Annotated in this window: 49 protein-coding genes (1 of these 49 cut by a window edge); 18 read left to right on the top strand and 31 right to left on the bottom strand. The window is 64.0% G+C overall.

The features are described 5' to 3' along the window. From gltA to AC0L3A_RS12305, 8 genes are all read left to right on the top strand, one after another. Window positions 1–579, top strand: the 3' portion of a protein-coding gene (gene gltA / locus AC0L3A_RS12340; RefSeq protein WP_007603656.1) for a citrate synthase. 726 nt of this gene lie to the left of the window's left edge; only the last 579 of its 1,305 coding nucleotides appear in the window; its start codon lies off the left edge, out of view; the stop codon is at window positions 577–579. Between the two features lie 177 nt (window positions 580–756). Then, window positions 757–1,935 (top strand): ROK family transcriptional regulator, encoded by a 1,179-nt coding sequence (locus AC0L3A_RS12335; RefSeq protein ID WP_473254461.1) that lies wholly within the window; start codon window positions 757–759, stop codon window positions 1,933–1,935. 57 nt (window positions 1,936–1,992) lie between these two features. Further along, entirely contained in the window at window positions 1,993–3,279 is a 1,287-nt protein-coding gene (locus AC0L3A_RS12330; protein WP_473254432.1) for an ABC transporter substrate-binding protein, read from the top strand. Then, complete coding sequence (locus tag AC0L3A_RS12325) at window positions 3,276–4,199, top strand: carbohydrate ABC transporter permease (RefSeq protein WP_473254431.1); 924 nt, start codon at window positions 3,276–3,278, stop codon at window positions 4,197–4,199. The genes AC0L3A_RS12330 and AC0L3A_RS12325 overlap by 4 nt, the downstream gene beginning before the upstream one ends. Then, window positions 4,192–5,049, top strand: coding sequence for a carbohydrate ABC transporter permease (locus AC0L3A_RS12320; protein WP_473254430.1), 858 nt, complete (start codon window positions 4,192–4,194; stop codon window positions 5,047–5,049). Before AC0L3A_RS12325 ends, AC0L3A_RS12320 begins: the two co-directional genes overlap by 8 nt. 10 nt (window positions 5,050–5,059) lie before the next feature. After that, the gene (locus AC0L3A_RS12315; protein ID WP_473254429.1) at window positions 5,060–6,169 is read left to right on the top strand and encodes an ABC transporter ATP-binding protein; all 1,110 of its coding nucleotides are present in this window, start codon (window positions 5,060–5,062) and stop codon (window positions 6,167–6,169) included. Next, window positions 6,166–6,933, top strand: a complete 768-nt coding sequence (locus AC0L3A_RS12310; RefSeq protein ID WP_473254428.1) for an SDR family NAD(P)-dependent oxidoreductase — start codon at window positions 6,166–6,168, stop codon at window positions 6,931–6,933. The genes AC0L3A_RS12315 and AC0L3A_RS12310 overlap by 4 nt, the downstream gene beginning before the upstream one ends. A gap of 240 nt (window positions 6,934–7,173) precedes the next feature. After that, a complete protein-coding gene (locus AC0L3A_RS12305) occupies window positions 7,174–9,303 on the top strand; it encodes a sensor histidine kinase (protein ID WP_219682191.1) in 2,130 nt (709 codons plus the stop codon). Window positions 9,304–9,521: 218 nt separating this feature from the next. Here the strand turns inward: AC0L3A_RS12305 and lpxB are convergent, their stop codons facing one another. The 3 genes from lpxB to lpxA are packed head-to-tail and all read right to left on the bottom strand — an operon-like array spanning window position 9,522 to window position 12,371. Continuing rightward, window positions 9,522–10,706, bottom strand: a complete 1,185-nt coding sequence (gene lpxB, locus AC0L3A_RS12300) for a lipid-A-disaccharide synthase (protein ID WP_473254427.1) — start codon at window positions 10,704–10,706, stop codon at window positions 9,522–9,524. Further along, window positions 10,703–11,560: an LpxI family protein gene (locus AC0L3A_RS12295; RefSeq protein WP_085384805.1), complete on the bottom strand. Its 858-nt coding sequence runs from the start codon at window positions 11,558–11,560 to the stop codon at window positions 10,703–10,705. The genes lpxB and AC0L3A_RS12295 overlap by 4 nt, the downstream gene beginning before the upstream one ends. A 19-nt stretch (window positions 11,561–11,579) precedes the next feature. Then, on the bottom strand, window positions 11,580–12,371 hold the full coding sequence (lpxA, locus tag AC0L3A_RS12290) for an acyl-ACP--UDP-N-acetylglucosamine O-acyltransferase (RefSeq protein WP_473254426.1): 792 nt from the start codon (window positions 12,369–12,371) through the stop codon (window positions 11,580–11,582). Between the two features lie 175 nt (window positions 12,372–12,546). Between lpxA and AC0L3A_RS12285 the strand changes: the two genes are divergently transcribed. Continuing rightward, on the top strand, window positions 12,547–12,891 hold the full coding sequence (locus tag AC0L3A_RS12285; RefSeq protein WP_473254425.1) for a KTSC domain-containing protein: 345 nt from the start codon (window positions 12,547–12,549) through the stop codon (window positions 12,889–12,891). Between the two features lie 6 nt (window positions 12,892–12,897). On the opposite strand, the gene fabZ is transcribed toward AC0L3A_RS12285, so the two are convergent. The 15 genes from fabZ to AC0L3A_RS12210 all read right to left on the bottom strand — a co-directional run bounded on the left by fabZ (window position 12,898) and on the right by AC0L3A_RS12210 (window position 33,335). Further along, window positions 12,898–13,314 (bottom strand): 3-hydroxyacyl-ACP dehydratase FabZ, encoded by a 417-nt coding sequence (gene fabZ, locus AC0L3A_RS12280; protein ID WP_051058562.1) that lies wholly within the window; start codon window positions 13,312–13,314, stop codon window positions 12,898–12,900. Between the two features lie 41 nt (window positions 13,315–13,355). After that, window positions 13,356–14,423 carry a UDP-3-O-(3-hydroxymyristoyl)glucosamine N-acyltransferase gene (gene lpxD, locus AC0L3A_RS12275; protein ID WP_007603634.1) on the bottom strand — a complete coding sequence of 356 codons (1,068 nt, stop codon included), beginning with the start codon at window positions 14,421–14,423 and terminating at the stop codon, window positions 13,356–13,358. A 125-nt stretch (window positions 14,424–14,548) separates the two neighbouring features. Next, on the bottom strand, window positions 14,549–17,080 hold the full coding sequence (bamA, locus tag AC0L3A_RS12270; protein WP_473254424.1) for an outer membrane protein assembly factor BamA: 2,532 nt from the start codon (window positions 17,078–17,080) through the stop codon (window positions 14,549–14,551). 180 nt (window positions 17,081–17,260) lie between these two features. Beyond that, window positions 17,261–18,412: an RIP metalloprotease RseP gene (gene rseP, locus AC0L3A_RS12265; RefSeq protein WP_106945001.1), complete on the bottom strand. Its 1,152-nt coding sequence runs from the start codon at window positions 18,410–18,412 to the stop codon at window positions 17,261–17,263. A 44-nt stretch (window positions 18,413–18,456) separates the two neighbouring features. Further along, window positions 18,457–19,680 carry a 1-deoxy-D-xylulose-5-phosphate reductoisomerase gene (gene dxr / locus AC0L3A_RS12260; RefSeq protein WP_219682195.1) on the bottom strand — a complete coding sequence of 408 codons (1,224 nt, stop codon included), beginning with the start codon at window positions 19,678–19,680 and terminating at the stop codon, window positions 18,457–18,459. Between the two features lie 4 nt (window positions 19,681–19,684). Then, window positions 19,685–20,527, bottom strand: a complete 843-nt coding sequence (locus AC0L3A_RS12255; RefSeq protein WP_035994818.1) for a phosphatidate cytidylyltransferase — start codon at window positions 20,525–20,527, stop codon at window positions 19,685–19,687. Continuing rightward, window positions 20,524–21,282 (bottom strand): isoprenyl transferase, encoded by a 759-nt coding sequence (locus AC0L3A_RS12250; RefSeq protein ID WP_007603629.1) that lies wholly within the window; start codon window positions 21,280–21,282, stop codon window positions 20,524–20,526. The genes AC0L3A_RS12255 and AC0L3A_RS12250 overlap by 4 nt, the downstream gene beginning before the upstream one ends. Window positions 21,283–21,374: 92 nt before the next feature. Next, window positions 21,375–21,938 carry a ribosome recycling factor gene (frr, locus tag AC0L3A_RS12245; protein ID WP_007603628.1) on the bottom strand — a complete coding sequence of 188 codons (564 nt, stop codon included), beginning with the start codon at window positions 21,936–21,938 and terminating at the stop codon, window positions 21,375–21,377. A gap of 67 nt (window positions 21,939–22,005) precedes the next feature. Then, window positions 22,006–22,722 (bottom strand): UMP kinase, encoded by a 717-nt coding sequence (gene pyrH, locus AC0L3A_RS12240; protein ID WP_007603627.1) that lies wholly within the window; start codon window positions 22,720–22,722, stop codon window positions 22,006–22,008. A gap of 60 nt (window positions 22,723–22,782) precedes the next feature. Beyond that, window positions 22,783–23,706 carry a translation elongation factor Ts gene (tsf, locus tag AC0L3A_RS12235; RefSeq protein WP_007603626.1) on the bottom strand — a complete coding sequence of 308 codons (924 nt, stop codon included), beginning with the start codon at window positions 23,704–23,706 and terminating at the stop codon, window positions 22,783–22,785. A 131-nt stretch (window positions 23,707–23,837) separates the two neighbouring features. After that, entirely contained in the window at window positions 23,838–24,827 is a 990-nt protein-coding gene (locus AC0L3A_RS12230; protein WP_007603625.1) for a 30S ribosomal protein S2, read from the bottom strand. 221 nt (window positions 24,828–25,048) lie between these two features. After that, window positions 25,049–27,610, bottom strand: coding sequence for a caspase family protein (locus AC0L3A_RS12225; protein ID WP_473254423.1), 2,562 nt, complete (start codon window positions 27,608–27,610; stop codon window positions 25,049–25,051). Between the two features lie 189 nt (window positions 27,611–27,799). Continuing rightward, window positions 27,800–28,540, bottom strand: coding sequence for a carbonic anhydrase (locus AC0L3A_RS12220; RefSeq protein ID WP_473254422.1), 741 nt, complete (start codon window positions 28,538–28,540; stop codon window positions 27,800–27,802). A 117-nt stretch (window positions 28,541–28,657) separates the two neighbouring features. Beyond that, on the bottom strand, window positions 28,658–32,161 hold the full coding sequence (gene dnaE / locus AC0L3A_RS12215; RefSeq protein ID WP_473254421.1) for a DNA polymerase III subunit alpha: 3,504 nt from the start codon (window positions 32,159–32,161) through the stop codon (window positions 28,658–28,660). 454 nt (window positions 32,162–32,615) lie between these two features. Continuing rightward, a complete protein-coding gene (locus AC0L3A_RS12210) occupies window positions 32,616–33,335 on the bottom strand; it encodes an outer membrane protein (protein WP_007603620.1) in 720 nt (239 codons plus the stop codon). A gap of 252 nt (window positions 33,336–33,587) precedes the next feature. Between AC0L3A_RS12210 and AC0L3A_RS12205 the strand changes: the two genes are divergently transcribed. Further along, window positions 33,588–33,908 carry a DUF3551 domain-containing protein gene (locus AC0L3A_RS12205; protein ID WP_007603619.1) on the top strand — a complete coding sequence of 107 codons (321 nt, stop codon included), beginning with the start codon at window positions 33,588–33,590 and terminating at the stop codon, window positions 33,906–33,908. A 1-nt stretch (window position 33,909) separates the two neighbouring features. Continuing rightward, the gene (locus AC0L3A_RS12200) at window positions 33,910–34,158 is read left to right on the top strand and encodes a DUF3551 domain-containing protein (protein ID WP_007603618.1); all 249 of its coding nucleotides are present in this window, start codon (window positions 33,910–33,912) and stop codon (window positions 34,156–34,158) included. Between the two features lie 68 nt (window positions 34,159–34,226). Here AC0L3A_RS12200 and map read toward each other — a convergent pair whose 3' ends face one another. Next, window positions 34,227–34,976, bottom strand: a complete 750-nt coding sequence (gene map / locus AC0L3A_RS12195; RefSeq protein ID WP_007603617.1) for a type I methionyl aminopeptidase — start codon at window positions 34,974–34,976, stop codon at window positions 34,227–34,229. A 78-nt stretch (window positions 34,977–35,054) separates the two neighbouring features. Further along, window positions 35,055–38,204, bottom strand: a complete 3,150-nt coding sequence (locus tag AC0L3A_RS12190; RefSeq protein ID WP_473254420.1) for a GAF domain-containing protein — start codon at window positions 38,202–38,204, stop codon at window positions 35,055–35,057. A gap of 366 nt (window positions 38,205–38,570) precedes the next feature. Here AC0L3A_RS12190 and AC0L3A_RS12185 point away from each other — a divergent pair, with 366 nt between their 5' ends. Continuing rightward, a complete protein-coding gene (locus AC0L3A_RS12185) occupies window positions 38,571–38,954 on the top strand; it encodes a hypothetical protein (RefSeq protein WP_007603615.1) in 384 nt (127 codons plus the stop codon). Window positions 38,955–38,989: 35 nt separating this feature from the next. Here AC0L3A_RS12185 and AC0L3A_RS12180 read toward each other — a convergent pair whose 3' ends face one another. Next, complete coding sequence (locus AC0L3A_RS12180; RefSeq protein ID WP_007603614.1) at window positions 38,990–39,628, bottom strand: HD domain-containing protein; 639 nt, start codon at window positions 39,626–39,628, stop codon at window positions 38,990–38,992. A 90-nt stretch (window positions 39,629–39,718) separates the two neighbouring features. Next, window positions 39,719–40,183, bottom strand: coding sequence for a carboxymuconolactone decarboxylase family protein (locus AC0L3A_RS12175; RefSeq protein WP_007603613.1), 465 nt, complete (start codon window positions 40,181–40,183; stop codon window positions 39,719–39,721). 125 nt (window positions 40,184–40,308) lie between these two features. On the opposite strand from AC0L3A_RS12175, the gene pdxR reads away from it, so the two are divergent. Next, window positions 40,309–41,727, top strand: a complete 1,419-nt coding sequence (pdxR, locus tag AC0L3A_RS12170) for a MocR-like pyridoxine biosynthesis transcription factor PdxR (protein ID WP_473254460.1) — start codon at window positions 40,309–40,311, stop codon at window positions 41,725–41,727. 27 nt (window positions 41,728–41,754) lie between these two features. Here pdxR and AC0L3A_RS12165 read toward each other — a convergent pair whose 3' ends face one another. Further along, window positions 41,755–42,528 carry a helix-turn-helix transcriptional regulator gene (locus AC0L3A_RS12165; protein ID WP_473254419.1) on the bottom strand — a complete coding sequence of 258 codons (774 nt, stop codon included), beginning with the start codon at window positions 42,526–42,528 and terminating at the stop codon, window positions 41,755–41,757. Window positions 42,529–42,635: 107 nt separating this feature from the next. Here AC0L3A_RS12165 and AC0L3A_RS12160 point away from each other — a divergent pair, with 107 nt between their 5' ends. Then, on the top strand, window positions 42,636–43,715 hold the full coding sequence (locus AC0L3A_RS12160) for a zinc-binding dehydrogenase (protein ID WP_473254418.1): 1,080 nt from the start codon (window positions 42,636–42,638) through the stop codon (window positions 43,713–43,715). A gap of 78 nt (window positions 43,716–43,793) precedes the next feature. On the opposite strand, the gene AC0L3A_RS12155 is transcribed toward AC0L3A_RS12160, so the two are convergent. The 8 genes from AC0L3A_RS12155 to AC0L3A_RS12120 all read right to left on the bottom strand — a co-directional run bounded on the left by AC0L3A_RS12155 (window position 43,794) and on the right by AC0L3A_RS12120 (window position 52,785). Continuing rightward, complete coding sequence (locus AC0L3A_RS12155) at window positions 43,794–44,495, bottom strand: ABC transporter ATP-binding protein (protein WP_007603608.1); 702 nt, start codon at window positions 44,493–44,495, stop codon at window positions 43,794–43,796. A gap of 7 nt (window positions 44,496–44,502) precedes the next feature. Then, window positions 44,503–45,783 carry a lipoprotein-releasing ABC transporter permease subunit gene (locus AC0L3A_RS12150; protein WP_473254417.1) on the bottom strand — a complete coding sequence of 427 codons (1,281 nt, stop codon included), beginning with the start codon at window positions 45,781–45,783 and terminating at the stop codon, window positions 44,503–44,505. A 90-nt stretch (window positions 45,784–45,873) separates the two neighbouring features. Next, window positions 45,874–47,193, bottom strand: a complete 1,320-nt coding sequence (gene proS, locus AC0L3A_RS12145; RefSeq protein ID WP_473254416.1) for a proline--tRNA ligase — start codon at window positions 47,191–47,193, stop codon at window positions 45,874–45,876. A gap of 153 nt (window positions 47,194–47,346) precedes the next feature. Continuing rightward, complete coding sequence (locus AC0L3A_RS12140; RefSeq protein WP_473254415.1) at window positions 47,347–48,909, bottom strand: copper resistance CopC/CopD family protein; 1,563 nt, start codon at window positions 48,907–48,909, stop codon at window positions 47,347–47,349. Further along, the gene (locus AC0L3A_RS12135; protein WP_473254414.1) at window positions 48,909–49,427 is read right to left on the bottom strand and encodes a YcnI family copper-binding membrane protein; all 519 of its coding nucleotides are present in this window, start codon (window positions 49,425–49,427) and stop codon (window positions 48,909–48,911) included. The genes AC0L3A_RS12140 and AC0L3A_RS12135 overlap by 1 nt, the downstream gene beginning before the upstream one ends. Window positions 49,428–49,459: 32 nt before the next feature. Beyond that, window positions 49,460–49,978, bottom strand: a complete 519-nt coding sequence (locus AC0L3A_RS12130; RefSeq protein WP_473254413.1) for a copper chaperone PCu(A)C — start codon at window positions 49,976–49,978, stop codon at window positions 49,460–49,462. A gap of 140 nt (window positions 49,979–50,118) precedes the next feature. After that, window positions 50,119–52,326, bottom strand: a complete 2,208-nt coding sequence (locus AC0L3A_RS12125) for a TonB-dependent receptor family protein (RefSeq protein WP_007603599.1) — start codon at window positions 52,324–52,326, stop codon at window positions 50,119–50,121. An 84-nt stretch (window positions 52,327–52,410) separates the two neighbouring features. Continuing rightward, a complete protein-coding gene (locus AC0L3A_RS12120; RefSeq protein ID WP_245286061.1) occupies window positions 52,411–52,785 on the bottom strand; it encodes a DUF2946 family protein in 375 nt (124 codons plus the stop codon). Window positions 52,786–53,262: 477 nt separating this feature from the next. On the opposite strand from AC0L3A_RS12120, the gene AC0L3A_RS12115 reads away from it, so the two are divergent. The 4 genes from AC0L3A_RS12115 (at window position 53,263) to AC0L3A_RS12100 (ending at window position 57,381) form a co-directional block, all read left to right on the top strand. Next, on the top strand, window positions 53,263–53,667 hold the full coding sequence (locus AC0L3A_RS12115; protein WP_473254412.1) for a globin: 405 nt from the start codon (window positions 53,263–53,265) through the stop codon (window positions 53,665–53,667). 141 nt (window positions 53,668–53,808) lie between these two features. Further along, on the top strand, window positions 53,809–54,831 hold the full coding sequence (locus AC0L3A_RS12110) for a sugar ABC transporter substrate-binding protein (protein ID WP_007603596.1): 1,023 nt from the start codon (window positions 53,809–53,811) through the stop codon (window positions 54,829–54,831). A 6-nt stretch (window positions 54,832–54,837) separates the two neighbouring features. Further along, a complete protein-coding gene (locus tag AC0L3A_RS12105; protein ID WP_473254411.1) occupies window positions 54,838–56,340 on the top strand; it encodes a sugar ABC transporter ATP-binding protein in 1,503 nt (500 codons plus the stop codon). Between the two features lie 12 nt (window positions 56,341–56,352). Then, the gene (locus tag AC0L3A_RS12100; protein WP_473254410.1) at window positions 56,353–57,381 is read left to right on the top strand and encodes an ABC transporter permease; all 1,029 of its coding nucleotides are present in this window, start codon (window positions 56,353–56,355) and stop codon (window positions 57,379–57,381) included. Window positions 57,382–57,671 lie beyond the last annotated feature (290 nt).

The following is a 57,671-nucleotide window of genomic DNA, read 5'->3' as shown; positions in this document are numbered from 1 at the left end:
GTGCGTATCGCCGGCTCCTCCGGCGCCAACCCGTTCGCCTGCATCGCAGCCGGCATCGCCTGCCTGTGGGGCCCGGCGCATGGCGGCGCCAACGAAGCAGCGCTGGCAATGCTCGCCGAGATCGGCTCGGTCGACAAGATCCCCGAATTCATCGCCAAGGTGAAGGACAAGAACTCTGAAGTCCGCCTGATGGGCTTCGGTCACCGCGTCTACAAGAACTACGATCCGCGCGCCAAGATCATGCAGAAGATGTGTCACGCCGTGCTCAAGGAGACCGGCCATGGCGACGATCCGATGCTGAAGGTGGCGCTCGAGCTCGAGAAGATCGCGCTCAGCGACCAGTACTTCATCGACCGCAAGCTCTACCCGAACGTCGACTTCTATTCGGGCATCACGCTGAAGGCGATGGGCTTCCCGGTCTCGATGTTCACCGTGCTGTTCGCGGTCGCCCGGACCGTCGGCTGGATCAGCCAGTGGAGCGAGATGATCGAGGATCCGCAGCAGAAGATCGGCCGTCCCCGCCAGCTCTACACCGGCGTCACCAAGCGCGACTACGTCGCGATCAACAACCGCAAGTAAGGTCGAACCCATCACGGCTTTCGAAGCGGCGCCATCTCCGGATGGCGCCGTTTTTGTTTTGCGCCGACACAATCTTGCTGCCGCGCACAACAACAAGTCGGCGCAATGCGTCGGCGATCGCTTGACAGCCGAAATGCTCCGCGCGCATTCTTACACTAAGTAAGAATGACGACAGGGATGGAAATGCCGGAGCAGCCGAGAAGTCGGCGGCAGACGCGTGCTGCCATTTTGACTCATCTGCTTCAGTCAGGCGGGTCGTTTCGCCCGCCGCTGGCCAAGGCCGTGCGCCTGTCGGAAGCGAGCCTGTCGCGCATCCTGTTCGACCTGAGGGCCGAGGGCCTGATTGAGGAAGTGCGGCGCCCTGCCCCTTATGTCGGTGGCCCGACCGGCCTCGTGTCGCTCGATGGGGCGGTGACGCTCGCGGCTTTCGAGCTGACCACCCAGCGGCTCAGCGTCGGCATCGGGGGCCTGTCGGGCGAACTGCACGACATCGGGCATGTGCCGCTGCTGAAGACGCCGACCGCAGCGACGGTCGGCTGGGCGTTTCGCGAGGCCATGACATTGCTGCGCGACTGGACGCAGCGCCGGCGCATCTCCCTCGCGCAGATCGGCGTCTCCATTCCGGGCCTCGGCCGCTCGGGCACATCAAGCAATCCGATCATTCCCTGCGACATCGGGCGTATCAGCGAGATGTTCGGCGGGACGTTTGCCGGCGCGCCGGTCGAGTTCACCAATTCGGTGGTCGCGCACGCCATCTTTCACCGCTGCCGCACGGAGAATTATCCCTTCAGCGGCGCACATCTCTTCGTCTTCGTCGGCCAGGGCGTTGCGGGCACCTGGATGGATGATCCGGTCGAGGACGATGCCCTCCAGCCGGTCGAGCTCGGCCACATGGTGTTCGAAGCCGACGGACCAATTTGCCGCTGTGGTCATCATGGCTGCGTCGAGGCCTATACGTCGCTTCCCGCCCTGGCCGAGCTTCTTGGCGTCGCGGAAGCCGAGTTGCTTCAACTCGGCAGCGAATGGGTGACCGCGATACCGCTCTCGTCGCGCGTGCGGCAGGAATTGCGCCAGCGGCTGTTCCGGCTTGGACTTGCGATCGGCAACACGCTGAACGTGAAGCCATGCAAGGGCGTCGCGATCAGCGGCTGGCCGTCGCTTCTCGCCGAGGACGACCGCAGCGCGCTCATCGCGGGGATCGACGCCAGCCTGTTGGGCGGCCGCAAGCACGCGCAAGTGTCGCTCGCTTTCGTGCCGCCGTCGAATGGCAACGATCCGCGGGCGGCGCTGGCATTCGCCGCTTTCTGCCTCGCTTGCCGCGGCGGCATGCCAGCCGCATCCACCGAGGCCGCCTGAGATACCTGATGCCGCGCGGCTCTCGCGCGAAAGAGTTCACACCGGGAGGAACTTGCCATGCCGATCACGACAACAAGGCGCCAACTGCTCGCCGGATCTGCGGCCGCGCTCGCGCTGCCGGCATTTGCCCGCGCGCAAGGCGCGACCAAGCCGCGTCTGACTGCGATCTCGCAATGGTCCGCAGGCAGCGATGGCGCGGCCATCACGGCCCTCGGCAAGAAATTCGAGGAGAAAGGCGGGGTCTGGCAGCACTCGCCCGTCCCCGGTTTCACCACCGAGATGATGAACAAGCTGCGGGCCCAGATCATGGCCGGCGATCCACCGGCCTGCTCGCAGCTCAAAGGTCCCGAGATTGCGGCCTGGTCGAAGATTGCCCCAACCGTCGATCTCGATGCCGTCGTCGCTGCCGCCGGCTACGAAAAGGTTGTCGCGCCGGACCTTGCAAAATTGCACAAGCCGGGGGGCAAGTGGATTGCGCTGCCGTTGCAGATCTACAGCACCAACATGCTGTTCCTCTCCAAACGCGCGATGGACAAGGCCAAGGCCGACAAGATCCCGGTCACATGGGCTGAGTTCAACGACCTCGCCGAGAAGATGAAAGCAGGCGGAGTCCCCTATCCCATCGCCAACGGTGGCACCCGCCCGGACGACGGCCAGAAATTCGAGGCCGCTTTGGCAGGCATCAGTCCCGCCGCATACCGCGCAGCCATCATGAACCTCGACAAGAAGGCCCTGGAGGGCCCCGAGATAAAGGCTGCCTTCGTACAGGTGCGCAAGATTGCCGACTGGATGGACCCCAACGTCGGCGCCCAGCATTTTTCGACCAACCTGAAGCGCTTCGTCGACGGCGACATGGGCATGATGATCATGGGCGGGTGGGCGCAGGGCGTCTTGCGCAACGCCGGCTTTAAGTTCGAGGACTTCATGATCGCTCCGGGCCCGAGCGACAACAGCAAGCCGGTCTTTCTGTTGAATGCCGACGCCTTCATATTCTGGCAGCGCAAGGAGGCCGATCTGCAGGCCGGCCAGACGCTGATGGCCCAGCTCGTGATGGACCCAGCGATCCAGACCATGTATTCGCAGATCACGGGATCGATCCCCGTGCGCACCGATGTCGATCTGTCGGGCGAAGGCTGGTCGGACGGTCAACGGCGGACCGCAGCAGCCCTCAAAGACGCGATCGCCAGCAATCAGGCCGTCCTCAGTCTTGCGCACAACATGGCGCAGGAAAACGGCATGACCGCAGCGATGATCGACGTGATCACGGAGTACGTGAAGAACAAGACGATCAAGCCGGAGCAAGCGGCCATACGCCTCGCCGAGGCCGTCGAGAGCTCACGTTGACCATCGCCGTCTCGACAACACCGCGCCGGCCGGCGGCCCCTGACTGGGTACGCCGGCTGCCCGAATATTTGACGATCTGGGTGCCGCTGCTGTTGTCCGCCGCGCATCTCATTGCGTTTACGCTGTGGACGATCTGGATATCGTTCACACCGTCCACTCTGGTCCCGGTCTCGGGCTGGGTCGGTTTGCGCAACTATTCTGCGGTTGCAGCATCGCGGAACTGGCAGATTGCCTTGGACAATCTGCTGCTGTTTGGCAGCGCCTTCGTGTTGCTGAGCCTGGCGTCCGGCCTCATCCTTGCGATCCTGCTCGACCAGCGTATTCGCGGCGAGAACCTGCTGCGGTCGATCTTCCTCTATCCTCTGGCGGTGTCATTCGTGGTCACCGGCACGGTCTGGAGTTGGTTGCTCAATCCCGGCCTCGGGATCCAGAAGCTGGTTCGCGACCTAGGCTGGATCTCGTTCCGGTTCGACTGGCTGATCGACCGCGACATGGCCATCTGGACCATTGTCATCGCCGCGATCTGGCAATCTTCCGGTTTTGCCATGGCGCTGTTCCTGGCCGGCCTCCGCTCCGTCGACGCCGACCTGATCAAGGCCGCGCAAATCGACGGCGCCGGACCGATCCGAATGTACCGGCGCGTCATCCTGCCGACCCTTTGGCCGATCACCATCACCGTCATCGTCATCCAGCTGCAGTTCGCGATTTCGACCTTCGACCTCGTCCGCGCACTCACCAACGGCGGTCCCGGGATCGCCACCCAGCTGCCGGCCCTCGTCGTCTACGACCTCATGTTCCAGCGCAGCCTGCTCGGACGGGGAGCGGCGGCGGCAGTGCTCATGTTGCTCATTCTTCTTGCGGTCTTGCTGCCCTATGCAGCGTGGCGTTACGTCCAGCGGCGGCGGGCGATCCATGCGTGAGCGAACCTTCGCGCCAGGCCGGATCCTGATCTATCTCGTCGTCTCGCTGGTCGCTGCGGCGTGGCTCGCGCCATTGGCCGTCGTCGTGCTGAACTCGCTCCGTAGCAACGAGGAGATCGCGCAGGCCTCGATGATCGGCTGGCCGAAACAATGGGCATGGAGCAATTACGCCACCGCCTGGAGCGGTTTCTGCGTCGCCGAGACCTGCGCCGGCATCCGGCCGTACATGCTGAACTCCGCGCTGGTCACGATTCCCGCGACGATTTTCTCGACCCTGCTCGGTGCTGTCGCCGGTTACGCCATTTCGCTCTGGCGCTTTCGCGGCGATAGCTGGATCTACGGCATCGTGACTCTTGGCCTCTTCCTTCCCCAGCAGATGCGCCTGCTTCCCTGGACCATCGTGTTGCGCGATACGGGCCTGATGAACACGCTCACGGGCCTGGTCGTGATCCACACGATCCAGGGCCTCTCCTTTACCGTCTTGTTCTGCCGAAACTACTACACTGCCATCCCGCAGGATTTGATAAGAGCTGCGCGCATCGATGGCGCTGGGTTCTTTCGTATTTTCTGGCGCATCATCCTGCCGCTCTCCCCGCCTATTCTGGTCGTCACCGTGATCTGGCAGTTCACGCACATCTGGAACGAGTTTCTCTACGGCGTGACATTCACGACCGGTCAGCAGCAGCCGGTCACCGCCGCGCTGATCGCGCTATCCGCCGCGGTCGCCGACATTCCGCAGCATGGCGTGCAAAGCGCGGCGGTGATGATCGCCGCCTTGCCGACCCTGCTGATCTATCTGATCGGCGGCAAGTATTTCGTGCGCGGCCTCACCGCCGGCGCCGTGAAATGATCGGATCGTCATGGCAGCCCTAAGCATTCGCGCCCTGTCCAAGCGTTACGCCAATCTGGAGGTGCTGAAGGGCATCGATCTCGACATCGAGAGCGGTGAATTCACCGTGCTCGTCGGCCCATCCGGCTGCGGCAAGTCTACGCTGCTCAACATCATCGCCGGGCTCGACCTCCCGAGCTCAGGCACCGTGGAAATCGGCGGACGTGTCGTCAACGACATTCCGCCGAAGGACCGCGACATCGCCATGGTGTTCCAGTCCTACGCGCTCTATCCGTCGATGACGGTGCGCCAGAACATCACCTTCGGCATGGAATGCCGCCACGTAGCGAAGGCGGAGCAGGAAAAGGCGCTGGCGAATGTGGCAAGGCTGCTCCAGATCGAGCCGCTACTCGGCCGCAAGCCGTCGCAGCTCTCCGGCGGCCAGCGCCAGCGTGTGGCGATGGGCCGGGCGCTGGTGCGCGATCCCCTGCTCTTCCTGTTCGACGAGCCGCTCTCCAACCTCGACGCCAAGCTGCGTGTCGAGATGCGAATGGAAATCAAGCGTCTGCACCAGCGCATCGGCGCCACCATCGTCTATGTCACCCACGACCAGATCGAGGCGATGACGATGGCGACGCGCATCGCCGTGATGCATCGAGGCGTGGTGCAGCAGTTTGCCGACCCCGATACCGTGTATCGCTATCCCGCCAATCTGTTTGTGGCCCGTTTCATGGGCTCGCCGCCGATGAACACGATGCCGGCACGGCTCGAGGCCGATGCCGGCGGGCCGGTGGTCGTGATCGGCGCGGGACGGCCCGACGAGGTCCGCCTCCACCTTGGACAATACGACGCGGCGGCCCCCTTCGCCGGCCGTGACGTGGTGGTCGGGATCAGGCCGGAATGCATCGCCGAGGGCAGCCGCGTATTTTCCGCCGATCCACCCGTCGTCGTCAACGCGCCGGTGGAGATGGTCGAGCCGACGGGAGCCGAAACGATCGTGCTGCTGCGGCTTGGCGGCGAGCCTGCGCTGGCGCGCATCACGCCGGATATCCGCCCCACACCGGGCGCCGCCGCCCCGTTCGCGCTCGACACGCGCCGCATCTGCCTGTTCGACCCCGAGACGGAGCGACTGATCGCATGACAAGAACGAGCTATGCCGGTCTTAGGGACCGCGTGGTGTTGATCACCGGTGGCGCCAGCGGCATCGGTGCCGCCTTCGTGCGGGCGTTCGCGGCCCAGGGGGCTCGCGTCGCGTTTCTGGATCTCGATGAAGCAGCCGGCCGTGCGCTGGTCGCGGAAGTGAAAGCCGCGTCCGGGATCGTACCATTGTTCGTGTCCTGCGACCTCCTCGACATCGATGCCTTGCGCGACGCCATGGCACAGGTGCACGGATCGCTTGGCGATGCCGCGGTCCTCGTCAACAACGCCGCTAACGATCAACGCCAGGTACTGGCCGAGGTAACCTCGGCCGAGTTCGACTGGATGATCGGCGTCAACCTCAAGCACGTCTTCTTTGCAGCGCAAGCGGTGGTGCCGCAGATGCAGGCGCGCGGCGGCGGTTCGATCATCAACATGTCGTCGATTGCCTGGATGCGCGGCGCGCCGGGGCTGCCGGTCTACGCCGCGGCGAAGGCCGCGATTGTCGGCTTCACCAACTCCCTGGCCCGGTCGCTCGGGCCCGACCGCATCCGCGTTAATGCGATAGCGCCGGGGATGGTGATCACGGAGCGTCAGCGCCGGCTGTGGTACCCGGACGACCAGGCGATCGCCGAGCTGCGCACGCGTCAGGCCATTCCCGACGCGGTGACGCCTGAGGACATCGCCAACATGGCGCTGTTCCTCGCCTCCGACGACAGCCAGCGCATCACGCGCCAATGTTTTCAGGTCGACGCTGGTCTCGGCTAGAGCGTGTACTGACACACCCGAGCTCCCTCATAGAGGTCCGCTCCGTATCCGATAGCAGTCGGGTTGGCGTATCTCACCTTGGGTCCGAGTTGGGCCACAGGAAGACTAATGCAAGACAACATGATGGCTTGAGCGGAAATCTGGCCTATACTCGCTAGGGCCGCCGAGTTGGCGACGTCGCGGCGGCCCCGGAAGGCTTTGCGCGTCAGGGATATGGGCCCAGACGAGTGGTGGAAGGCATTGGGGATTACCGCAAAACAGATGGTGGCTCGCCGCCCGCTCGCAAGCGGCGCAGACGTTCTTTTGACATTCGCAGTGGCACTCGCCTATTTTCTCACCGCGCGGCTGAGCCTTGCATTGCTGGACCCGGCCGATGGTGTTGCCCTATTCTGGCCAGCGGGGGGGGTGGCTTCGGGGATTTTGATCGCGCTTGGTCCTGCGGCACAGCTGCCTGTCGTGCTCGGAGTGGTCGCTGCAACGATTGCGGCTAACCTGCTAGGCGATCGCAACATCTGGAGTTCGTTGTTCTTTGCTGTCACGAACTCCGGTGAAGTCGTCATCATCGCGGGCCTGATCCACCGCTTTTGTGGATCTCCATTCGAGTTGAATGAACTGCGCAGCGTACTTGCGCTATTTGCCGCGACCGGTATTGCAGCGAGCCTTTCCGGCCTTGGTGGTACGGCAGTATTTGCGCTGTTTCACGGGTCGGCTGCGTCCCCGGCGGTGATCTGGCTTCACTGGGTTTCATCTGCCGCAACAGGGACGATTGCGGTGACGCCGCTCGCAATTGGCCTGGCGTCGCTAGCGCGCGCTCCCCCGCCGCGGGGGGAAGTTGCGGAGGGCGTTCTTGCGCTCGGCGTGGTGTCTCTCATATGCGCGCTGCTGGCTTTCTTGCGCAATGAGCCCTGGACTGCGGTGCTGGCGGTCAGCGCACTTTGTCCACTTCTGCTCTGGATCGCGGCTCGCCTTCGTTCAGCGTTCACGGCGATTGCCACGTTCTTATGCTCGACTACGGTCGTCTGGACGACAATCTTCACCATCGGCATTTTCGGGGACGCACGTCTGTCGATCGAAGATCGTGTGCTGACTGCTCAAGCTACCATTCTGGCGATCACATTAGGTGCTCTTGTTCTTGCTGCCCTGTTTAGCGAGCGGAGGCTTCACCATCACGCCATTCTGGAAAGGGAGTCCCGATTGCAGGGCGCTTTAGAAGCGGCAGAATTAGCCGATCGCGCCAAATCGAGCTTTCTTGCTGCGGCAAGCCATGACATGCGCCAGCCATTGCAGACCCTGAAGCTTCTGCAGGCAGCGCTTGAATCGCTCCATTCAAGCGGTGAAGCGCACGATCTTGTCGCTGACATTCGGAAATCGCTGGATACCATGACCAGCATCCTCTCCAGCCTGCTCGATGTGAACAAGCTGGAATCCGGAAAACTGCGTCCATCCGTGAGTGAGTTTTCTCTAGTTGAAATTTTCGAGCCGCTCGCTAGAGACTTCGCCGCGTCTGTGCAGGAAAGAGGACTCCGACTGCGCGTTGCACGTTCCGGGCTCATCGTCCGCAGCGACAGCCGAATGCTTGCGGAGATGATCCGCAACCTCTTATCAAATGCAGTCCGATACACTGACCGGGGACAAATTTTGCTTGGATGCCGACGAGTCGGTGACAAGGTTCGCATCGAAGTGTGGGACAGCGGAATCGGTATCACCGAAGATCAACTTCCGCACATATTCGATGAGTACTACCAGGGGACTGATGGCGCGGAACGGGGCGGATTTGGGCTGGGCCTCGCGATCGTAAGGCGGCTTGGAGAAATGCTGGATCACAAGGTCGAGGTGCGTTCTATCGCAGGGAGGGGCACACGGTTTTTCATCGAGGTTCCGCGCGCTCGATCCGGCGCCAATGCGCCAGAAGCGGCGTCGCTGGTGCCCCCTTGCAGTGGTGCCTTCCTGGGCAGCGTTCTCGCGATAGAGGACGAGGCGTCCCTGCGATCGGCGCTGCAGAGATCGTTGAAGGCAAGAGGGATTGACGCCACCGTTATCGCAACGGCGAGCGAAGCCTTGACCCTGATCAAAGAGCAGGGTCTGCGCCCGGATGTACTGCTGTGTGACTACAACCTTCGTGGCTCATCGGATGGCATCGAGACCATTAAGAGCCTGCGTGTCGCCCTTGGCTTGAACCTACCGGCCGTCGTGATGACGGGCGACATCAGGTCGCAAACGATGAAATTGATCTCCGCGCAAGGTCTCACTGTCCTGATCAAGCCCTTCTCGGCCGACGAACTGCTGGACGCTCTGAGAGGCCAGGAGAAGCTATTAACCACTGCGAGGACATCATCCCATTCAGTTGCTGGGCTACCGCAGCGCCATTGATATTAAGAATTTGGATATCCGCGATGTCCGTTCAGGGGCACGAGTCCTCGACCGGCTGCGCGAGGCAGGTCAGCCCTGGCGCCACAAGGAGACACCGACCTCAATTCTAATGTGGCTTCAAGCTCGGATTAACGCCTCTTTGCCAAATCGGATAGCGAGGGTTTGAATGCTGGAATGGCTGGATCCAAGCGGACTAGGGCCGCTTGTGAGTACACGTCCTAGCTAGCCCGCCTGCCCTTTCGCATCGTCGCCAGCACGATGTCGGCGGCGAGCACGCTCGGCGATTTGTTGCCGGTCGACATGATCGTATCGAGCTGGGCGAACGCTTCCACCTGCTGCCGGCGCAGTGGTGAATCGGTCAGAAGCTCCGAGAGCGCGGGCGCCAGCTTCTCCGGCGTGCAGTCTTCCTGCAGGAACTCCGGGATGACATCCTTGCCGATCACGAGATTGGCGAGGATCACCGAAGAGACGCGGATCGCGCGGCGCAGGATGAAGGCTTCGATCGCGCCGACGCGATAGGCCGTCACCATCGGGATGCCCGATAGCGCGAGCTCCAGCGTCACCGTGCCGGATTTTGCCAATGCCGCGCGCGCGATGCGGAAGGCGGCGCGCTTCTCGTTCTCGCCGACCACGATTTGAGGCTGGACCGGCCAGTTCGCGATGCCTTCGCGAATGGTGGCTTCGAGATGCGGCATGGTCGGCAGCATCAGTTCGAACGGGCGGCCGTCCGTCCGCAATCGGCCGAGCGTCGCGCCGAACACGTCGAGATGGTGCCTGATCTCGCTGCGGCGGCTGCCGGGCAGTACCAGCAAGACCGGCGGCTCGCCGTCGCGGCGCGCCCGCTCCTCAGCGTTCGGCCGCAGCGAGGGCAATTGCTCGATCAGGGGATGGCCGACATAGCTGCATGGCGGCCCGCCGAGCTTGCGATATTCCTCCGGCTCGAACGGCAACAGGCCGAGCACATGGTCGACATAGCCGAGCATGGTCCGCGCCCGCCCCGGGCGCCAGGCCCAGAGCTGTGGCGAGACGTAGTCGACGATCGGGATCGCCGGATTGCGCGCCCGCACGCGGCGGGCGACACGGTGGGTGAAGTCGGGGCTGTCGATGATGACGAGCGCGTCCGGCGCGGCTTCGGTCACGGCCTCCGCGGTCTCGCGGATCAGCCGCAGGATCTTCGGCAGTTGCTGCACGACCGCGGCGAAGCCCACGATCGAGAGCTGCTCGATCGGAAACAGCGTCTCCAGCCCCTGGCGCGCCATGGTGTGGCCGCCGACGCCCACGAACTGCACGCCGTCGCCGAGGCGCTGGCGCAGCACCTTCATCAAGGCGCTGCCGAGCCGGTCGCCGGATTCCTCCGTGGCGATCAGGAAGATCTTGCGCTTGGGATCGCGGCCTTGCATCACGCCGGCAGGCCGATGACGAAGAGATATTTGGCGTCGGCGAGCGCGATCATTGCCTGCGGCTCGGCGGCGATGGTGTTGCCCGCGACGACGGCAATGCCTGCGAGCCCTGCGGCGGCGACACCCTCGAGAGTGCGCGGGCCGATCGTCGGCAGGTCGAAGCGCAGATCCTGCCCGCTCTTTGGGACCTTCACCAGCACGCCCCGCCCGGTGGCGGCGCGGATGCGGCCCTCTTCGCGCAGCCGTGCCACCCGCGCGAGCAGCGCATCGGTGCCCTCGATGTCCTCGACCGCCACCACATGGCCGTCGATCACGACCGCAGCCTGGCCGATGTCGAACGGACCGAGCGCGGTCAGCACCGCGCGTCCGCGCTCGATGTCGGTCTTGCCGGTGTCGCTCGGCCAGGCGCGGCTGATGCAGCCCTCGGGCATCAAGAGGTCGGGCGCGACATCCTTGATGCCGACCATGCGAAAGCCGCCCTGCTCGAGAATGCGTCCGACGCCGGACAACAAATGATCGTCGCCGCCGCGGAAGGCGCGGATGACATTGCCGAGCAGCCGGAGCGTCGTGAAGTCGACCCGGACCTCGGAGAGCGAAGGCCGTACCAGCGTGCCGATGAAGATCAGGTCGCGGCAGCCCTCCTCGCGAAACAGCCGCATGGCGCGGCCGAGCTGGCCGACCGAGATCCAGCGATGACGGAATTTCTCCACCCGTGCCGGGTCGCAGGCCCCCCGAAGGGGAAATAGCACTGGTGTAATGCCGCGGGCAGCGAGCGAGTCGGCAACCGCGAACGGCATCGCGCCGCCGCCAGCGACGACGCCGACCGGCGATGAAATCTCCGAAGCCGCCGATGTCATGCCCGGGGCCATCGCATCATCACTTCGCGATGGCGGGAAGACAGAGCGGGCGCTTGCCCTTGCCGATGAAGTCGAGGATTTCGCCAATGGCCGGATCTTCACTGGCGAGCGGCCGCGCCGCCTCCAGGCGTTCGGCAAAGGTAGCGGGGCCATGGAAGAGCTTCTGATAGAACGCGCGCACGGTCGCAAGCCGCTGCTTGGTGAACTTGCGCCGCTTCATGCCGATCAGGTTGAGGCTCTCGAGCACCGCATATTGGCCGTTGACCAGCCCATACGGGATGACGTCGTCGCGCACGCCGCACACGCCGCCAACCATCACATAGGGGCCGATGCGGGTGAACTGATGCACTGCGGACAGGCCGCCGATATAGACGGCGTCACCGATCTCGCAATGGCCGCCGAGCGTCGCCGAGGTTGCGAAGATCACGTTGTTGCCGACCATGCAGTCATGCCCGACATGACTGTTGTTCATGAAATAACCGTCATTGCCGACGCGCGTCAGCCCACCTCCCTTGATGGTGCCGACATTCATGGTCGCGCCTTCACGGATGGTGCAGCCCGAGCCGATCTCAAGCTTCGTGGGCTCGCCCTTGTAGCTGAGATCCTGGGGCGCCCCGCCCAGCACCGCGAACGGCGAGATCACGCAGCCATCTCCGATCGAGGTGTGGCCGATGACGGTGACCTGCCCGATCAGCTTGCAGTTACTTCCGATCACGGCGTTCGCACCGATGATGCAGAAGGGCCCGATCTCGGTGCCCTCGCCGATCACGGCGCCGTCCGCGACCCGTGCGGTGGGATCAATCTTACTCATCAAGCAATCTGACTCATCAAGAAGGTCTGATTAGGTGTTGAAGTCGCTCGGTTTTCCGCTGGTTAGCGCGACTATGCCCGATCTGTCCAGTGACGTATGATCTCTCCCTGTTTCAAGTGCCGGATGAGGCAGCCTTCCCGGTTCGTCATCAAGTTCACGCGGAGCTTCAGGTATCGTGGTCAGGGCCCTGGCACTTCTATTCGCACAGCTCGCCGTCGCGCCGATCGTGCCCGAGACGATCGAGACCGGCGAACACCGCCTCGTCGATCTCAAGACATTCGAATGCCGCGACATTACCCGCAGCACGGTGCTCTATCGGGTCTGTTACGACCGGGCGCAGCAGGCCCTCGTCGTGGCAGTGCACGGCGCTCATGACCGCTATTGCGGCGTGCCGGTTGAGACGGTCGAGCGCCTGCTGGGCGCACCGTCCATGGGACAGTTCTTCAACCAGAACATCAAGCGCGAGGTCAGCGGCAGCCGGTACGCGTGTCCTGCACGCGAGCGTATCCAGAGGAGTTGATCCCGCTCAGTCCGTCAGCATGGCGCCGACGTCGGCCTCCGCAACCACCTGGCCGTTGACCTTGGCGTCGCCGTGAAACCACCACATGGCCTTGCGGCGGCCGATCGAGCGCATGTGGTATTCGATGGTATCGCCGGGCAGCACCGGCTTGCGGAACTTGCACTTGTCGATGGTCAGGAAATAGACCGCGCGCGGCTTGTCGGTGCCCTCGACCGACTTGATGCCGATCACACCGGCAGTCTGCGCCATCGCTTCGATCATCATGACGCCGGGGTAGACCGGGCGATCAGGAAAGTGGCCCTGGAACGGCGGTTCGTTGAAGGTGACGTTCTTGATGCCGATGCCGCTGTAATCGGTGCGGATGTTGATCACGCGATCGATCAGCAGCATCGGAAAACGGTGCGGGAGCGTTTGCAGGATCATGTTGATGTCCACAAGCTCGAACCTGACCGGTGCTTCGTCCGTCACTCCCGTTCCTCCTGCTTCGGATCGGCCTTGCTGTCGCGCGCCAGGCGCTCGACCGCCAAAATTTCCTTGAACCACTGCCGGGTCGGCTTGGCAAAAAACCCGCCCCAGCGTCCGTTGGGAGGAACGTCGTCCTTGACGCCGCTCATGGCAGTCACCTGAGCTCCATCCCCGATCTTGACGTGATTGTTGATGCCCACCTTCGCTCCCAGCGCCACGTTGTCGCCGAGGGTGAGGCTGCCGGCAAGGCCGATCTGGGCTGCCAGCAGGCAGTGCCGGCCAATGGTCACATTGTGGCCGATCTGGACCTGATTGTCGATTTTGGTCCCCTCGCCGATCACGGTGTCGCGCAAGGAGCCCCGATCAATGGTGGTGCCGGCGCCGACCTCCACGTTGTTCTGAATCAGCACGCGGCCGGTCTGGGGCACCTTCAGATGGCCCTCGGGGCCGAAGAAGATGAAGCCGTAGCCGTCCTGACCAATCGAGCAGCCGGGGTGGATCAGCACGTCGTTGCCGATCAGCGCGCACTGGATGGCGGTGCGTGCGCCGACATTGCAGTCCCGGCCGATCTTGACGCCCGGGCCGATCACGGCCCCCACACCGATCACCGTGCCACTGCCGATCTCCACGTCAGGACCGATCACGGCCAGGGGATCGACGATCACGCCGTCCTCAAGCCTGGCGGTGGGGTCGATGATGGCCGACGTCGCGATGCCGTCGTTGCCGGTCCAGGATTGCGGCCGGAGCGCGTCGCCGTGCCACTCCCGCGCGATCCTGACGAAGGCGCGGAACGGCTGCGGCGCCCGCAGCACGGCGACATGCGCGGGTACCCTGGCCTCGAAGCGTGGGCTCACCAGGCAAGCACCGGCCTTGGTCGCCTTGAGCTCGTCGGCATATTTGAGATTGTCGAAGAACGTCAGGTGCATCGGGCCGGCTTCGTCGAGCGAAGCAAGACCCCTGATGATTTGGCCGCCCCTGGCGGGATCGACCAGCTCCGCCTTGGTCAGCGTGGCTATGTCAGCCAGCGCTGAGGCGGGCGGCTGTGTAAAGAAGGTCGGCTGCGCCATTCCACCCCGTCGCGGTCCGGCTTCGGCATGAAGCGGCCAAGCCGCATCATGCCTCATCTCCTGGATTGGCACGATCCCTTTCGGAAACCGGCTCCTGTGGTCCGGATCGTGCCGTGCTGATCGAATTAGAACGAGGTGCCGCCGCCGAACCGGAACTCCTGCGTACGGTCGTATTTGCCCTTGGTCAGCGGCACGGCGTAGTCGAAGCGCAGCGGACCGAACGGCGAGGCCCAGATCAAGCCGACGCCGACCGACGACCGGACGGCATTGCCGTTGTCATACACCAAGCCGGTGCAGGTTCCAGCCGAGGCTGGATTGACGGTCGACGGCGTGCAGCTCGAATTCTTCGTCGTGGTCATTTCGTTGGTCACCGACCAAGTCGTCGGGCCCTGATAGTCGAACAGTCCACCGGCGTCGGCGTAGACGGCGCCCTTCAGACCGACTTCCTTCGGCAGGAACCAGAACGGCATCTGCAATTCGAGCGAAGCACCCCAATATTTGGTGCCGCCAAGCGCATCCTGCGTACCAAAGGGGTTCAAATCGCGTGGGCCGATGCCGTTCGGAGCAAAGCCGCGAACGAGGTTCGGGCCCATCTGGAAGTGATCGAGCATGCGCAGATCGCTGCCCATCTTGTTCAGCATGCCGCCCTGAATGCGAGCGAGGCCGACGATATCGGACACCAGCGGAGTGTAGTACTTCGCGTCGATGACAGTCTTCAGATAGGAGACGTCACCGCCGACACCGGCGAAGTCCTGCCGGAAATCGACCAGCAGACCGTCGGTGGGGTTCTTGTTGTTGTCGAGCGTGTTGTAGGACAGCGAATAGCCGAGCGCCGAGGTCAGGGTCTTGCCGTTGGCAAGTTCCTTGCGCACCGGCAGCGAGGCTTCACCGTCGCTGTAGCAGCCGAGGCCGTTGGTGGAGCTCAGGTCGATGCCATTTGCATTGGCGAAGGCCGGGCTCGGATTGAAAGCCGCCGAACCCACATTGTTGTTACAGTTCGCCAGGTAGGACGGCAGCGTGATTTCCTGCCGGTAGATCGAGTAGCGCACCTGCAGCGACAGATCTTCACGCAGCGAGAAACCGAGGCGCGGCGAGAAGCCGAGCGTCTTGGTGCCGTACGAGATGTAGCTGTTGGACTTCTGCTCGCGCTGATAGAGGTCGAGACCCAGCGCGACCCGGTAGTCGAGCAAATAGGGCTCGACGAACGACAGCGAGTAGCCGCGGGCATACTGGCCGTAGGTCACCGCCGCCTTGGCGAACAGGCCGCGGCCGAGCAAATTGCGTTCGGACACCGAGACTTCGGCCAGCGCGCCGTCGGTGGTGGAGTAACCACCCGAGACCGAGAAATCGCCGGTCGATTTCTCTTCCATGTCCACGAGCAGGATCACGCGGTCGCTCGACGAGCCGGGCTCCGTCGTGATCTTCACGCTCTTGAAATAGTCGAGGTTCTTCAAGCGGCGCTCGGCACGGTCGACCAGCGCGCGGTTGTAGGCATCACCCTCGGAGACGTCGAACTCGCGACGAATCACGTAGTCGCGCGTGCGGGTGTTGCCGCGCAAGTTGATGCGCTCGATATAGGTGCGCGGGCCCTCGTCGATGTTGAACACGACCGACACGGTGTGCGCCTCGAAGTTGCGGTCGCCGCCGGGACGGACCACGGCGAACGCATAACCGCGCCGCGAGGCTTCGATCTGCATCTCCTCGACCGATTTCTCGACCGATTCGACGTTGTAGAGGGAGCCGACATTGACGCGCGAATAGTTGCGCATCGAGGTGGGATCGAAGTTCGGAATGCTGGAGCGGAAGTCGATCGAGCCGACCCGGTATTGGGAGCCTTCCTCGATCTTGAAGGTAACGTTGAAGCCCTTCTTCTCCGGATCGTATTCGGTGAGCGCGGCCACGACCTGGACGTCGGCGAAACCGTTCTTGAGATAGAAGCGGCGGATCAGGTCGCGGTCGGCCTCGACCCGATCGGGATCGTAGATGTCGCTGCTGGCGAGGAAGCTCAGCAGGTTCGATTCGTGCGTCTTGATGACGTCGCGCAGGCGGTACGACGAGTACGCGTTGTTGCCGACGAACTCGATCGACTTGACGCCGGTCTTGGCGCCCTCCTCGACCGTGAAGACGAGATCGACGCGGTTGTTCGGCTGCTCGATGACTTCAGGCGTGACGCGGACGTCGTAGCGGCCGGAACGGCGATAGATTTCGGCGATTCGCAGCGTGTCGGACTGCACCATGGCGCGGGAGAAGGTGCCGCGCGCCTTGGACTGGACTTCACCAGTGAGCTGCTCGTCCTTGATCTTCTTGTTGCCCTCGAAGGCAATGCGGCCGATCACCGGGTTTTCCACCACGGAGACGACGATCTGGCCACCGGCACCGCGGTTGATCCTGACGTCCTGGAACAGGCCGGTCTCGATCAACGCCTTGAGGCCGTCGTCGATAGCGCCTTGATCGAGGCGACCGCCGGGACCCGGCTTGAAATAGGAGCGGATCGTCTCCACCTCGACCCTGCGATTTCCTTCAACGGAAATCGACTGCACGGTCTGAGCAAGCGCAGACGAAGACACAAAGGCAGCCCCAACCGGGGCAAGCACCGGCGCGCCGAACATGATCAGGGTTGCGAGCAAGCCCCCCCGGAGTCGCAGTCCAAACTTCATTGCGCAACGCGCCCTTATCATTCCGTACCAGACCCAACCCCGGTCTGGAGATTCCCCAAGTTCAAGCCGCTTGTAGACAATTTCACCGACGCCGCAAACGGTCGAGCGCGCCGTAATTTCATTTTCATTCCAAGACGTTGCCCAAGAGCAACGCCCGACAACGTCACAAAAAAGCCCCTATCAGGATGAGGCCATCCGGAGGATGTCGTTATAGGTCGCAAACACCATCAACATCAGCACCAAGCCGAGCCCGATTCGGAACCCCATCTCCTGAGTCCGCTCGGACAGGGGCCGACCACGGGCGACCTCCGCCGCATAGAACATAAGGTGACCGCCATCGAGCAGCGGGATCGGGAACAGATTCAACAGACCGATCGACACCGACAGCACCGCGCAGAGGTTGATCACGAACTGGAACCCGGCGCTGGCCGCCTGCCCCGACATCTTGGCAATGCCGAGCACGCCGCTGACCTCGTTCGGATTGCCGTTCCCCACGAACAACGAGCCCAGGAACTTGAAGGTGCTGGTGATGATGAACCAGACCTGTTCAACCCCGATCTTGAGCGCTTCGCCGACGCCGACCGGCGAAGTCGAGACCTCTCCGGCCTGAGACTTGTGCTCGATGCCGAGCACGCCGAGACGGTGGCTGTTGCCGAAGGGATCCTTGCGCTCGAGCAGCGCCGGCGTCGCGGTCAGCGACACGATGGTGCCGTCCCTCTTGACCTGGAAGGCAAGCGGCGAACCGGCATTCATCGCAACCATGCGCTGCATATCGGCAAAGCTTTCGATCGGCTTGCCATCGATCTGGACGACGACGTCGCCGATCTTGAAGCCGGCTGCCGCCGCAGCACCGTCGGCGACGACACCGTCGACGCGCGCGATCGTGCTCGGCTTGCCGTAATACAGCGCCATGCCGGCGAAGATCAGCGCGCCCAGGATGAAATTGGCGATCGGTCCGGCGGCAACGATGGCGGCGCGCGGGCCGACCTTCTTATGATGGAAGCTGCCGGCGCGCTCCTCGGCCGTCATGGCCGCAAGCTTCTCGGACGACGGCGTCGAAGCCTCGCTCTCGTCGCCGAAGAACTTGACGTAGCCGCCGAGCGGGATCGCCGAGATCTTCCACCGGGTGCCATGACGGTCGTTGAAGCCGACCAGCTCAGGTCCGAAACCGAGCGAAAAAGTTAACACGCGAACGCCTGCCCAGCGCGCGACCAGGAAATGGCCGAGCTCATGGAAGAACACGACGATAGTCAGGACGAACAGGAAGGGAACCGCGTAGCCGAGGAGCCCATGGCTCAACGTATTGAAACTATGGACGAAAAAGTCAATCATCGAATTCCCTCATCCAGCGCCGCAAGGCCCTGGCCCCGAACCATCTAGGATGCCTTTAAGGCAATTTGAGGCAATAGGGCGGCAGCCCTATTTCGCGCAACATGGTCAACAGCGATTGCATCGTCCGCTGACGTCAGCGGGGCCTGGTTCCCGCCACGAACCCAGTCGTCCAGCGTCGCCTCAACCAGCCGGGCAATCGCGCCGAACCGGATCTTGCCCGCGATGAAGGCCGCGACCGCGACCTCGTTGGCGGCGTTGTAGACGGTGGTCGCCCCCTTCCCGGTCCGGAGCGAATCGAAGGCCAGGCGCAGGCCGGGGAAGCGCTCGAAATCCGGCGCCTCGAAGGTCAATTGGCCGATCTTGGCCAGATCGAGCTTGGCGGCGGGACCCTTGATGCGGTCGGGCCAGCCGAGGCAATGCGCGATCGGCGTGCGCATGTCGGGTGCGCCGAGCTGGGCCACGACCGAGCGATCGGAGAACTCGACCATGCCGTGGATGATTGACTGCGGATGAACGAGGACGTCGATCTCGTCGGGCGAGAGCGCGAACAGATAGGAAGCCTCGATCACCTCGAGCCCTTTGTTCATCATCGAGGCGGAATCGATCGTGATCTTCTGGCCCATGCTCCAGTTCGGATGCTTCAGGGCTTGCTCGAGTGTCGCCTGCTCGATGTCGGCAGGCTTCCAGGTCCGGAACGGGCCGCCGGAGGCCGTGATGATGACACGGACGAGCTCGTCGCGATTGCCCGAGGCGAGCGCCTGGAACAGCGCATTGTGCTCGGAATCCGCAGGCAGGATGCAGGCGCCCGCTTTCGCCGCGCGCTGCATGAAGAAATCGCCGGCGCAGACGAGACATTCCTTGTTCGCAAGCGCGACATGCGCGCCGCGGTCGACCGCCGCCAGTGCCGGCTTCAGCCCGGCCGCGCCACTCACGGCGGCCATCACCCAATCGGCCGGACGCGCGCCGGCCTCGATCACTGCGCTTTCACCGGCGCCGCATTCGGTGCCGGTGCCCGCGAGCGCGGCCTTGAGCTCGGCAAATTTTGAGGTGTCGGCGATCGCGACGAAGCGCGCCGAAAACTCCTTGGCGAGCTTTGCCAGCGCTTCGACATTGCTGTTCGCCGTCAGCGCCTCGACACGGTAGCGCTCGGGAGAGGCGCGCAGCAGATCCATCGTGCTGTCGCCGATCGAGCCGGTGGCGCCGAGAACCGTGACGCTGCGGACGGTCGATGCCGCAGCCTTGTTGTTACGCAATGGAACCGCGCTCATATGTTCACCAAACCATAAGACCGCTTCCGGCGCTATGCACACCATGGCGAAGGAAGCCGATAATCCATGCCACCAGGATGGCAGCGACAAAACCGTCCAGACGGTCCAATAGGCCGCCGTGGCCGGGAATTAAGTGACTGGAATCCTTGACATCGAAGCGCCGCTTGACCGCGGATTCGAACAGATCGCCGCAGGCCGACACGACCGACAGAGCCGCGGCGACGAGCAGCAATGGAGCCATCTTTCCGATCCCGCAAGCGGCAAAGCCGGCCGCGACCAAAAGGCTTGCGGCAAAGCCGCCGAGCGCCCCTGCCCAGGTCTTCTTCGGGCTGACGCGCGGCCACAGCTTCGGTCCGCCAATGCCGCGGCCGGCGAAATAGCCGCCGATATCGGTCGCCCACACCACGAGCAGCACGAACATCAGCGCGGCGAAGCCGTTCACGAGATCCTTCCGCAGCAGGATCGAGGCCAGTAGCGCCGCCGACGCATAGGCGAATCCGGAGGCCGCCCAGACGAACTTGCCCCGCGCGATCACCGTCACGATCGCCCCGCCAATCAGGCCGGTGATGATTGCGGTCTTCAGCGCGCCGAAGGCAACGCACAAGCCCATCGTGGCGATGACGATCGTTCCCGCCCCGGTCAGCGCGGTCGAGCCTGCGCCCACCACCATCAGCCATTCCGCGAACAGTCCGATCGACACCAGGGTGACGAGAAGCGCCCACAGCCAGCCGCCGGCATAAGCGAGCGCAATGGCGAGCGGCGCCAGCACCAGCGCTGCGAGGATTCGCATCACGAGATTGCTCGGGGCAGGCTGAGAGCCGGCCGGTGCGGAGTCGGGTTCGCTCACGAGGCGGTTTTCGCGACCAGGCCGCCGAAACGGCGCTCGCGCCTGGCGAATTCGGCGATTGCGCCTTCCAGCGCCGCCTTGTCGAAATCGGGCCAGTGAATCGGCACGAAGACGAGCTCGCTATAGGCGGCCTGCCACATCAGGAAGTTCGACAGCCGCTGCTCGCCACTGGTGCGGATGATGAGATCGGGGTCGGGAATGTCGGGCGCGTCGAGATGCGCCCCCAATGTCTCGGCATCGATCGTGTCGGGATTGCGCCGGCCCTCGGCGACTTCGCGCGCGAGCTTCTGCGCCGCCTTCGCGATCTCGTGCCGCGAGCCGTAATTGAAGGCGACGACGAGCGTGAGGCGCGTGTTATCGCGCGTCAGCTCCTCCGCCTCGTTGAGAAGCGCGCAGATGTCGCCCTCCAGCCCGTCCCGCTCGCCGATGATACGTACCCTGACGCCGTCGCGATGCAGGCTCGCCAGATCATTGCGGATGAAGCGGCGCAACAGGCCGAACAGATCGCCGATCTCGCTCGCCGGGCGCGACCAGTTTTCCGAGCTGAAGGAGAAGATGGTGAGATAGCGGATGCCAAGCTCATGCGACGCGCGAACCACGCGGCGCAGGGCCTCCACGCCGCGGCGATGGCCTTCCGCCCGTGGCAAGCCGCGCGCGGCCGCCCAACGTCCGTTGCCATCCATGATGATGGCGACATGCGCAGGCGCATCGGACCGATCGGGTCCTTCCGTTGCGGGCGCGGCGGCGTTGGACATGAGGCTGCCTTAAAGCATGATCCGGAAGAGTGCGACGCGGTTTTCCGAAAAGATCATGCGCGAACAATAACCTAAAGCGCGATCCATCGCGTTTAGACGGTGAGGATTTCTTTTTCCTTGGCGGCCAGCAACTGGTCGATCTCGGAGATCGTGCCGTCGGTCGCCTTCTGCACCTCGTCGGCGTGACGCTTCTGATCGTCCTCGGACATCTCGTGATTCTTCTCGAGCTTCTTGAGAACGTCGAGACCGTCGCGGCGGACATGGCGCGCGGCGACTTTGGCGGCTTCCGCATATTTGTGCGCGACCTTGACGAGCTCCTTGCGACGCTCCTCGTTGAGCTCGGGGATGCGCAGGCGCAGCACCTGGCCTTCGGTCGCCGGCGACAGGCCGAGATTGGAATCGACGATCGCCTTTTCCACCGCCTTGACCATCGACTTGTCCCAGACCTGCACTGAGATCAGGCGCGGCTCCGGCACGCTGACGGTGGCGAGCTGGTTCAGCGGCATGTGGCTGCCATAGGCGTCGACCTGCACCGGATCGAGCATCGAGGCGGAGGCGCGACCGGTGCGCAGGCCGCCAAGTTCGTGCTTGAGCGACTGGATCGCCCCCTGCATGCGGCGCTTCACTTCGTTGAGATCGAAATTATCCGTGGCCATCACGTTTCTCCTTCAAAATCCCGGCGACCTCTCCGCACCCCTTCTCTTAGGGTGCAACGACAAGCCGTCAGCCGGCGACAATGGTTCCGTGGCCGCCGCCACGCAGTACAGCGCCGATCGAACCCGGCTCCGCAATCGAGAACACGATGATAGGCAGCGACGTCTCGCGGGCAAGTGCGAAGGCGGTCGCATCCATCACCTTGTAGCCACCCTCGATCGCCTGCGAATGCGTCAGACGGTCGAATCGCGTCGCCGTCGGGTCCTTCTTCGGGTCGGCCGAGTAGACGCCGTCGACATTGGTCGCCTTCAGCACCGCCTGGGCGCCGATCTCGGCCGCACGCAGCACCGCGGTCGTGTCGGTGGTGAAGAACGGATTACCGGTTCCGCCACCCAGCAACACGATCCGGCCCTCGGCGAGGTATTTGTGTGCCGCGGTGCGGGTGAACAGTTCGGAAATCTCGGGCATGACGAAGGCCGACAGCGTGCGCGCAGGCGTGCCCTTGCGCTCGATCGTGGCCTCCAGCGCGAGGCAGTTCATCATCGTCGCGAGCATGCCCATGGTGTCGCCGGTCGGGCGCGACACGCCGCGCGAGGAGACCTCGACGCCGCGAAAGAGATTGCCGCCGCCGATCACGACGGCGACTTCGGTACCGAGATGGCGGGCTGCGATCAGATCGTCGGCGACCCGGTCAATGGTCGGCTGATCGATGCCAAAACCCTGCGATCCGGCGAGATATTCGCCGGACAGCTTGATCACGACGCGACGATAGACCGGATCAGTCATGAGCACTTTCCTTGTCCGGCCGCCGCTTCCGGCGGCACGCCGGGAGGAACGTTCCGGCGCTTACTTCTTGCCGCTGGCCGCCGCGACCTCGGCCGCGAAGTCGCTTTCCTGCTTCTCGATTCCCTCACCGAGAGCATAGCGCACAAAGCCCGCGATCTTCACCGCGCCGCCGACCTTGCCTTCGGCTTCCTTCACCGCCTGCGCCACCGACTTGCCGGTGTCGTGGATGAAGGCCTGCTCGAGCAGGCAGACTTCCTTGTAGTAGGTCTTCAGGCCGGACTCGACGATCTTCTCGATCACGTTCTCGGGCTTGCCCTGCTGGCGATATTTGTCGGCGAGCACGTCCTTCTCGCGCTTGACGACCGCCGGATCAAGACCGGACGGATCGAGCGCCAGCGGGTTGGCGGCCGCGACATGCATCGCGATCTGGCGGCCAAGCGTTGCGAGCTCGTCGGCCTTGCCCGGCGATTCCAGCGCCACGATCACGCCCATCTTGCCGGCGCCCTCGACGACCGCGCCGTGGACGTAGCTCGACACCACGCCCTGGCTGACTTCGAGCGAAGCGGCGCGCCGCAGCGTCATGTTCTCGCCGATGGTGGCGATCGCGTCATTGATCGCGGTTTCGATCGTGACGTCGCCGACCTTGGCGGCCTTGATCTTGTCGACATCGGCGCCGACGTTGAACGCGACCTGGGCGATCATCTTGACGAGGCCCTGAAACTGGCCGTTGCGCGCGACGAAATCGGTCTCGGAATTGACCTCGACCACGACGCCCTTGTTGCCCTTGGTGAGCGCGCCGATCAGACCCTCGGCGGCGACGCGGCCCGACTTCTTGGCGGCCTTCGACAGGCCTTTCTTGCGCAGCCAATCCTGCGCCGCTTCCATGTTGCCGTCGTTTTCGGTCAGCGCGGCCTTGCAGTCCATCATGCCTGCGCCGGTCGACTCGCGCAGGTCCTTGACCATCGCAGCTGTGATCGTTGCCATCGTTCAAAATCCTTTTTGCCTGCCGGTTTGCCGCGGCGCGGCCAGATCGCCTCGCCGCGGTCCATCTCAGGAATTCGCGTCAACTGAAATGGTGGCCGGAACTTGTCCGGCCAACCCATCGCTCTTTTTGACTATTCCGCTTCCGCGGTCAGGGCCTTGGCCTTGGCCACCCAGGCGTCCGCGCGGCTCGGCAAGCCGACTTCTTCGCCGATCTTGTGCGCGGTGTCGTGATCGAGCTCGGCCAGCTGCCAGAAGTGGAAGATGCCGAGGTCGTTGAACTTCTTCTCGATCGCGCCCGACACGCCCGGGAGCTTCTTGAGATCGTCGGAGGTGCCACGCGGGCCGGCGAGGCCCTGGAAGCCGCTCGTGGCGGGCAGCTCTTCTGCGACCGGCCGAACCGAAGCACCGACGTCGATGCCGGAATCGCCCTGGGCACGCGAAATGCCGTCAATCGCAGCGCGTGCGATCAGATCGCAATAGAGCGCGATCGCGCGGCCGGCGTCGTCATTTCCCGGCACCACATAGGTGATGCCCTTCGGATCCGAATTGGTGTCGACGATCGCCGCGACCGGGATGTTGAGCCGCTGGGCTTCCTGGATCGCGATGTCTTCCTTGTTGGTGTCGATCACGAAGATCAGGTCGGGCAGACCGCCCATGTCCTTGATGCCGCCGAGCGAGCGATCGAGCTTGTCGCGCTCGCGCTGAAGCGTCAGGCGCTCCTTCTTGGTGTAGGAGGAGGCATCGCCGCCGGCGAGGACGTCGTCGAGATGACGCAGGCGCTTGATCGAGCCCGAGATCGTCTTCCAGTTGGTCAGCGTGCCGCCGAGCCAGCGCGAATTGACGAAATACTGAGCGCAGCGCTTGGCCGCGTCGGCAACGCCGTCCTGCGCCTGGCGCTTGGTGCCGACGAACAGAATGCGGCCGCCCTTGGCGACGGTGTCGCTGACCGCCTGCAAGGCGTTATGCAGCAACGGCACGGTCTGCGCGAGGTCGACGATGTGGATGTTGTTGCGAGCGCCGAAAATGAACGGCGCCATTTTCGGATTCCAGCGGTGAGACTGGTGACCAAAGTGCACGCCGGCTTCGAGGAGCTGACGCATAGTGAAATCGGGTAGTGCCATCGTTCTAATTCTCCGGTTGGTTCCTCCGGAAGCGTGTGAGCAGAACGGAGCGTTGTCGCCCCGGCTGCCACCGGACGGCCTTGTGAGCCATGCTTCCGTGTGAGATGGCGCGGTGTATAGCGCGATTTCGACCAGAAGCAAGGAAATAAGGGCCTTTCGGGGCGGCTTTCGCCCGCGAAAGGCCCTCTTCCGTAAAGATCACGCTGCGCCCGCGGACCCCACTAGCATTTGGGCTGGTTCGGCGGGCACTTCTTTGCCGCCGGCGGCGGAGCCGGAGGACGCGGTGGGGGCGCTGCTGGGCGCGGCGGCGGCGGTGGCGCGACGGCCATCCGAGGCGGCGGAGGTGGCGCCGGCCGGGCGACCGGCGGCGGCGGCGCGGGACGCGCCATTGGCGGCGGCGCCGGCCGAGCGACCGCGGCGGGCGGAGCCACCCGTGGCGGTGGCGGCGGTGCAATACGCGGTGGAGGCGGAGGCGTCGGGCGCGCCACGGCCTGAGGCCGCGGTGGTGGTGGTGCCGGCGGCCGGGCAGCCTGGGCGGGAGCAGCGGTCGGCTGATGCTGCGGCCGGATCGGCTCCCGCACCGCCGAGGGCGGCGGCGTGACCGGTCGTCCAACTGGGCCAGGAGGCGGAGGCGTGCGGGCAGCCGGCGGCGAGCCAGCCGGCTCCCGGGTCGCGGACTTGCCATGGTCCCCAGGCCCGGTCCCGGGCGGGGCCTGGGCAACCGGCGGCTTCGGCAGTTGGCCGGGCACAGCGGCCGGGCTTGTCGCCGTGGGCGCAGTCGCCGGCGCGCCGGTCGGTGCACCGGGATGGGCTGGCGGCGTGGTTCCGGGAGCAGCAGCCGTCGGCGCGCCCGTAGGCGCTCCCGCAGGCACTCCCGCAGGCACTCCCGCAGGCACTCCCGAATGGGTCGGCAGCGGCGCGCCGGGAGCAGTGGCCGTCGACTGCCCGGGTCTGCCGCCCGGCAGTGGCCCGGCTCCCGCTGACGGTACAGGTGGACCGCCATGGGTGCCGGGAACCGGCAGCGTGTTGGCTTGGGGCAGCTTGGCCGGTGGCGTGGCAGATGGACTGGCAGGCGGAGCGGCAGGTGGCGTACCGGTCGGCGCGGCATTGGCGGGCGTCGCCGGAGGCGTTCCTGGCCTCGCCGTCGGCCGCATCGTCGCGCTCGGCGGCATCGGCGCCTTGCCCTGCTGAATCAGGGCGGCACGCTGCAGGACCGCCTGCGGCATGGCTGGACCAGCCGGATTGGTGCGCCCGGCAATGGCCGGTGTGAGATTGCCCGGTCCCGCTCCGGTACCCGCACCCGCACCCGCACCCGCACCCACCGGCGGTGCCGGCGGCTGGTTGATCACTGTGTTGATGACCGTCGTATTATGGATGTTCTGATAGATGATGTTGTTCGGCGGCGGTGCGACATAGACCGGCGGCCTGACGAACACGGGAATCGGCACGAACATCGGCTGCGGCAGCACGAACAGGCCGATCACCGGCATCGGCGGCGACAGCACGACGAAATCCGGCGGCGGCGGCGGCAGATAGTAGACCGGCGGCGGCGGTGGCGGCGCGAAGCCAAAATCCGGATCGCTGAAATACAGTACGGGACGGTCGACATAGACCACCTCCTCCGGCGGCGGTGGCGGCACGTCGTAGTCGATCATCGCGAAGCTCGGCGGCGGCTCGGGCGGCGCGGTGAGAATCGCCAGGCGCCGGCGCGCATCCGCCGCATGCGGACCGCGCGGATAGCGACGCAGATACGACCAATAGGCTTCCGGCGTGTCGGTACGATAGGTCCGCCGCCAGGTGATGGCCTCGCGGCGCGCCGCGACGATCACCAACACGCGCTTCGACAGCGGGTCGCCGGGATAGGCGGAGAGAAACTCTTCGTAAGCTGGAAGCGTGTCGCGCGTGAGCGCGGCGGCATAGGCATCCTGCACGCCGAGATCGCGGATCGGCTTGTTGCGGATCGCAGCGACTTGGTCGGGCGCGGCCTCCGGCGGCGGCGCGTCGGGCCCGCGCTCGAAGAACGAGAATTGCGCCGATATCTTCTGCTCGTTCCAGGGCACCTGCGCGCCCTTGCTGGCCTCGTTGACGCGCAGGCGAACGCGGTCGAACACTTCGGGCAGCGGCAGGCCGCCGGTGCGGATCATCTCCGCCAGCGACTGCGCATAGATGCCGTACGGTCCGGGCTCCTCGGGCGCCACCGTGCCGGGCGCGGCGTTGAACGCGATCAGCATGTTGGCGTCGGGCTCGACCAGCGCAAGTCCGCTCGCGATCTGCTGGCCGCCCTCCACGAAGGGCTGCGCCCGCGCGGCGTCGAGCACGACGATGTTGGCCTTGAGCGGAACGGAGGCGAGCTGGCGGAGATAGTCGCCGATGCGCAAGCCTTCGGTCGGAATGTCGGTGTCGCGGGTGATGTTGGAGTCGACCGGGATGAAATAGTTCTCACCCGCAAGCTGCACGCCATAGCCGGCGAGATACACCATCGCGACGGTGCCCGGTCCGGAGGCCTGCGCCTTCTGGATGAAATCGCGAAAGCTCTTGCGCAGCGTGTCGCCGTCGAGATCGCGGGCGCCGACGACGTCGAAGCCCGCCGCCTGCAGCGTCTGCGCGATCAGGCCGGCATCGTTTGCCGTCGTCGCCAGCGGCGACTTGGCATAAGCGCCGTTGCCGACCACGAGCGCGATACGCTTTTCCTGCTGCTGCGCACGCGCCGGCTCCGGCGCGCCTGCGGCAAGGACCGCGATCGGCAGGAGAAGGCAAATGAAGGCTCTGAGCGTCCCACGCATGGCTTGCTTGCCCGTTTTGTTGTTGAGGTGCCGCCCCGCATCAGACGCGTGGCCAGCTGAATGGCACTTGAACGAAAGGCTTCCAAATAGCGAAGACTTGGATTGAGGCGGAGGGATGGCCACCCGCGCCGGCGTCAGCTCCGCGTAAGTGACGCGGCGACGCACCGGCGCGAGGCGAAGTCAGCCGGTTCAGCCCTGCGCGATCAGGTCGACCGTTCCCGTCGTGAGCCGATAGATGCCGCCGACGACCTTCAGCTTGCCCTGCTCCACGGCCGCGTTGAGGATCGGCGCTGCCGATTTCAGCTTCGCGATGTTGTCGATGACGTTCTGCCGGATCGCCTTGTCGAGGACGTCCCCGCCCTGCTGCATCGCAGCCTTGGCGGCGGGCGTGATCGCATCGACCAGCGAGGGAATATGGCCCGGCGGCGGCTTGTTGTCCTTGATCGCCTTCAGCGTCGCATCGACCGCGCCGCAAGCGTCATGGCCGAGCACGAGGATCAGCGGCGTATTCAGTACGGCCACCGCGTATTCCATGCTGGCGACGGTTTCGGTGCCGGCAAAATTTCCGGCGACGCGGCAAACGAACAGATCGCCACGGCCGGTGTCGAAGGCATATTCCGGCGCGATGCGCGAATCGGCACAGCTCAGCACGGCGGCAAACGGGTTCTGTCCGCCGACCAACGCCTCGCGCTCGTGCTTGAAATCGTGCCGCCGCGACACCCCGTCGACATAGCGCGCATTGCCTTCCGTCAGGCGCTTCAACGACGCATCGGGTGACAGCACGTTCTGCGGCTTGGGCGGCGCCTTGGTCTCCTTGGCGAAAGCATTGCCGGCGAGGGCAAGGCCGAACGCGGCGGCGCCAAACAGCATTGCGGACCGCCGCGACGGCCCAGCGTTTCCCTGCAGAGCTTCAGAGCATTTGTCGCACATGTCGCGTTTCCTCCCGGCGAGGTGGACGATGGCATCGCCGCGATCATAGCCGCAATGACGTGACGAAACCACAACATCCGCAGGGAGCACGCACGACCTTCAGCGCTGGCCACTCGATCAGAGCTGCTGCACGTCCACCACGCCCGCGACCGCCTTGATGGCGCCGGCGATCTGCGGCGAGACCTTGAAGCGGCCGGGCAGCTTCATCTCGACCTCGGTCTCGAGGTCGAGCATCATGACCAGCGAGACCTCGCCGTCGCCGTTGGAGCGGGGCGCGGTGCCCGGACTGCCGACCTTCGGCGCGGCGCCGTTGGAAGCGGCCATGTCGGGGCCGGCGAGACGCTTGGCGATCGATTCCAGGGGCTTGGTATCGCGCACGAAGATGCGCAGGCCCTTCTGCGTCTTGGCCGCCGCCTCGTCCAGCGGTTCGGCGTGGAGCACGCGCGCGCGGACGTCCTCGCCCTGAAGCTCGGCGCCGAGCTGGAGCAGCACCGCGGCGCCCGGCTCCAGCACGTCGCGATATTGCGCAAGGCCTTCGGAGAACAGCACCGCCTCAAAGTGACCCGTGGGATCAGAGAGCCCCATAATGCCCATCTTGTTGCCGGTCTTGGTGCGCCGCTCCATGCGCGACACCACCGTGGCGGCGACCTTGCCTGCCGTGGCGCCGGTCTTCACCGCGCGCGAGAACTCGGCCCAGGACTGCACACGCAGCCGCTTCAGCACGGTGGCGTAATCGTCGAGCGGATGTCCCGACAGGAAGAAGCCGATCGCATCATATTCGCGGCGCAGCCGCTCGGCCGGCAACCAAGGCTCGATCTGCGGCAGCATGATGGTCGGCGCGTCGGCCGAGCTGCCGAACATGTCGTTCTGGCCGATGGTTGCAGCTTCGTTCGCCCGCTGGCATGCGGCGAGAATCGAGTCGGCGCCGGCGAAGACCCGCGCCCGGTTCGGCTCCAGGGTGTCGAAGGCGCCCGCAGCAGCGAGGCTTTCGATGATGCGCTTGTTGATCGCGCGCGGCGACACTCGCGCGGCGAAGTCGGCGAGCGAGGTGAACAAGCCGTTTTTGGTCCGCTCCGCGATGATCTGCTCGACGGCCGCAATGCCGACGCCCTTCAGCGCCGCGAGCGCGTAGTAGATGGTCTTGTCGCCGACCTCGAAAGTCGCGCCGGAGCGATTGACGTTGGGCGGCTCGACCTTGATGCCGAGGCGCTGCGCCTCGGCGCGGAATTCGGACAGCTTGTCGGTATTGTTGAGATCGAGCGTCATCGACGCCGCGATGAACTCCACCGGGTAATGCGCCTTCATGTAGGCGGTGTGGTAGGACACCAGCGCATAGGCCGCCGCGTGGCTCTTGTTGAAGCCGTAGTCGGCGAATTTCGCCAGCAGCTCGAAGATGGTATCGGCCTGCCCCTTCGGCACGCCGTTCTTCACTGCGCCTGCGACGAAGATCTCGCGCTGCTTCTCCATCTCGGCGCGGATCTTCTTGCCCATGGCGCGGCGCAGCAGGTCGGCGTCGCCGAGCGAATAGCCCGACATCACCTGCGCGATCTGCATCACCTGTTCCTGGTAGATGATGACGCCGAAGGTCTCTTTGAGAATCGGCTCCAGCACGGGGTGGAGATATTCCGGCTCCTCGTCGCCGTGCTTGCGCGCGCAATAGGTCGGGATGTTCGCCATCGGACCCGGTCGATAGAGCGCGACCAGCGCGATGATGTCCTCGAAACGGTCGGGGCGCATGTCGACCAGCGCGCGCCGCATGCCCTGGCTTTCAACCTGGAACACGCCGACCACCTCGCCGCGCGCCAGCATCTGGTAGCTTTCGGCATCGTCGATCGGCAGCGTCGCGAGATCGACATGGATGTCGCGCGGCTTGAGCAGTTTGCACGCCACGTCGAGCACGGTCAGCGTCTTCAGACCGAGAAAGTCGAACTTCACGAGGCCCGCGGGCTCGACCCATTTCATGTTGAACTGGGTTACCGGCATGTCGGATTTGGGATCGCGATACATCGGCACGAGTTCGCTCAAGGGGCGATCGCCGATCACGATGCCGGCCGCGTGCGTCGAGGCGTGACGGGTCAGGCCTTCGAGGCGCTGCGCGATGTCGAAGGCGCGCGCCACCACCGGGTCCTCGTCGCGGAACGCCTGGAGCTTCGGCTCGCTCTCGATCGCGGCCGCAAGCGTCACCGGCGCGGCCGGATTCTGCGGCACGAGCTTGGTGAGCTTGTCGACCTGACCGTAAGGCATCTGCAGCACGCGGCCGACGTCGCGGAGCACGCCACGCGCCTGCAGCGTACCGAAGGTGATGATCTGCGCGACCTGGTCGCGACCGTAGCGCTCCTGCACGTACCTGATCACCTCGCCGCGGCGGTCCTGGCAGAAGTCGATGTCGAAATCCGGCATCGAGACGCGTTCCGGATTGAGGAAGCGCTCGAACAGCAGGCCGAACTTGATCGGGTCGAGGTCGGTGATGGTCAGCGCCCACGCAACCAGCGAGCCCGCGCCGGAGCCGCGGCCTGGCCCGACCGGAATGCCCTGGCCCTTCGCCCATTTGATGAAGTCGGAGACGATCAGGAAGTAGCCCGCGTACTTCATGCGCATGATGACGTCGAGCTCGAACGCAAGCCGCGCGTTGTAGTCTTCTTCCGTCGTGCCCTGCGACAGCCCGTGCACGCGCAGGCGGTTGGCGAGCCCCTCCTCCGCCTGCCGCTTCAATTCGGCCGCCTCGACGGAGGCGGCATCGGAGCTTGCGGCAGCGCCGACCGTGAAGAACGGCAGGATCGGCTTGCGCGTCATCGGCCGGAACGAGCAGCGCTCGGCGATCTCGACCGTCGAGGCCAGCGCCTCCGGAATGTCGGCGAACAGCACCGCCATCTCGGCGCGGGTCTTGAAGCGGTGATCGGGCGTGAGCTGCTCGCGCTCAGTCTCCGCGATCAGCCGGCCGCCGGCGATGCAGAGCAGCGCGTCATGGGCTTCGTAATCGTCGGTCGCGGCGAAATACGGCTCGTTGGTCGCGACCAGCGGCAGGCCCTTGGTATAGGCGATGTCGATCAGGCTGCTTTCGACCCGCCGCTCCTTCTCGATGTTGTGGCGCTGCAATTCGACGTAGAGGCGGTCCCCGAACAGGCTGGCCAGACGCTCGCAGCGCGCCGCCGCGAGCTCGCTATAACCGCCGGCAAGCGCCAGCGAGATCGGCCCGTCCGGACCGCCCGTCAGCGCGATCAGGCCTTCGGTCTCGCCTTCGAGCCAGTCGAACTTGATGTGGGGAGCATGAGTGTCGGGCGTCTCCATGAACGCGCGCGAGTTCAGCCGCATCAGGCTGCGATAGCCGCGCTCCTGCGCGGCCAGCAGCACCACGCGCGAGGGCAGCAGCACGTTACGCGCAGTGGGATCCTGGTCGCCGAACTCGATCGCGATCTCGCAGCCCACGATCGGCTGGATACCGGAGCCCGCCATCTTGTCGGAGAACTCCAGCGCACCGAACATGTTGTCGGTGTCGGTCAGCGCCAGCGCCGGCTGATGGTCTTTCTTGGCAAGCTCCGCGAGCTTGGCGATCTTGATCGAGCCCTTGAGCAGCGAATAGGCCGAGTGAACGTGAAGGTGGACAAATCCGGCGCTCGGCATGGTCGCGTGACGGCCTCTTGCAGATGAGATGGAGCGGTCACCGGCACGGGAGGCATCCTGCACTCGCCCGGCCGACTCGCCTCATAATGGTGGGGCGTCACGCTGCCAGAGTCCACGCCAGAGCGGCCAATCGGCCGCGTGGTCCTGCTTTTCCCCAACCTGGCCAGCGCCTAGAGCTGCGGGAGCACCTGGGCCCAGATCGCGATCATCCCGACAAACAGCGCGATCGAGGCTAGCGCGGCGGCTTCTTCGACGAAAATCCTGAACATGGCTTACTCCATGGTGAGAACGTATGAAGAACATTGTTCTCATTTCGTTCTCAGGAGTCAAGCCATCTCGACCGTCTCGAAACGGGATGGTTAACCCGCTGAAGTCCAACAATAAAAAAGCCCCGGCCGATGGCCGGGGCTTTCGCCGACCGCTCGAAGTCGAGCGATCGATATCAGGCATCTCCTCAGTAACGGCCGAGGCTCGGGCCGCCGAACTTGTAGTTCAGGCGGACGAGGCCCATGTCGACGTCCTGACGGATGCGATCGGTCGAGGGCACCAGCGCGAAGGTGACGTTCTTGTCCTGCAGGAAGATATGGTTGTACTCGACGCCAACCGACCAGTTCGGGGCGAAACCGTACTCGAGGCCGGCACCGATCGTGCCACCCCAACGGGTCTGATCGTTCGAGGACAGCAGCGCGCCGCCAAGGGTCGAGACTTCATACTTGCTGCCGGCGACAGCCGCACCGCCCTTGGCGTAAACGAGGACGTTGTTCCAGGCGTAGCCGATCTGACCGGTGATCAGACCGAACGAGTCGATCTTGGAGCGGTTGCGCGTCGCGAACAGCGCGCTGACGTTGTCGCCCGAGAAGTCAGCCCAGTTGCCCTGACCTTCGATGCCGAACACCCACTGGCCCGACTGCATGCGGTAGCCGATCTGACCGCCGACCGTGCCGCCGGTCGCATCGTGCGAACCCTCGCGGCCACCGCCGACGAGATCCCAGGTCGAATGGGCGGAACCGCCGCCGCCGTTGATACCGATGTAGAAGCCGCTCCAGTCGTAGATCGCGGCAACCATCGCCGGCGCCTTGGTGTAAGGCCGCGCAGCGAGGTCAGCAGCCAGCGCCGGTGCGGTCGCGCCGAGCGCGACAAGGCTCACAGCAGCAAGCAACAGATTCTTGTTCATTTGATTCCCGTTCCAGTTTCGTCGTTAGGCCCCCGGGCCGTGGCGTCGTCATACCAGCGCGCGACGGAATTGCTGTAACCTCGACGCCACAGTCCGCGCCAAAGGATCGCGCTTCATTAATGAAGATTTACCAACGCGCGCTGGAAACCCTTTGAAACAAGTGTTTTCATGAGTTCCATTGTCGATTACACGACATCTGCGGCACGCGCGCGTGACAACGTCGCGCGCACGTTCGCGTGATTGGAGAATTGAATGCGCAGACGAATTGCCCTCCCCATTATCGCCATATTTTCGCTCGCCCTCGCCACATTTGGGCTCACGCTCAGCGCAAGCGTGCCTGCGCGCGCGTTCGGGACCCACCATGCCTTCTGCCTGACCGGCGATGAATGGCCGGGGCTGAGCAATTGCACGTTCGACAGTTACGCGCAGTGCCAGGCGAGTTCGTCGGGCCGCGCCCTCACCTGCATCGCGAACCCTTATTTCGCAGGTCAGAGCGATGACCCCTATGCGTATCAGAACAGGCCGCGCGCGCAGGTGCCGGGTTATTCACCCGGTTACTACGTGCCGCGCTGAGATGCGTCGCACTCGCCTCGCGCTCCTCGCGATCGGCCTGCTCCTCGCGGGCGCGCCTGCGCGCGCGCAGACCTATGATCCGAGCTATCCGGTCTGCATGCAGATCTACGGCCCCGTCGGCTATTTCGATTGCCGCTACACCTCGCTCGAGCAGTGCAGATTTTTAGCAGTCGGTCGGTCGGCGACGTGCGTAGCGAACCCGTATTTTGCGCAGAAGAAGCCCCCTCGCCACTCGCGGCGCGTCAATTAAATCGGGACTCTGATATGCGGCCCGCCTTTTGGATGCGGCCCGAGATCCGGTAGCTTGAGGACACCTCCTTAACCAGCCATCGTAACAATCAACGGTCCGCTTCGCGTAGCGATGACCGTGTGCTCGTATTGAACGGTCGGCGCCTCGGGGCTGCTATAGAGCGTCCACGGATCGTCGCCATCCTCTGCCCATTCCGCGCCAAGGGACAAAAACGGCTCGACGGTGAACACGAGGCCTTCGCTCATCACGCGGCGTTCGGAGCGGTCGGGCCATGTTGCGATCTCCGTCGGCTCTTCGTGGAGCGACAGGCCGACACCGTGACTGGCAAGGTTCCTGACCAGGCTGTAACCGTTCTTCCGCGCAAAGGTCCCGATGGCCTGACCGATTCCGGCGATCGGCTTGCCGGCTCCAACCTGCTGCAGGCCCGTCCACATTGCGCGCCGGCCATCCCTGCAAAGACGTTCGACCACTCGCGTTGCGGGTGGAACGGCGAACGATGCTCCCGTATCCGCAAAGAAGCCGTTCTTCTCGGCTGACACGTCGATGTTCACGAGGTCCCCACGCGCGATCCGCCGATCGCCCGGGATGCCATGAGCGATCTCCTCGTTCACGCTGATGCAGGTTGCGCCCGGAAAGTCGTAGGCCAGCTCCGGAGCCGAACGTGCGCCGGCAGCCTCCAGCAGTACACGCCCGATCCGATCGAGCTCGGAGGTGGTCATGCCCGGCTCGAGCGCCTTCCCCATTGCCTCCAGGATATTGGCGACGATGCGCCCGATTTCTTTCAGGCGCGCGAGGTCGTTGTCATCCGAGATTGTCATGTCATGCTCTTCCGAAAGCCGGGACATAGCCCTTGTGACGGCGGCTTGCAAACGGGAGAGATCGCTTCCAAAGCGCGTTCAGATATCGTCAAGCAAGCTGCGGACTTTGGCAGCCAGGTCTTCGATAGCGAAGGGCTTCGGAAGCAGATGCTTGCCGGCATCGAGCACGCCATTGTGAACGATTGCATCGCGCGTGTAGCCGGTGGTGAACAGCACTTTCAGCGCCGGGAATCGTCTCGACAGCTCGGCCGCCAGCTCGGCGCCGGTCATGTCGGGCATGACGACATCCGTGAACAGCAGATCCGGAACGAAACCATTTTCGATCGTCCTGATCGCCTCTTTGGCGCTGGCTGCCTCGATGACGGTATAGCCAAGTTCGCGCAGGCTTTCCGACGACATGCTGCGGACGCGCTCGTCGTCTTCCACGACGAGAATGGTTTCGTTCTGATGGCTCGCACCGGCGGGTGTCTCTTCCTGCGACAGATCTGAGCTCGCCTCCTCGCCGGCGAAGCGTGGAAGGTAGATCTTCACGGTCGTGCCAACATCGACTTCCGAGTCAATTTTGACATGGCCGCCCGACTGCCGCACGAAACCATAGGCCTGACTGAGGCCGAGGCCGGTGCCCTTGCCCACGACCTTGGTCGTGAAAAACGGATCGAACACCTTGCCGAGCACATCGGCCGGAATTCCCGTGCCGTTGTCCGTCACGGCGACGAGAACGTACTGCCCGGGTGCGAGTGCATACTCGCGAGCATATTTTCGGTCTATCGAGGCGTTGCTGGTTTCTATCGTCAGCCTGCCGCCCTTCGGCATGGCATCGCGCGCATTGACCGCGAGATTGATCACGGCGCTTTCGAGCTGGGCCGGGTCTGCCTTGACCCGCCAGAGGCCATCCGCCAGCACCGTATCGAGGCGGATTAGCTCGCCAAGCGACCGCTCGAGCAGCTCGCTCATCCCGCCGACCATCTTGTTGATGTCAACGACCTCAGGCGCGAGCGGCTGTTGGCGCGAGAACGCGAGCAGCCTCTGCGTCAACGTGGCTGCGCGATTTGCGCCGTCGATGGCGCCCTCGATGAAGCGGTCTATGCTGACCTCTCCCCTGCTGAGCCGCCGCTTGGCAAGGTTCAAGCTGCCGAGAATCACGGCCAGCATATTGTTGAAGTCGTGAGCAATGCCTCCGGTCAATTGCCCGACGGCTTCCATCTTCTGGGATTGCCGCAATTGCTCTTCAGCTTTCATGCGCTCGGCGATTTCGTCGGCAACACGTTGCTCCAATCCCGCATTGAGCGCCTCGAGCCGGGTCAAGAGCTGGGCGTTGTCGATAGCGGTGGCGGCATGGCCCGCAATGCCAAGCAATGCGGATTCATGCTCGGCCTGGAATTTACCCGTCTCTGCGTGACCGAAGAAAAGTCCGCCGAAGACTTCGCCGGTGCGCGAGATCACAGGGACCGCCAGATAGGATCGGACCGGAAGATGGCCCTCGGGCATGCCTTTCCGCGGCGCGTTCTTGCCATAGCGGGGGTCCTGCAGAATGTCGTCGGACCTCACCACGCCGGAGCCCTCGAAAGTCGGGCCAAAGAGGGCGGTGTTGCGCGGCATCGGAAAGTTTTCAAACGCGGATGGCGAGGCACCGGACAGCGAATACAGCATATAGCTGCCGCCATCCGGCGCCAGAACGTTGTAGAAAAAGGCGCCGAATTGAGCACCCGTGAGTCCGACGCCGGCATCCGTGACGATCTGGACGATCTTGTCGAGGTCGCGTTCGCGAGAGACCGAGGCCCCGGTATCATTCAGTATTCTGAGATGACGCTCGGTTTTCTTTTGCGCGGTGATATCCAGAACCGTTCCAATGAACCGAACAGCCTGGCCGTCGGCAAAGATGGCTTGACCGGTCGCGGCGATCCAGCGTTCGACCCCATCCTCGATGCCAATGGTCCGGTATTCCATGTTGTAGTTTGGCGGAGAGTGCGGCGTCAGCGCTGCGGAGACGGCCTCGTGGGCGCGCTGCCGGTCCTCGGGATGAAGGCCCTTCAGGAACGAGCCTTCATAGCTGACTTCGGCGTCGGGCGATAAGCCGAATACCTCCTTGCAGCGGCTATCCCATCGAAGAACGTTGTTGACCGGGTCGTAGTCCCAGGTGCCGATACCAGCCGCCTTGTTTGCAAGCGTCAGTCGTTCGGCAGCCTCCCGCGCCGCCTGTTCCGATCGGACGCGCTCAATGTGGGCCCACGATCGCTCGGTCACTTCGGTGAGCAAGGCGAGTTCGCGCGGCGTCCACTGGTGCGGGCCGCGGTGATGAATCGCCATCAGGGCGGTCAGTCGCCCTTCTTTCACCAAGGGCATGCAAATCGTCGAACCGATCCCGATGTTCTGGAAAGTGGCGGCTTCGTCCGGCGCAATCTCCCTTAGATTGTCATTGATGATGAGCGGCCTGCCCGCACTCAACTCTCGCACCGCCTGCTTGCCAAAATCGGCCAGACTGTAGTGACCGATGATATGCATTGCGCCGGGCGCGGCCCAATCGCCGCGTATGGTGAAGCCGTCCTGGTCCGGATCCATGTCGGCGTAGGCGCAGTTCGAGACGCCGAGATGCTCGCCGACCATTTTGGTCGTGACCGCCATCACGCCGTCGGCATCGCGAGTCCTGGCCGTCTCCTTGTTGAGTGCGTCCAGGAAAAGCAGGCGGGCTTCGTTCTCCCGCACAGCCGTTTCCGCACGGCGGCGCTCGACGGCCGTGCGCGTGCGCTCGGCAACATCGCGAATAAGCTCCAGCTCTTCGGGGCTCCATTCGCGCGGCTTGGCATCGTTCAGATAGAGCAGCGCCACGACCCCGTCGGGCTCCGAGATCGGCATGTTGACGAGCGCGCGCGCAGAGATCGCCTCGAGAGCATTGGCACGATCGCCGACGCGAGGGTCTTTCTCCGCATCGGCACAGACGACGGTCTCGCCCCGCTTGAGGTCTTCGATGTAGCTGCCATAGTCGCGAAACCGCAGCACGCCTGCGAGGCTCAGGATGCCCGGTGCGTTCCAGTCGCGGACAATGGTGATGGTCTCGGCTGAGGTGTCGACCGTGCCGTAACCTGCCCTGCTGACGTTCAGGCTGCGGCCGAGCAGCTCCGCCGCGGCGTAGGCGAGATCGTCGGGATTGCTGATCTCTCGGATGTAGTCGCCGAGTGTGGCTAAGACGGAATTGCGATCGGCCGAGCGGACCCCGGTCGCTGTCGTCATTGGTGTTCCCCTGCCACTTCCCTAGCTCCACGAGGAGCCAGCCGTTTGATCGTCCCGCTGCTGTTCGCTTCGACCACAGGTAGCCCGCCTGACTTTCTGAGTGATGCAGCCGGGTCGCGCAAATTGTCTGCGCGATAACCGCATGATGGCATTTAGGTTCCCGTCGTCACCGTCCCCTGGGAGGCTGCCGTTCTGCCTGCTCCCACCTGGTCGCCAGATTACCAATCCAGACGTGGCGGACGGACCCTGGAAACTGGAAAACGAAGCGCGCCCCTTCGTCCGCAAGATCGCGATGCTGAAGAAGGAGAACGGCGCTTCGTTCCGGCCTATGGAGAATGGCGTCTGTCTTGCGAAAGCGGAAAGCGCGTGCCGCTGACATTCGCGGGCGAGATCGACGAGACGGCCGTCGGCAAGAGCACCATCCTGGTAACGGCGGACGCCGCTCCGGACAAGACGGCCGGAGGGTCTGCATTGCGGGCCGGAAAATATGAGGTCTGGCGCGGCAGCATCGATCCCGAGATGGTCAAGGCGATACTGGCGTCCCGCTCCCTGCATGTCCGCGAAACCATGCTGCTACCCGACGACGAGGCGGACATCACGAAATTCGACATCGACCTGACGGGCCTGACGTCAGTGTGGCCGCAGCTTGCGACGTCATGCGCGGTGACGACGCCGGCTCCCAAGAGCCCGTGGCCGGCTATTCAGCAGCCGAACGCCAGCGTAACGCCCCCGGCCGCACCGTCGCCATGAGTCAACGTAGCGAAACTCGAACATCGCGCCGAAGGTCAGCTCTGCCAGGGAGTGTTGCGGATGCGAGTGCATGCGTTCGGCTTGTGAAATGTGGGGTCGTGATCTTCGATGTAATCGAAATTAACAGTCCCGAACGTGGTCTGCGGCTTCTTCAAGGCTGAGCAGGTTTGTATCTGAAGGAACTCGTTCTTGAAGTCACCGCGCGGAAATGCGGTGGTCACCTGGTCGCGCTGCTCCGGCGTGTACTCATCATAGCCAATCCCCACGACGTCGACCAAAACGCCCGCATTCGTGAGAGCGATTTCCGGCCGCATGTATTGTGGAATTCCAGGCGTCGTATGTAGCGCGATCGCCTCCCAAACCAGATCGGCCTTTGGCTCGTCAATGCCGTGTCCCCTCAGAAATTCGCGGGCGGCATCGGCGCCATCAACTTCAAATCGCTTGGTCTGTGTATGGTAATGGTCGACAAGCCCGAGATCGTGGAACAGCGCCGCGATGTAGAGCAGCTCGGAATCGAATTTTAGATTTTTCCGATGTCCCTTGATCGCGCCGAACACAAAGACGCGGACCGAGTGGTTGAACAACATGTCGTTTTCGTACTGGCGCACCAGCTCGGCGGCCTCCCGTGCGATCTTACTGTCGGGAATCTTCACGCCGGAAATTGCGATGGTCATATCAAGCTCCTGCCTTGAATCGCCGATTTCTCAGGACATGCCGTCGCAGTCGAAGGCATGTCTGTACCCTCTTGCCGTCTGGCACCGCGGTCAGGCTGCCATCTCCTCCTTCGCGGCCTGTGGCGTATTTCGGAAGCTGATTGCCATGCGATTGTACGCGTTCATCAGGCCGATCGCGATGGTGAGATCGACGAGCTCGCGCTCCTGGAAGACGGCGCGGGCAGCCTCGTAAGCTTGATCCGGGATGCCGGTTTCAGCCACAAGGGTCACCGTTTCAGCCCATGCGAGGGCGGCACGCTCCCGCTCGTCGAAGAGATGACCGCCTTCCGCCCAGGTCTGCACCAGCGCGATCTTTTCGATCTTCTGTCCGCTCTTCAGCAGATCGCGCGTGTGCATGTCGAGGCAGTAGGCGCAGCCGTTGATCTGCGAAATGCGCAGATAGACCAGAGTGACGAGCGTGGCAGGAAGATTGCTCTGCATGACATAGCCGTAGACGCCGCCGAGCGCTTTCATCCCTGCGGGTGCGATGCGGTCGTAATCGAGACGCTTGGCCATTTTCATACTCCATGATCGGTTCTGTTCGGCGGCGGTCGCCGGATACGTTCCTTGTCTGATAAATGTCCTCGCACTGGTCTACAAAAAAGCACCAAGAATGGACAAAAATCGTGTACCACGAAGGCATGGTCAAACCGCTGCGGCTGGAGCTCGATCGATCTGCGAAGACGCCATTGGCGGAACAAATCCGCAGAGGTATCGGAGCTGCCATCGAGAGCGGCGTGCTGGCGCCGGGAGCTCGTCTGCCGTCCTGGCAGGATTTGGCGGCTCAGCTGGGTGTCGCGCGCGGCACCGTGCGTTCGGCTTACGAAAAGCTCTCCTCCGCGCAATTGATCGTCGCGTCGCGCGCGACCGGAACGCATGTTGCGGATCGGCCCGCCTTTACCCCTCGGCAGGAAGCAGCTCCCCACCCCGGCTCGTTCATGGAGATGTACCAGGAGCTCACTGCGGGACCGGCCGTTTTCCAGATGGGTGTGCCCGCTCACGAGACCTTTCCCGCCAAGCTGTTCGCGAGGATGCGCACGCGGGCGGTGCGCGCGGAGACGAGCGCACCGGCCATCTACCGGGATCCCCGCGGCGAGCTGGAATTGAGGCGCGACATCGCTGCGTATCTGGCGCTGGCGAGGGGGATCGAATGTGCACCGTCGCAGATCATCATCACCGGCGGCTTCAGCAGCGGGCTCGGACTGGCACTCCGGGTTCTCTGCCTCGAGCAGAAAAAGGTCTGGATGGAGGACCCGGGCTTCCCCTTCACTAGGCACGGGCTTGAGCTTGCAAGCTTGTCGATCACGCCGATCCCGGTTGACGCGGACGGCATCGACGTCGGTTACGGCCTGAAACACGCTCCCGATGCTGCATTGGTCGTCGTGACCCCGGGACAGCAGGCACCGCTTGGCTCGACATTGTCACTGGCAAGACGTTCGCGTCTTCTCGACTGGGCCGCCCAGGAACGGGTCTGGGTGATCGAGGACGACTATCTCAGCGAGCTTCAGCTGAGAGGTCGGGCCACACCGGCGCTCGCTTCTCTCGATCGTTTCGGGCGCGTCATTCACATCGGGTCTTTCAGCAAGACCCTGACTCCTGCCTTGCGGCTGGGCTTCGTCGTTGCACCCGCCTCTCTGGCTTCCCGTTTTGCCGAGGTTGCGGCATGCCTCGCTCCGGCGCCCGGGCCCTCCGTACAACTCGCAACCGCCGAATTCATCCGCGACGGCCACTATCTACGGCATCTTCGACGCACGAAGCGGGCCTATGCCGCGCAAGGCGATGCGCTGCTGAAATATTTGAAGGCAGGCGCCAAGGACGTTGCCAAGGACGTTGCGATCGCCGGATTGGCCGCGGTCCTGAGACTGCCGGACGGAACCTCCGACGTCGCGATCGCGCGGGAAGCGGCATCGTTTGGATTGGCGCCCACGCCGCTGTCGCTATGGCATGCGTCTGCGGTCTCGGCGCGATCCGGCCTGTTGCTGGGCGTCGCCACATCGCCCCACAAGAGGATCGAGGCATCCTGCGATCGGCTGCTTCAGATCATCGACCGTCATACTTGACGAACTCGGGCCCTGTGCTTCCGCAATCTAAACCGGCGTGTAGATCACGAGCTTTAGCGCCGGATCGTCATTGGCCTGAAAGCTGGTGTGCTCGAACCGGAGCACGCCCTTGGTCGGATGGTTCATGGTCTTGAGGCCCGCGGCAGTGCTGCGGATCTCGTGCGCTTCCCACCATTTGACGAATTCCGGACTGCCCTGGCGCAGCCGCGTCAACAAGTCCGTAAAGGCGGGATCGCCGGCCCAGACGTCGTGAGTGGCGCGAAACATCGCGACCATGCTCTTGGCGACATCGGCCCAGCCGGCACCGTAGAATTTTCGCGTCTGCTTGTTCGTCATCACCAGCAGCAGCGTGTTGCGGTCCTGCTCGGGCAATTGTCCGAACCCGAAGATCTCCTCGGCCGCCGCGTTCCAGGCCAGCACGTCCCAGCGCCGCCCCGTGACATAGGCCGGCTGCGCCAGGCTCTCGATCATCCGTCGAACGGGCGGCGGCACGACCTCGCGCGTGAACGCGCGCCTATCGCCGTCGCGCGCAAGTGCCTTGAGATGGGCATGCTCGGTCTTGCTGAGGCGTAACGCGCGCGCCAGCGCGTCGACGGTGGTGACCGACGGGCTGACGGTGCGGCCCTGTTCGAGCCGGATGTACCAGTCGACGCCGATGCCGGCGAGCTGCGCGACCTCCTCGCGGCGCAGGCCCGCGGTGCGGCGTCGCCGGCCCGCGGGAAGTCCGACCGTCTTCGGCGACAGCTTCTCGCGGCGGGACCTGAGGAAGTCGCCGAATTCGACGCGGCGTGGGTCGGCCATGGTGACATGCCTCGATGGAGGGCTTGGGGAATACTAGGATAATACCAGGCCTTCCCGGGCCAGGAAAGGCGGCGCATATGGGCTTCACTCCACTTTGAGGTGAGATCATGAAGGCTGCCGTATTGAAATCGTTTGGATCGCCGCTTGCGATTGAGGAAGCCGCGGACCCTGTGCTCGGCACGGGCGAGGTCATCGTGGACGTCGTCGCAACGCGGGTGCTGTCCTACATGAACGAGGTCTTCAGCGGGGCGCGCAACTATGCGCTCGACCTGCCGATCATCCCGGGGCCTGGCGGCATCGGCCGGGTCCGCGCCATCGGCCCGGACGCGACGAAGCTCAGCGTTGGCGACTGGGTGTTCTGCGACCCGACGGTGCGCTCGCGCGACGACGCCGCAGCGCCCGACATTGCCCTGCAAGGACTCACCGCCCCCGGTGCCGGCGCCATGCGCCTGCAACGGCATTTTCGCCACGGCTCGTTCGCCGAGCAGATGCGGGTGCCGACGGAGAACGTGAAACGGCTCGGCACGATCACGCCGGAGGACGCCACGCGATGGTGCGCGCTGGGGACGCTGCTGGTGCCCTATGGCGGCTTCCTTGCCGCCAATCTTCAGCCGGGCGAGACCGTGCTGGTGAGCGGGGCCACCGGCAATTTCGGCAGCGCGGCCGTCTCGGTCGCGCTCGCAATGGGCGCGGCCTGCGTGGTCGCGCCCGGCCGCAACGACAAGGTCTTGGCCGACCTGGTCCGGCGTTTTGGCGACCGCGTGAAGCCGGTCAGGCTCACCAGCAATGAGGACGACGACCGCGAGAGCATGAAGCGCGCGGCGCCCGGGCCGATCGACTGCGTGCTCGACATCATGCCGCCCTCGGTGAGCACCAATGTGGTGCGCGCGGCGATCATGACGGTGCGCGCTTACGGCCGCGTCGTGCTGATGGGCGGCGTCGGCATGGCCGGCGGCGCGGGCCTCGAGCTGCCTTACCCCTGGATCATGCGAAACTGCATCAGCATCCACGGCGTCTGGATGTATCCGCCGGATGCAGCAAGCCGCCTGATCGCGCTGGTGCGCGCGGGACTGCTCAGGCTGGAGGAGTACGAGGCCACCGCCTTCGATCTCGACCATGCCAATGAGGCGGTGGACCATGCCGCCGCCAATGGCGGACCGTTCAAATTGACGGTGATCCGGCCTTGAACGCCCCGGGGAGCGCCATTTTTTTAGTCAGTCCGGCCAAGCACTTGGCTACTGTGCATGGGGTTGTTTTCGCGGTTTTTACTCGAGCTCGACCACCTGGCCGTTCGACAGCGACACGCGGCGGTCCATGCGGCCGGCGAGTTCCATGTTGTGGGTCGCGATCAGCATGGAGACCTTGGTCGCCTTGACGAGCTGCATCAGGGCCTGGAAGACGTGGTCCGCGGTGTGCGGATCGAGATTGCCGGTCGGCTCGTCCGCGAACAGCACCCGCGGCGCATTGGCCACGGCGCGCGCGATCGCAACGCGCTGCTGCTCGCCGCCCGACAGCTCGGACGGACGGTGCGTGATGCGCTCGCCGAGGCCGAGATAGCCCAGGATTTCCTTGGCGCGCTTGACGCTCTCGGACTTCTTGAGGCCGCGGATCATCTGCGGCATCATCACATTTTCGAGCGCCGAGAACTCCGGCAGCAGCCGGTGCGACTGGTAGACGAAGCCGATGTCGGTGCGGCGAAGCTGGGTGCGCTCGATGTCGGGCAGTTGCGAGGTCGGCGCGCCATTGACGTAGACCTCGCCGGAATCGGGCGCTTCCAACAGTCCCGCAATGTGCAGCAGCGTCGACTTGCCCGAGCCGGACGGCGCCACCAGCGCGACGGACTGGCCCGCCCACAGCGCGAGCTTGGCGCCGTCGAGGATCGTCAGCGGCACCTCGCCCTGCAAGTACTGTCGCTTTATCTCGTGGAGATAAATGACCGGTACATCTTCCGCCCCCTGGCTCTCCATCAGCCCCTCACTCGTACCGCAGCGCTTCGACGGGATCGAGGCGCGCGGCGCGCCAAGACGGATACAGCGTCGCCAGGAACGACAGCGTCAGCGCCATGATGACGACCGCCGAGGTCTCGCCGATGTCGATCTCGGCGGGCAGCTTCGACAGGAAATACAGCTCTGGCGAAAACAGCTCGGTGCTGGTCAGCCAGGACAGGAATTGCCTGATCGATTCGATGTTCAAGCAGATCACCAGCCCGACGATGAAGCCGACCATCGTACCGACCACGCCGATCGAGGCGCCCGTGATCAGGAAGATGCGCATGATCGAGCCTTGCGAAGCCCCCATCGTGCGCAGGATCGCGATGTCGCTGCCCTTGTCCTTCACCAGCATGATCAGGCCGGAGACGATGTTGAGCGCCGCGACCAGCACGATCATGGTGAGGATCAGGAACATCACGTTGCGCTCGACCTGGAGCGCGTTGAAGAAGGTCGAGTTGCGCTGGCGCCAGTCCACCAGGAACACCGGCCGGCCCGCCGCCTCCGTCACGGCCTGGCGGAACGCGACGATCTGATCCGGATTGGTGGTGAAGACCTCGATCGAGGTGACGTCGTTGCTGCGGTTGAAATAGGCCTGCGCCTCCGCGAGCGGCATGAACACGAAGCCGAGATCATACTCGGACATTCCGATCTCGAACACCGCCGCGATCTTGTACGGTTTTATGCGCGGTGTCGTGCCCATCGGGGTGACCGCGCCCTTCGGCGCCACCAGCGTGATGCTGTCGCCGGCGTGCAGCGACAGCTGGTCGGCGAGGCGCCGGCCGATCGCGACCCCCTGCCCGTCGTCAAAGCCCTCGAGCGAACCCTGCTTGATGTTCTTGGCAATCGAGGTGAGGTTGTTGAGGTCGTCGGAGCGGATGCCGCGCACCAGGACGCCGGAGGCGTTCCACGGCGATGACGCCAGCGCCTGGCCATCCACCACGGGCGCTGCGAGCCGGATGCCCTGGACCTGGCTGAGGCGGTCGGCGACGTCCTTCCAGTCGGTCAGCGGCGATTCCAGCGGCTGGACCAGGATGTGGCCGTTGAGCCCGAGGATCTTGTCGAGCAGCTCCTTGCGGAAGCCGTTCATGACGGCCATGACGATGATCAGCGTCGCCACGCCCAGCATGATGCCTAGGAAGGAGAACCCGGCGATGACCGAGATGAATCCCTCCTTGCGGCGCGCCCGTAGGTAGCGCGCCGACAGCATCCACTCGAATGGCGCAAAAGGCGCGGTTGGCTTGGTCTCTGTCATGGTTTCATCCATCGCTCGATAATCCCATGATTCGGGGTCAAATGTGGCCGGATTGGCGGCCGCGATCTGGGGCGATGAACAATATTCAGCCGACCAGCCTTATCAGCCCACAAGTCTTGCGACCACGTCCGCAGGCGACATGGTCTCGCGGGCGCCGTCACTTCGCCGCTTGAGCTCGACCTTGCCGTCGGCGAGCCCTTTCGGCCCGATCATGATCTGCCAGGGAATGCCGATCAGGTCGGCGGCGGCGAATTTGGCTCCGGCGCGCTGGTCGGTGTCGTCGTAGAGCACGTCGACGCCCTCGGCGGACAGCTCCGCATAGAGCTTCTCGCAGGCCGCATCGACCGCCGCATCGCCCTGCTTGAGGTTGAGAATCGACACGCGGAACGGGGCAACGGCCTCCGGCCATTTAATGCCGGCATCGTCATGGCAAGCCTCGATGATGGCACCGAGCAGGCGCGAGACGCCGACGCCGTAGGAGCCGCCGTGGATCGGCACGTCGACCCCGTCGGGGCCCGCCACCAGCGCCTTCATCGCGTCGGAATATTTCGTGCCGAAATAGAAGATCTGCCCGACCTCGATGCCGCGGGTGTTCACCCGCTTGTCCGCGGGCACTTCCTGCTCGAAGCGCGCGGCGTCGTGAACGTCTTCCGTCGCCGCATAGACCGAGGTCCATTGCTTGATGATCGGCGTCAAATCGCTCTCGTAGTCGACGTCCTCGCCCGGCACGGGCAGGTCGAGCACGTCGCGATTGATGAACACGCCGGATTCGCCGGTCTCGGCGAGCACGATGAACTCGTGGCTGAGGTCGCCGCCGATCGGGCCGGTCTCGGCGCGCATCGGGATCGCCTTCAGCCCCATCCGCGCGAACGTGCGCAAATACGCTACGAACATCTTGTTGTAGGCGATGCGCGCCGCGGCCTCGTTGAGGTCGAACGAATAGGCGTCCTTCATCAGGAACTCGCGGCCGCGCATCACGCCGAAGCGCGGACGCTGCTCGTCGCGGAATTTCCATTGAATATGATAGAGATTGAGCGGCAGGCTCTTGTAGGACTTCACATAGGCGCGGAAGATCTCGGTGATCATTTCCTCGTTGGTCGGACCGTACAGCAGCTCACGCTTGTGCCGGTCGGCGATGCGCAGCATCTCGGGGCCATAGGCATCGTAGCGGCCACTCTCGCGCCAGAGATCGGCAAGCTGAAGCGTCGGCATCAACAGTTCCAGCGCGCCGGAGCGGTCCTGCTCCTCGCGCACGATCTGCTCGATCTTCTTGAGCACGCGGAAGCCGAGCGGCAGCCAGGCATAGATGCCGGCGGCCTCCTGCCGGATCATGCCGGCACGCAGCATCAGCCGATGCGAGACGATCTCCGCCTCTTTCGGATTTTCCTTCAGGATGGGCAGAAAGAACCGCGACAACCGCATGGCAATACTCGAGGAATCAGTGATGGCTTGCAGTGAAACCGGATTGGGAGCCAAAACACAAGACCGGGAATGAGGAAAACCCGCTAACACAGCGGAATTCCTGTCATTTTTCCGTCGACTTCAGATTCGAGGTGATGTGCCGAAGAGCCCGATTCAGGGCGCCGCCACCTCGAGTTCGTCCTCCAGCGTGATCTTCTCGAAATCGGTCACCAGCGCGTCGATACGCACATGCCAGCGGCCGGCAAAGGGCAGTTCGACCTTGCGCACGTGCCAGTAGCGGTCCGGCCCGAGCGAGGCGTTCCGCTCCATCGGCTCGATGCCGCGTTCGGGCAGGCTCAGCGTCAGCGTCACCTCCTTGGCCTCAAGCACCGCCCCCTCGCCGGTCATGAGCTGCAGCACGAAATCGTCGATACCCGCCTTCCCCGGCGAGACCAGGACCTGGAACATCGCCCTGTCGGTGTGGATGTGGATCGCCAGCGGCGTCTCCGGAATGATCGTCCGCGGCGGCGGCGTGAAGCGCCAGCCGGCCACGACGGCGAAGATGCCGAGCGCGATGGCGCATTCGAGCACGATCGAGCGCTTGAGGCTCTGCGCGGCCTTGTGATCCCCCGCCAGAGCCGGAGTCAGGCGAAAGCGGTTGAGCGCGGCAAGCGCCAGCAGCACGAGCACCAGCGCCAGCTTGATCGAGAGGATGAGTCCATACCGAGTCTCGACCAATGCGGACGGCTTCTCAAGCTGGACGATGGCGAGCGCGAGGCCGGTCAATGCCAGAACGCCAACGGCCAGCGCGGCGATGCGGGAGAAGCGGTTCACGACAGGCAATGCCGCGGCCGATGTCTTTGACAACAGGGCGACCAGCGGCGCGAGGGCCCCAATCCAAAAGGCCACACCGAGACCATGGAGAAAGATTGTCGGGCGGGTCAACAGTTCGGGCGGTGCCGTAGCGGCGTGCCCGGTCATGGCCAGCGACAAGCCGACGCCGACGAAGGCAATGATCGCCAGAGCGCGCGCGCACCACGCGTGGCCTAGCGCCAGCAGCGCGAACAGCATTGCAGCGATGGCCACGAGCAAGGCTGGGCCCGCGCTGGTCCCGGATGCGACTTTCCAGGGAGCCATCGTCGCGAGAGCGGACAGCGGTAGGCCGAGGAGATCCAGCCCCAACACGCCAATGGACACCACCGCGCTCGTGAGGCCGATGGCGAGCGCCACGCGCGGAACGGTCATGCCGGTCATCGACCACGCAACCCAGCGAGCAAAGAACACGCCGCCGACGCCGACGAACAGGCCAAGATTGAGACCGACCCGCGCCAGCCAGATCAGCACGTTCAATCCGCCATCGGCGTTTGCGGGAGGTTGCGTCCCCGTCGGCGTGCCGATCGAGAAGATCGCCGATCCCGCGACGGGATGGCCGTCCTGCGAAATGACGCGATAGCTGACGACGGCCGTGCCCTGCGGCAGGTCCGCCGGCATCACGACCGAGATGGTCTCGCCCGATGCGTTGACGCGCACATCATCCCGCGCCCTGCCCGCGCCGTCGATCAGCCGGATCGCGCCCGGCGTCACTGTCTCATTGAAGCGCAACTCCACCGCCTTTGGCGCGCTCGCGAGCATGCTGCCGCTCGCCGGCTCGACCGCGACCAGCGCCGCGTGCGCCGAGACGCCGGTTGCGAAGCCGACGACGAGGAGCAGCGTCGCGAGCGCGGCGAGCAGGCGCATCAGGGTTTTGGCAGGAGTTTTACGCCCGGCGCCGGTGACTTGCCCTCGTGCGAATGCCCGGCCCCCTCCGCGGGGATCTCGATCCAGCGGCTGACGCCGGTCTCGCATTCCTGGATTACGGGAAAGTACAGGATTGTGTTCGGTTTGAGCGTGTCGGTCAGGGCCGTGTGCATGACGAACTCGTCATAGTTCTTGTCCGGCAGCTTGCCGCCGGACCAAGTCACCTCCTTGACGCCGGAGGAGAGCCTGTTGCCGTGATAATCGTATTCGCCGGCGTATTTGCCCTCGACCACGTCAACACTCCAGCCCGCCTTCGGCATCGGTTTCACCGCGATCACGCCTTCCGGGATCTGCACCCGGATTTTCACCGTTGGCGAGCCCGCGCAACCGTGCGGGACGGCGAAGACGGCCTTGTACGATCCCCCTACTGTCGCCTGCTTGCCTTCGAGGAAGACGTGCGCAGCCGCTGGCGTTGCCGCAAAGACGCTCAGAAAGATCAGCCAGGTTCGCTTCGACATATTGGGTCTCCCGAAGGTCCAGATCATGCTCGTCACATCTTCATTCCCGAATGATCCGGCATTTTCTTCATCATGTGCCCGCCCTCGCCCGGCGCCTGGGCGCCGACGCCCTGGACGTCGAGGGAGACGGCGACCTTGCCGGCCTTCTCGAACTGAAGCGTCACCGGCACCTTGTCGCCCTGCTTGAAGGGGCCCTTCAGCTCCTGCAGCATCAGGTGGTAGCCGCCGGGGGCGAACTTCACCGTCTTGCCGGGATCGATCACGAGACCCTTGTCGAGCAGACGCATCTTCATCACGCCATTGTCCATCGCCATCTCGTGGACCTCAGCCTTCCCCGCGATCTCGGCGGAGACGCCGACCAGCTTGTCGGCCACTGTGCCCTTGTTCTCGATGGTGAGATAGCCGCCGGCCACCTTGGCGCCGCCTGGTGTCGCCCGGCTCCACGCCTGCGAGATGACGAGATCGCCGGCCTTGACCTCGTCGGCCTGCGCGACGGCACAGCCGGTCAGCAACAGTGAAATTGCAAGGAGAGTTCGTCCGATAGTCTTCATGTTGATTGCCTCTTTCACGATTGATCGGGCCGAGAATGGCCCTGCATTCTTCCGCGACACCCTTCCGCTGCCGTCAGCATCGGCATTCGGAACGCCGGCCTGCCGCGGAGCCGAACATAGACCCAAGTGCCATTTGCCCGTCACCATCGATACCTCATTCCAGCGTACACTGCTCTTCCCGTACCCGGCTCAAACAATGCTGACGTCGCCGTCGCTCGATCGATGATGCTCGCGCTGGCTATGTAGGTCTTGTTGGTGAGATTGCGCCCCTCGATGTAGGCAGACATCGGGCCGCCATTGTCGAACCCGGCTTTCAATCCCAACAAGGCGTAAGGCTCTGTCGTCAGCGTGTTCATGCTGTCCACAAAGTAGGCCTGTGGCACCCATTCGACGTTGGGTCCAACATAGAAACCGGTAGGGTGCTTGTAGAGAAGCTCCGCGCGCAAATAGTGACTTGGGGCTCCCGGCAATCGATTGTTTCCGAAAGTGGGATCTTTGTCGAAGCGGAAGTCGTTGAAGGAATAAGCGACATTCAGCCAGATTTTGTCCGGCGCCGGGCCGTTGACGAAGATGTCACGAAAGATTGCTGCGCCCGCGCCGGCCTCGATGCCTTGATGGATGGTGTGGTCGGCATTGGTCACATTGCAGTTGCCAAAAGCACTATAGAGGCATTGCAGTTCGTCGCGAATGTTGGCCCGGTACGCCGTCAGTTCCCAGGCGTAATCAGGCCGCTTCATGCGAGACCCGATTTCGTACGTGGTCGCAATCTGCGGGCGGATGCTGGTGAACGGAATCGTCGGAATGCCAGGACCAATCGCGCTTTCGCCGAAGCTCGGCACCTCGGCGCTCCGCGAGACATTGGCGAAGGCCTGCCAGGCCGGATCGATTTGCCACAACAGACCGCCTTTCGGCGACCAGACATTAAAGCGCGTTGCCCCCGATTGATCCCCGTCGCTGAGGAAACGATCCTGCCGATTGCGGGTCGCGTACAGAAATTGCGTGCCGCCGATCACCGCAAGATTTGGAATGACGTAGAAGCTGTCTTCGACATAGGCGGAGGTATTCTCCGACCGATCGATCGAGGAAGAAAGCAGTGCACCCTTCTGCCCGCCAATGTTGGCGAACTGCTGGTTGTCGATGCTGCCGTTCAGCACATAGACGCCCGCGACCAACCTGTTGCGGAAGCCGCCAATGGTGCGGTCATCCGTGATCTTCGCGAATCCTCCATAGTCCTTGTAACGGTAGTCCAGCCACTGGAAAATCGGATGCATCAAATGGCGATCGACACCAAAGGCGCCGAATTCGACTTTGGTGTCATCGAAACGAACGGTGGTTTTGTTGGCGAGCCTGACAGTATCGATATTGCGCTGCTGATCCATCGCAACATTCGCGGGTGCAGCAGCTTCCGGATCGGTCAAAGCGGATGTCTTGGTCACGGTACCCGGGATTCGCTGCCGGACTTCGTTGGCATTGAGGTAGAACCGGGTCTCGACATCCGGTGAGAACTGATACCCAATATTGCCGCTCAAACGGTTGCTCGAGCCAAAACTGTGATCGCGAAAACCGTCCGCGGCCTGCGCGGAAGCGGTCACGAAACCGTCCCACCGCCCGTTGACGCCTCCTGCGTTCGCCTGAAGGCGTTTGTAGCCGAATCCTCCGACATCGAAGGACACACCATTCGGAAACGAGTCGCGGCCGGTCGGAGTCACGAAGTTGATCGCGCCTCCGAGCGAATTGGCGCCAAACTGAAGCGCGTTGCCGCCCTTGAAGACTTCGACATATTTGTAGGCGCTCGGATCGATCTCCTGGAAATCGCCATAACCATCCGCGGTGTTGATCGGAATGCCGTCCATATAGAGCTGCACGCCGCGCAGATGAAAATTGCGCGACAGGCCGGACCCGCGAATCGAAAGGCGGGTGTCGTCGCCCCATTTGGGCTGGGCGTACACGCCGGGCACGTAATCCAGAACATCCTTGATCGTGTTGGACGGCGTCGAGTTCCTGTACGCATCGGCCGAGACGAGCGCCACGCCGCCCGGAGTCTGGTTAATCTCCGCCAGCGCTTGTTGCGCAGTCAGAACCGTCAGGGCACCCGGAGCCCCTGCACTCTGTTCGCTCGCGGTTTGCTGCGGCGATGGGGTCGTTCGCAGGCTTCGCGTGACGCGGGCCGATCGCGCAGAATTGCGTGGCGATCGGACGGCCGACGCACGCTTCTGCTGAGGCGCCTCAACTGTGATAGGCGGCAGCACTGCGCTGCTGCTTTGGGCAAAGGCTCCGTTCGATGATGCAAGCAGCGCGGCCTGAATGGCAACGACGCTCACACCACGGCGGGCATGACAACGTAACATGGGGCATTCCTGACGCCGGGCTTTCTCTCCGGCCTTTCGACAGCATTAATCGCCTACGGCGGACCGCGGAGATCACGAGAGTCGTCAGGAAAATTGAGGCGGTGCGCGCGCCTGCGCGTTTGTGCCTTTATGGGCCGCCCCGGCGGATGCCTCCGCCGCGTGCCACACCACGCGTTCGGCATGGCGGAAGGGAACGGAGAGCGCGGCATGCGGCGGCGAATCGAGCGACGCGCCCACCTGCGCCAAGCAACAGAGGGCACACGCACCGGCATGTGCGACCGGCGTACCCGCTGGGTCGTTCAGGCCGCCCTGCTCGCTCGCGCTGTGGCAGATGACGGCGGCGGACAACGGATCGGCCACGGCTTGGCCGGCCGCCAGACAGGCGGCAATCGGCGCCAGCACCTGCATCACCAGGGCGAGCAGGACCAGAGGTAGGAATTTTTGCAGCCGTGCGCGCATCCGCCGAACCATTCGTTCGTCTACTAACTAAACACCGCGCTATGGCCGAGTCGAGCCCGGTTCCGCCGCCTTCTTAATCCAGCGCAAACTTCCCGGAAAACCGTGGTCCGACCGCCCACGGGAGGGAACCTCCGGCATTTGAGGCAGTCGAGCCGATGGCCCATCCACAGATTTCTTATGTTTGTCATATGCTTACCCGGCCGGCAGCCCGATCATTTCGTCAATTGCTCGAATTTTGAACATTCGTTGCCGAAAATGATGACAAGTGAGAAAAGTTGATCTAGCATTCCCTTGCTCAGGCTGGCCGCGAGGTCGAAGTCTGGTGGTCCAAGTCTCGGGAGGAGCCCCTGACGCGCAAAATGCAGCGTCGCCCCGCCAATCAAGATCAAATCTTAGAATCGGGGATAATAGGGTCGACACAATTTTCGAGCGGGGCTAGGGCCCCGCTCTTTTTTTGTCTGCGGGGCTAAAGCGCCGATGAACGCTTCTCCCAATCCAATCGAACGGAGCTTTGAACTTGCAGCCTCGCGCTGCATCGACCTCACGCCACTCGTCTATCGACGGCTGTTCGAACAGCATCCCGAAACGCGGGCGATGTTCCGCAAACAAGGCAGCGAACTCGTGATGGGCTCGATGCTGGCACTCACGATCGAGGCGATTCTCGACTTCGCCGGTGATCGCCGTGGGCAATTCCGGCTGATCGCATGCGAGGTCGTGTCGCACGATGGCTACGGCACGCCGCGCGAGCTGTTCACTGCCTTCTTCGCCGTCGTCAGGGACACGCTGCGCGATCTTCTCGGCGATGAATGGTCGTCGGACATCGCGCAGGCCTGGGACCGACTGCTCATCGAGATCGACGCGTTCGCCGGCGCCCCGGCCTGACGATTTGCGCTGCACCAACGCGTCTCGCGGCGATCCCGCCGTTGATTGCGGATTGAGTGGCGCCAACTCTTGTGAGACACTTTCGGACATCGGTCGCGCAATCAATGACGCGTCGAAAATAGAATTGTATGGGAGCGAGCGATGTCCGGGACGAAAGATTTCTCGACGACGAGGCGCGATCTTCTTCAGGCGGCAGCAATCGCCGGCGCCGCGACTGCCATCCTCGGCAGCATGGGCATAAACCCCGCCCTTGCAGCCGAAGTCGGACGCAGCGAGAAGCCGCTGAAAGCGGCGTTCTCCAACGCAGGCCTCCAGGCGACCTGGTGCGCGCAGGGCAAGCAGGCGGCGGAATTCTGGGGCAAGCTGTTCAATGTCGAAGTCACCTGGTTCGACGGCCAGCTCGATGCCGTGAAGCAGCGCGCGGCGATCGACAACATGGCGTCGCAGAAATGGGACTTCGTCGCGATCCAGGCTTTTGGCATCGGCACCCTCACCCAGCCGGTGCAGAAGATGATCGACGCCGGCACGCCCGTGATCGACATGGACACGCTGATTGCGCCGCTGGACCAGATCAATGTCCACTCCTTCCTCGCCCCTGACAACGAGTTCATGGGCGCCTCCGTGACGCAGGCGCTCTGCAACGCCATGGGCGGCAAGGGCAAGATCATCATGACGCAAGGAGCCCTCGGCCACACCGGCGCGCAGGGCCGCGCCAAGGGCTTCAACAACGTCGTGAAGCAATTCCCCGGCATTGAGGTGCTGGACACGCAGCCGGCCGACTGGGATGTGTCGAAGACCGCACGTCTTTGGGAAACCTACCTGACGAAGTACCCGCAGATCGACGCGGCGTTCTTCCACAATGACGACATGGCGCTCGCCGCCGCCAATATCATGAAGGCGCGGGGCCGCACCAACATCCTGATCGGCGGCGTGGACGCGATGCCGCCGGCGATCCAGGCGGTCAGCGAAGGCCGCATGTTCGCCACCGTCCGCAATCCGTCCTGCCGCATCCATGGCGGCGCCATTATCGCGGGCGTCTCCGCCGTAGTCGGCGGCGAAAAGAGCGGACAGGGCATTCCGAAGAACGTCGTTACCGACGGACCGGTCGTCACCAAGGCCAACGCCGCCGGGATGCAGTGGATGCAGGATCATTTCCTGATCTGAGTCTCCATGCGAGAGGATCGTTCGCCCATCCTGGAACTGCAGGGCATCACGAAGAGCTTCGGCGGCGTCGAGGCGCTTCGTGGTGTTGACTTCGCGCTCTCACCCGGCGAGATCCACGGTCTCGTCGGCGAGAACGGCGCGGGAAAAAGCACGCTGATGAAGATCATCGCCGGCGTGCACACAGAATTCTCCGGCCGCTTCCTGATCGACGGACAGGAGACGCATTTCCGCTCGGCCCGCGACGCGCACAGCGCCGGCATCGCCATGGTGCACCAGGAGCTGTCGGTCGCGCCCGACCTCACGGTCGCGGAGAACGTGTTTCTGGGCAACCAGCCGACCAACCGGCTCGGCCTGGTGCAATGGCGGCGGATGGCGCGCGAGGCCGGCGAGCAGCTCGCCCGCTTCGGCATCGATGTCGATCCGATGAGCAGGCTGGGTGACTTACCGATCGGGCTCCAGCAGCTGATCGAGATCGCCCGCGTGCTGTTCTCCGGCGCACGCATCGTCATCCTGGACGAGCCGACGTCCGCCCTCTCCCCGCCCGAGGTCGAGCGACTGTTCGCGACGCTGCGGCGCCTGCGCGAGGAAGGCACGGCGATCGTCTTCATCTCGCATTTCATCGAGGACATCTTGCGCGTGTCCGACACGGTGACTGTGTTCCGCAACGGGCGGAAGGTCGCGGAGACCGCAAGTGCGGCGACCAGCAAGGGCGCGCTGATCGAGGCCATGATCGGTCGCGGCGGCGAAGCGCTCGAGCACAGCTACAGCGACGATCTGATGCTGCCGCAGCCGAGCGACAGCTCGGTGGTCCTGAAGGTCAACCAATTGTCGCTGGCCCGCGGCCTGAAGGACATCTCCTTCGAGGCGCGCGCCGGCGAAGTGCTCGGCATCTACGGCTTCATGGGCTGTGGCCAGCAGGAATTATCCCGCATCCTGTTCGGCAAGCTGAAGCCGGACGGCGGCACGCTCGCGGTCGAGGGCAAGCCCAAGACTTTCGCGAGCACGGCAGCGGCGCGGCGCGCCGGCGTGGCGCTGGTGCCCGAGAGCCGGCGGGCGATGCTGTTTCACCAGGAGCCGGTCTACAAGAACATCTCGATCAGCATCCTCGATCGCATCTCGGCGTTGCTGCTGAAGCCGGCGCAGGAGCGCGACATCGCAAAGCGCCAGGTCGAGCAGCTCCAGATCAGACCGCCGGTGGTCGGCCTCGATCTCGGCATGCTCTCCGGCGGCAATCAGCAGAAAGTCGCGCTGGCGAAATGGCTGACCTATCCGCCCAAACTCCTGGTGCTGTGCGAGCCCACCCGCGGCATGGATGTCGGCGCCAAGAACGACGTCATCAACATCGTCCGCGATCTCCGCGCCAAAGGGCTTGCGATCATCGTGCTGTCGACCGAGCCGGAAACGGTGCTGTCACTGGCTGACCGCATCCTCGTGCTCAAGCGCGGCGCATTGGTGCGGGAGTTCACGAACGAGCCGGTCAGCAAGGACCGCCTGCTGGAAGCGGCGTGACGGAGAAGCACGATGGCGAGCAGTGACACGGCTTTGGCGGCGGGGCAGCGGGCGCGGGGGCTTGCGCCCTTCCTGCGCTCGCAGATGCGCAACATCGCCCCGTTCCTGACGCTGATTTTTCTGTCCGGCTTCTTTGCACTGGCCAGCCCCTCCTTCGCGACGCTGGACAATCTCGGCAACATCCTGACGCAGGTGTCGGTGACCGGTATCATCGCGGTCGGCCTTACCTTCGTGATCCTCTGCGCGGAGATCGACCTCTCGATCGCCAGCATCGCCAACGTCACGGGCATCGCGGTCGCCTACTTCACGCTCCAGGAATCCTACGTCAACATTCCCAACATTCCCCTGCCCGGCGCGGCGGCGATCCTGCTGGCCATTTTGCTCTGCGCAGCTCTCGGCCTCGTCAATGCGCTGGGACTGACCGTGATCGGCATTCCCTCCTTCATCATGACCTTGGCGATGATGCAGATCGCGGCCGGCATCTCGGCGCTGCTGGTGCGCGGCCAGATCGCCTACAAGGTGCCCGGCGTGATTACCACGCTCGGCTCCGGCTCGATCGGCGGCATCCCATGGATCGTCATCGTCGCCGCGATCATGCTGCTTGGCGGCCATCTGGTGCTGACCTACACGCGCTTCGGCCGCTACGTCTACATGGTCGGCGGCAACCGCGAGGCGGCCGAATATTCCGGCCTCAACGTCAAGCTCATCCTCGGCGCGGTGATGGTCATTTCGGCGGTGTGCTCCGGGATCGGCGGCATGCTCGGCGTCGCTCATTTCGGCAGCGCGCAGCAGAACGAGTTCGACACCTATCTGCTCGACTCCATCGCCGCCGTGGTCGTCGGCGGCACCAGCCTGTTCGGCGGCCGCGGCGGCATCGGCAACACCATCGTCGGTCTGTTCGTTCTCGGTGTTCTCAACAACGGCCTCGACCACGTCAACATCGACAGCTTCCTGAAGATCCTGATCCGTGGCCTGATCCTGCTGGCAGCGCTTGTCATCAATGTCTATGCGCAGCGGCTGAGGGAAAAGGCGGTGGAATAGCCGCCCCTCAAAACCAAAAGCGCGAAAACAACCCCATGCACAGTAGAGACTGTGAGGGACTTCAACGACTTACAAAAACCCGAAATTGTGTAGCAGCGACCGTGGCGGCGTTTGACTCGTCGGGCAAAACAGGAGCATGATGTCATCGTGGCGGTGTGCGCAGGTCGGCTCCGGACAGCGCCCCAACCTCCGTGAATTGGGGGGCCCGCGCAGGCCAACACCAGGCCGCCCCGGGAGAAAGTTTTATTTTTTTGGGGGGGGGGCGGAACGGGGGGGGCGGGGGGGGGCGG

This window comes from Bradyrhizobium sp. MI1.3 (genome assembly GCF_055811695.1).
Note: the sequence above shows the minus strand (reverse complement) of the source record. Positions and strands in the feature narration are given on the sequence as shown.

Excerpts from the sequence above, each read along its gene's own strand:
- AC0L3A_RS12190 (WP_473254420.1), bottom strand. The coding sequence starts at position 38,204 with ATGACGACAGCGACCGGGGTCCGCTCGGCCGATCGCAATTCCGTCTTA.
- lpxD (WP_007603634.1), bottom strand. The coding sequence starts at position 14,423 with ATGGCGCAGCCGACCTTCTTTACACAGCCGCCCGCCTCAGCGCTGGCT.
- AC0L3A_RS12140 (WP_473254415.1), bottom strand. The coding sequence starts at position 48,909 with ATGCGCCTGCTCGCCGCGCTCGCGACGCTGCTCCTCGTCGTCGGCTTC.
- AC0L3A_RS12230 (WP_007603625.1), bottom strand. The coding sequence starts at position 24,827 with ATGGCACTACCCGATTTCACTATGCGTCAGCTCCTCGAAGCCGGCGTG.
- frr (WP_007603628.1), bottom strand. The coding sequence starts at position 21,938 with ATGGCCACGGATAATTTCGATCTCAACGAAGTGAAGCGCCGCATGCAG.
- rseP (WP_106945001.1), bottom strand. The coding sequence starts at position 18,412 with ATGATTGACTTTTTCGTCCATAGTTTCAATACGTTGAGCCATGGGCTC.
- AC0L3A_RS12135 (WP_473254414.1), bottom strand. The coding sequence starts at position 49,427 with ATGTCGAAGCGAACCTGGCTGATCTTTCTGAGCGTCTTTGCGGCAACG.
- AC0L3A_RS12125 (WP_007603599.1), bottom strand. The coding sequence starts at position 52,326 with ATGTTACGTTGTCATGCCCGCCGTGGTGTGAGCGTCGTTGCCATTCAG.
- AC0L3A_RS12205 (WP_007603619.1), top strand. The coding sequence starts at position 33,588 with ATGCGCAGACGAATTGCCCTCCCCATTATCGCCATATTTTCGCTCGCC.
- pdxR (WP_473254460.1), top strand. The coding sequence starts at position 40,309 with ATGGTCAAACCGCTGCGGCTGGAGCTCGATCGATCTGCGAAGACGCCA.
- AC0L3A_RS12160 (WP_473254418.1), top strand. The coding sequence starts at position 42,636 with ATGAAGGCTGCCGTATTGAAATCGTTTGGATCGCCGCTTGCGATTGAG.
- AC0L3A_RS12155 (WP_007603608.1), bottom strand. The coding sequence starts at position 44,495 with ATGGAGAGCCAGGGGGCGGAAGATGTACCGGTCATTTATCTCCACGAG.
- AC0L3A_RS12100 (WP_473254410.1), top strand. The coding sequence starts at position 56,353 with ATGGCGAGCAGTGACACGGCTTTGGCGGCGGGGCAGCGGGCGCGGGGG.
- proS (WP_473254416.1), bottom strand. The coding sequence starts at position 47,193 with ATGCGGTTGTCGCGGTTCTTTCTGCCCATCCTGAAGGAAAATCCGAAA.
- AC0L3A_RS12180 (WP_007603614.1), bottom strand. The coding sequence starts at position 39,628 with ATGACCATCGCAATTTCCGGCGTGAAGATTCCCGACAGTAAGATCGCA.
- AC0L3A_RS12225 (WP_473254423.1), bottom strand. The coding sequence starts at position 27,610 with ATGCGTGGGACGCTCAGAGCCTTCATTTGCCTTCTCCTGCCGATCGCG.
- AC0L3A_RS12330 (WP_473254432.1), top strand. The coding sequence starts at position 1,993 with ATGCCGATCACGACAACAAGGCGCCAACTGCTCGCCGGATCTGCGGCC.
- AC0L3A_RS12220 (WP_473254422.1), bottom strand. The coding sequence starts at position 28,540 with ATGTGCGACAAATGCTCTGAAGCTCTGCAGGGAAACGCTGGGCCGTCG.
- map (WP_007603617.1), bottom strand. The coding sequence starts at position 34,976 with ATGACAATCTCGGATGACAACGACCTCGCGCGCCTGAAAGAAATCGGG.
- fabZ (WP_051058562.1), bottom strand. The coding sequence starts at position 13,314 with ATGATCCTGCAAACGCTCCCGCACCGTTTTCCGATGCTGCTGATCGAT.
- AC0L3A_RS12110 (WP_007603596.1), top strand. The coding sequence starts at position 53,809 with ATGTCCGGGACGAAAGATTTCTCGACGACGAGGCGCGATCTTCTTCAG.
- dnaE (WP_473254421.1), bottom strand. The coding sequence starts at position 32,161 with ATGCCGAGCGCCGGATTTGTCCACCTTCACGTTCACTCGGCCTATTCG.
- AC0L3A_RS12150 (WP_473254417.1), bottom strand. The coding sequence starts at position 45,783 with ATGGATGAAACCATGACAGAGACCAAGCCAACCGCGCCTTTTGCGCCA.
- lpxA (WP_473254426.1), bottom strand. The coding sequence starts at position 12,371 with ATGAGTAAGATTGATCCCACCGCACGGGTCGCGGACGGCGCCGTGATC.
- AC0L3A_RS12310 (WP_473254428.1), top strand. The coding sequence starts at position 6,166 with ATGACAAGAACGAGCTATGCCGGTCTTAGGGACCGCGTGGTGTTGATC.
- AC0L3A_RS12315 (WP_473254429.1), top strand. The coding sequence starts at position 5,060 with ATGGCAGCCCTAAGCATTCGCGCCCTGTCCAAGCGTTACGCCAATCTG.
- dxr (WP_219682195.1), bottom strand. The coding sequence starts at position 19,680 with ATGAGCGCGGTTCCATTGCGTAACAACAAGGCTGCGGCATCGACCGTC.
- AC0L3A_RS12175 (WP_007603613.1), bottom strand. The coding sequence starts at position 40,183 with ATGGCCAAGCGTCTCGATTACGACCGCATCGCACCCGCAGGGATGAAA.
- AC0L3A_RS12210 (WP_007603620.1), bottom strand. The coding sequence starts at position 33,335 with ATGAACAAGAATCTGTTGCTTGCTGCTGTGAGCCTTGTCGCGCTCGGC.
- AC0L3A_RS12200 (WP_007603618.1), top strand. The coding sequence starts at position 33,910 with ATGCGTCGCACTCGCCTCGCGCTCCTCGCGATCGGCCTGCTCCTCGCG.
- AC0L3A_RS12295 (WP_085384805.1), bottom strand. The coding sequence starts at position 11,560 with ATGACATCGGCGGCTTCGGAGATTTCATCGCCGGTCGGCGTCGTCGCT.
- tsf (WP_007603626.1), bottom strand. The coding sequence starts at position 23,706 with ATGGCAACGATCACAGCTGCGATGGTCAAGGACCTGCGCGAGTCGACC.
- AC0L3A_RS12115 (WP_473254412.1), top strand. The coding sequence starts at position 53,263 with ATGAACGCTTCTCCCAATCCAATCGAACGGAGCTTTGAACTTGCAGCC.
- AC0L3A_RS12165 (WP_473254419.1), bottom strand. The coding sequence starts at position 42,528 with ATGGCCGACCCACGCCGCGTCGAATTCGGCGACTTCCTCAGGTCCCGC.
- AC0L3A_RS12105 (WP_473254411.1), top strand. The coding sequence starts at position 54,838 with ATGCGAGAGGATCGTTCGCCCATCCTGGAACTGCAGGGCATCACGAAG.
- AC0L3A_RS12120 (WP_245286061.1), bottom strand. The coding sequence starts at position 52,785 with ATGCGCGCACGGCTGCAAAAATTCCTACCTCTGGTCCTGCTCGCCCTG.
- AC0L3A_RS12130 (WP_473254413.1), bottom strand. The coding sequence starts at position 49,978 with ATGAAGACTATCGGACGAACTCTCCTTGCAATTTCACTGTTGCTGACC.
- AC0L3A_RS12250 (WP_007603629.1), bottom strand. The coding sequence starts at position 21,282 with ATGTCCAACGCCGCCGCGCCCGCAACGGAAGGACCCGATCGGTCCGAT.
- AC0L3A_RS12320 (WP_473254430.1), top strand. The coding sequence starts at position 4,192 with ATGCGTGAGCGAACCTTCGCGCCAGGCCGGATCCTGATCTATCTCGTC.
- pyrH (WP_007603627.1), bottom strand. The coding sequence starts at position 22,722 with ATGACTGATCCGGTCTATCGTCGCGTCGTGATCAAGCTGTCCGGCGAA.
- AC0L3A_RS12335 (WP_473254461.1), top strand. The coding sequence starts at position 757 with ATGGAAATGCCGGAGCAGCCGAGAAGTCGGCGGCAGACGCGTGCTGCC.
- bamA (WP_473254424.1), bottom strand. The coding sequence starts at position 17,080 with ATGAAGTTTGGACTGCGACTCCGGGGGGGCTTGCTCGCAACCCTGATC.